Genomic DNA, 57,671 nt, shown 5'->3' on the forward strand with positions numbered 1-57,671 from the left:
GCGTAGATGTTGAAAGGAGTGCGATCGGGGTTTTCTTGCTCTTGAAAGTGCGGTACTGCCTGCTCCTCCAACGTCGTTCCATTCAGGGAGGAAAGTGTGCTGGCATCGAGTGCCGCCGTTTCTCCATTGGGTGGATGAGGATTTGATTCTGGTAAATTGTCTGTTTCCTGGGTGGGCAATGGGGGTTTTTTCAGAATCCACCATAGTACAGAGCCACCTACAGTGATAAAAAAGACAGGTAGCAGCAACCACAATGGTGTTTCTTTATTTACAATTGGAGCGCTTTGTGCAGGTGCAGCCACAAAGGGCTGTTCGCCAAATGCAGAACTAGTGGCACTAGAGGAAGGCGTAGGCGCTGGTGTCGTTTGGACACCGGGTGAAGCTGCAACAGCAGGTTGTAAGACGCTGGCTGCGATCGCCTCGGCTTCGGCAGCTCTACCTTTTTCTATAGCCTGCTGTCCTGCGGGTGCTAGGGTAAAGCCAAGAAAATCTACTGTAGTTAAACTCTGATCTTTTTTGTAAACGTAAACTAAAGGTTGCGAGAAGGGATATCTCGCATCAGCTGGCAAGGCTTGATGTAATTGCAGAACTCGCACACCTTTCAACTTCGACACCTGATTAGCTAACACATAGCTGATGCCGTCTTTGCCCAGTTGTTTGATAATTTCTGCACTATTATCGTCACTTACTTGGGTAGCATTAGCCCCTGTAGCAAATTCAGCAGTTTTGAAGGCTGGATAAGTACGAAAAGTATTGCGAGTTTCACTCGTGTTCGGGCGATCGATGAACCGAATCTTGGCTGAAGGCCCTCCCAGTTGCGACCAATTTGTAATTTGCCCCCGGAAAATCCGGGCAAATTGCCTACTAGTCAAGCTTCCTTTGAAAGGATTGTCTGCACCAACCACGATCGCAATCTTTTCACGCTGCAAACGAACTTGCTCTAGTCCTTGAGCTTTTTCTGCTGGCGTCAACCCGCGCCCCATTGCGACTATATCGATTTTGCCATCTAGCAAATCTTTCAGCGCTGTCTCAGTGCCGTTTGCAGCAACTTCAACCTTTTTACCGACAAACTGTTTTTCAAAACTTTCTTTCAGGCTTTGGTTGATTGCACTCAAGCTACTGGAACCGTCAATCCGCACTATCGGTTCATTCTGCACTGTTTGTGGCAGTGGCGAAGAGGTAGCTTCAGGTGTAGATTGTGCCAGCATCGGTGCTGATACCACCAGAGATGCTGCCATCGGGGTTGTAGCTAAGGCAACCCATAATAACAGTCTGACTATCAAAGTATCTTTTTTTTCTTGTTGCCACATAAGCCCCTTAATTAAAGTAAAAAATAGAAAGCCTACCAGTCCTAAATCGCGATCTTTAATAAAGATTATGGAGGAGACGCGCTAATTATACATCTGAGTTATCTTTAGTTCTAATTACTTCAAAGCACTTATGCTGATTTATACTTCGCTCTAGCTTGGATAGCATGATAATTTATACTCTAATTGCCAAAGTCTGTTTACTATAAATTCTTCTAAGTTATATTGCAACTTATACACAAGTTGGTAGTTGATGACCGCGATTATGAATTATTGAATTACTAAAACTGGTAAAGTGTAGCAAATTCAATATTATTTAACAATATTATTTTCAGTAGTTCTGAGTGCTGAGTGCTTAAATGAATACTTATTGTTCAGCACTTATTTGAGATAACAATGACAATCTGGCTTATCAATCAGTGACTCAACCAAAGCATTTAAGGCAGTTGCAGCTAAAGCACCACCTCCCAAAGTCCCTTCAACAGTAATATAAGGTATCCCTTGTTGCATCAGTTGTCGCTTGGCTGCGGGAGCATGGCTAAAGCCAATGGGCATTCCAATAACTAATGCAGGCTGAATTTTTTGGTTAGCAATGGCTTCACAAGCTTCCAGAAGTACTGAGGGAGCATAACCAACTACCAGCACACAACCATTATTTACTTGCTGCAATTTTTCTCGCCATTCTTGATGTTGCCAAAAAGCAACTTCGGCTTCAGTGGCAGTAGTAATATGGGGATTATCAATCAAGGTTTCAGTGCAGCATCCTAAGTGAAGTAATCGGGTTTGATCTAAAGCAGCCGCAACCGTTTGAGTATCGACAACAATTTGACAACTTGCAGATAAAGCTTCTCGACTAGCTGCGATCGCATCTCGACTCAATTTCACAAAGGATACTAAACTGACATCGCCACAAGCCAAAACCAACTGAGAAATTAAGTGTTGTTCAATTTCCGAACGGTGAGACAGATCGGGTAGTAAGCGTTGTAGCGATTCGGTAAAAGCTTCCGAGTGGGTATGAATTTCGGCATCCAAACCACTCCAGAGATTTTCCAATCCTCCCAATCCAGCTTGGGTTTCAACATCAAGTAACTTCAGTTGCGCCAAAACTTCCGCTTGGATAATTTGACAATGGCGATCGCGCCCCAATAATCCTTCTAATGCTGATGCAGTTTGCCGCAGTTGGGAAATTTGTTGCATCACCGCGCGATATTGCTGCTGAAGTTGTCCCATGAGGTTAACCGTTGTGTCGGCTTCTGGTTCCACTTCCAAAATATTGCGGATATGATTTAGCTGAAACCCTTGCTGCTTAAGTGCGACAATCCGTTGTAACCTGAGAACATCTGTTTTGGTATAGAGACGGTAATTGCTACGCGATCGCACTGGTTGCGGTAACAGTCCCAATTGATGGTAATGTCGCACCATCCGCGGAGTTAAACCACCGCCAACCGCATCAGTGAGTTCTTTAATAGTTAAGCAACCAGCATTCATGATTTACTCCAACAACGGCAAAATTCTTTGTAACTCTTCGCAAGCCGCCTGAAGAGATGGCGGTGCATTTTCATCCAAACCTTGATAATACTGATTTACCAAGTTTTCCACATAGGGCTTGCAAACTGACTCATTGTTTAATTTTGAATATTCTGTTTCTTCATCAACAGTTTCACCTTGTAAATAATGTATCCAAGTTTCAATATTTCTTTTGGGTATAAATATTGCGATCGCTTCTTTCGGCTGGCGAATCTGTTGCAAATCTTCTATCAGTGCATCATCTAATTGCTTTAGCCTTTCCTCTACCGTTTTTTTATCCGCATCAATCAAAACTACAAGCATTCCTGAAAGATAGTTTTTGCTACGATATGCTTTTACTTCTGTGGGGTAACGCTTTCTGACAAACTGTTCTCCTGCACCTTTTGGGCAGATTTCGATTCTAAGATTTCTATCTAAAATAAAACCTCGTTTTTTCAGAAAATGCCTAGCAAAAACTTCTTGTTGCTTATCCTCACACAGAATTACAATCTGTACTCTACGCCGATTCATAAAGCCAACCCCGCGCAATTAGTTCTGAAATAGGTAATCCAGTATTTTCAGCAACTTCATTACTAATTTTTTTCACTCGCACAGGAGCATTACTCTGACGCTCAAACCAATAACCTATAGGCGATGCTAAAAGATAATTAATTAATTCAGGATGATGAGAAATTAGCAAAGCCTGCATTTTTCCCACACTACAAAGGTCATAAAGCTGAATTAGCCAAGGCTGAATTTCTGGCAGGGCTAAAAAATTCTCTGGTTCATCAATACACAGTGTGTAATCTTCAGACTGAGTGCAATAAACAAGGGTGTACAGAGCAATTAACACTTTTTGTCCATCAGATAATTCGCTAAAACGATAATCAATAATGTTTTTTTTATCTTCACCTGTTGTAAATCGCAATTTTAAAGTTCGATATCTTTCACTAAATTGTTCAAATTTAAAACTTACAAAACCCTCTAACACATCTTGTAGAATTTTCATAAGTTCAGAAACTTTACCTTGATCTTCTGAAATGTAACGATACCAGGAAACAAAATTTTCCATTCTAAAATCTAGACTTATTTCTTCCTTCTCGCTGCCATCAACCATAAGACTAGGAATAATTTGTACAATAATGAATCGCTGCATTCTTTTTGCAAACCAAGCTATCTTAGTACTATTAGTATTCGTAGAAAATAACGATACCAGAGAAATAAAGTCTGATATTGATGAGGGGAATGTAATATTTCCTAATTCAGAAGTATCTTCTCGAAAAATTTGAAATTCATTTTCTTCTAACTTCAGCAAGATTTGGTTATTAAACCAGAGACGTTCATATTCAACATGATTTTTATTTTGATTATGTTTAATAGCCAATTCATATTTATAATGACCATTATTTCCAGTAATTTCTAATTCAAAACGCTGAATTTGTAAAGTTTGCCAACGAGTACAGTCAGTATATTGAAAAATTTCTTCTAGGTTTTTGCGACCACTTACAAAATTTTGAATTTTCCGCAAGGCTTCAAAAACAGTTGATTTACCTGTTCCATTACCACCAAGAAACAGATTAATCGAGTCAAAATTCATCTCGAAATTTACCAAGCCGCGAAAGTTATCAATATATATTCGCTTTAGCATATATTTTTTCCTACTAGTGCAATTTTAAACGTAACAGTTAAATCGTCGCATTTACCCACATCCCACTTTTGAAAAACGCTCCAAGAACACAGATAAAGATTTAACTTTGCGTCCCTCTGCATTTCAAATTCATTATAAGGCTTGACATTAACATCAATGTCAAGGTTTAGCGTGAGAGAGTCGTTGTAAATTCATCTCTCATGCTCTACCCCCAACGTTTGGGCCAATTTACCAGAGAACACGCAGATACTTTAGCAGCCCTTTTGTGTGGCTTACTGCTATTTCTCGGATGGTTCGCCTTGCATCTCGGTTGGTTGGGATTGGCGTTCCTGCTACTACCAGCTGCTTATGTAATTGGTGGTTACGAAAGTGCGCGGGAAGGATTGACTACTCTATTCAAAGAAAAAGAACTTGATGTAGATTTGCTGATGATTGTGGCAGCGATTGGTGCTGCTAGCCTCGGCTTATGGCGAAGAGAATATCATCTAATTATTGATGGGGCAATTTTGATTCTGATCTTTGCCATTAGTGGCGCATTAGAAGGCTATGCAATGCAGCGAACTGAGCGGAGTATCCATAGTTTGATGAGTTTGACACCAGATACAGCAAGGGTTTTGCTTCAGGGGAGGGAAGAGGAAATTCCTATCAGTCAGCTAAAAGTGGGCGATCAGATTGTCGTCAAACCTGGAGAACTAATTCCTACTGATGGGATAATTTTATCTGGTTACAGCACTCTTAATCAAGCTGCAATTACAGGCGAGTCTTTACCTGTAGAGAAAACAGTGGGCGCAGAAGTATTTGCAGGTACGCTCAACGGCTATGGTGCATTGCAAATTAAAGTACACAAACCAGCCCAAAGCAGTTTGATTCAGCGTGTGATTCGTTTGGTAGAACAAGCGCAAACAGAAGCACCACCTTCCCAAGAGTTTATCGATCGCTTTGAGAAAGGATATGCAAAAGTCATTGTAGTAGCTGGAATATTACTGGCAACTTTACCCCCATTTCTTTGGGGTTGGGATTGGGAAACAACAATTTATCGCGCTCTTACTTTCCTTGTGGTGGCTTCTCCCTGTGCGTTGATGGCTGCAATTATGCCCACCCTGCTTTCGGGAATCGCCAATGGTGCAAGACAGGGGATTTTGTTTAAAAATGGGGCGCAGTTGGAGAAGATTGGCAAAGTCCGAGCGATCGCATTTGATAAAACTGGTACTCTCACAACAGGACAGTTGCAGGTATTCCAGGTAGTTTCAGCTAGTGAATACACTAAGAATGATGTATTAAAAGCGGCTGCTAGTGTAGAATCCTCTTCCGAACATCCCATCGGTAAGGCAATTGTCAAAGCGGCTAGTGATTTAAATTGGGTTGGTGCAATCAAAGTGCAAGCCATACCTGGAGAGGGAATTATTGGAATTGCTCAAGAACAACAAATAATTGTCGGGAATGCCGTTTTTATACAGAGATATGTGACAAATTTCCCTGAAGAATTGCAAGAACTAGTTCATTGGGAGCAAGACGGTAAAATAGTGGTTTGGGTAGCACGGGGAACAGAGGTGATGGGTGTAATTGCGATCGCAGATGAAGTAAGAGCGGAAGCAGCCGCAACTATTACCCGGTTAAAGAAACTGGGAGTTGAACAAATTGTCATGTTAACCGGGGATAATCAGGAAACTGCTCACAGTGTCGCCAACGCAGTCGGAATCGATCGGGTATATGCCCAACTTCTACCAGAAGATAAGCTGGATATTATCCGCCGTTTACAGCAACAATATCAAACAGTTGCAATGGTAGGCGATGGGATAAATGATGCACCAGCTTTAGCGCAAGCATCTGTAGGTATAGCGATGGGAGTATCTGGTAGCGATGTGGCATTAGAAACCGCAGATATCGTACTGATGGCAGACAGGTTAGAAAAAATTGCTGTAGCGATGTATTTGGGCAGGCGATCGCAACTCATAGTAAAACAAAATATAGTTGTAGCGTTGAGTTTCATTATGTTGCTTTTAGTCGGCAACTTTCTAGGAAATATTAACCTACCAATCGGCGTCATTGGCCATGAAGGTTCCACAGTATTAGTTACCCTCAGTGGACTAAGATTGTTGAAATAAGATAGGACGCAATACAGTTCAGAGCGATCAACAAAACCCAGATGTAGAGACGCGATTTATCGCGTCTTAAAAGACCAGAAATACCCGAAATCACTGAAATTGATGAATTAGAAACTTTCATCGGGTCAAAAAAAGCAAAATTTGAGTATGAAATGTGGTGAATACTCAATTCACATTATACGTAAATTATTATTTTGACTTCTTAACTTTTAACTCCTAACTCTTAACTCTTACTCATGCAAACCGATCCAAAACCAGGAACACTTTACGTTGTCGGCACACCAATTGGCAACCTGGAAGATATCACCTTTCGGGCAGTGCGAATTTTGCAAACTGTGGATATCATTGCTGCAGAAGACACGCGTCATACGGGGAAACTGCTACAGCATTTTCAAGTTAAAACACCCCAGGTGAGTTACCACGAACACAATCGTACCAGCCGTATCCCAGAATTATTAGAGCATTTAGTTAATAACAAAGTGATCGCTCTGGTGAGCGATGCGGGGATGCCAGGTATTTCCGATCCTGGGTATGAACTGGTGAAAGCCTGTATTGAAGCGGGAATTCCAGTAGTTCCCATTCCTGGCGCTAGTGCAGCAATTACCGCTTTGAGTGCAGCTGGATTACCAACAGATCGGTTTGTCTTTGAAGGCTTTCTCCCAGCGAAAACCCAACAGAGACAAGAACATTTAGAATCTCTGCAAACAGAATCTCGCACTTTGATTTTCTATGAATCGCCGCACCGTTTGCGAGATACTTTGCAAGACTTAGCTCTTGTTTGGGGAAGCGATCGCCAAATTGTGCTAGGACGGGAGTTAACTAAATTGTATGAGGAATTTTGGCGGGGGACAATTGCCGAAGCGATCGCTTACTACACTCAACGAGAACCCCAAGGTGAATATACATTAGTTGTAGCGGGAATTCCAGCCAGTCAGCCCCAACTGACAGAAGAAGAATTGAAAGCCGAATTGAAACAGTTAATTAGTCAAGGAATATCGCGATCGCAAGCTAGCCGTCAGTTAGCAAAATTTACTTCCCTTCCCCGTCGCCAACTATATCAACTAGCTCTTTCTATAGTCTCCAGTCCTGAGCCTTGAACGGCTGATATCGCTTTTTTGAAAATCAAAAATCTAAATTTGAAATGTATATATTTCTTTATTTTTTCTTCCTTTTCTGTCCTTCTCTACAAGATACTACGCTTACCCATACAGGGAAGTAAGCTACACGTCGTGTCTCATATAGAATGCGGTTAGCTTCCTTATCTACATCTTATATGATGTCAAATAGGACTGCTATACAAACACTTGAATGTACAGAATGTGACTAATTTGTATATTCATCCTCAAAGATGACTTGGCGAATATTCAAATGATATCTAAAGATTTATGATATTAGTTCTCTAGATAGATCGGAAATTTTGGAGGCAAACTTTAATATGAAATTAGTCAAATGCAAACAAAGCAGATTTTCAGTGAAGGAGAAATTCGATGACTAGCATTATTGCTTGGTTGGTTTTGGGTTTAATTGCAGGTGCGTTAGCTAAGTTATTTTATCCTGGAACCCAAGGTGGCGGTATTATCTCTACCATTATATTAGGAATCCTTGGAGCCGTATTTGGTGGTTATTTGGGTCAAGTATTGCTAGGAAGTGGTTCGGCAGCAGCAGCTGCATCTGGAGCTTTATCTCTGGGAAGCATTTTATTTGCTGTTATTGGTGCAATGATACTAATTTTCCTTTGGGGTTTACTGACTCGTCGAGCTGTGTAATTACCTCAATTTCAGGTAACAATTTTGGGAATCACTTCTAACTGCAATAAACCGATAAAATGACATTAGAGAAAGAGCGAAGAACTATAGGAGTTTTCGCTGGGTATTCCGATGCACAATTGGTACTTCAGGAACTAAAAGCTTCTAATTTTCCAATGGAAAAAGTTTCTGTTATTGCACGGAATACAGAAGAACAAAGTGATATTGCTGGTGTTGAAACCATCCAAAACACTGGCAATACATCCTCAGAAGATGCTGCTGGAGCCGTTGCTAGTGATTCTTTAGGAAATATTGCTGGTTTATCAGTCGATCTAGTCCTCTTGGTAATTCCTGGTATAGGCCCAGTCATCTTAGCCGGAGCGGAAGTAACAGCGATCGCTACCACTTTAGCAGGTGGTTTATCTAGTTTGTTCCTAAGTTTAGGAATTTCTGAAAATCTTGCACAGGGTTATAGCGATCTTGTCTGTAAAGGTTACTATTTGGTGATAGTAACCGGTATAGACATAGAAATTCGTCTTGCCAAAAGGATTTTTAATCGCCGCGATATTCAACAATGGGGAGTCTTTGAACCATACTCGACCCCAAATAATCGCTATAAATATGCACTTGGCGTTTTTTACCGACATCAAGATGCACAAGCAGCGGTGACTGAACTGAAAACCGCCGGCTTCCCAATGAGTCAAATATCAATAGTTGTTAAAAATACAAGCAATCTGGGTGATATTTCTGGGGTGAATATTAGCAGTTCCCAAGATAAATATACTACTTTAGGAATTTCTGATGAGCTAGCTAGATATTATGAGCATCATCTGACTCTTGGCCATTACTTATTAGTACTAAAAGGTACTGATATCTATGTAGCAGGTGCAAGAGCGATTTTAGAGAGTAACAAGGTTCAACATTTTAGTATTTATAGTCAATCCGAGCTTGATGCAGCTAGAAGCGAGCGCCTGCCGATCAACAACTTCTAGTTAAATGCCAAGTTAATATCAACAGATTTTTCGACACGCCATGATTGTGCATATTCCTAACAATACTTTTCTACTATAAATTATATGCTTCTATGGTAGAGGTTGTCTTTTGAAACCTTGACTTTCCTATGGAATGCTGCTGGCGATCGCTAAGGTTACGGTTGCTCTGTAGATTGATGTACAATGGCAGAGATATTATATCCAACCGCAAAATCCACATATAGTGTCTAGAATAAATTATGTTTTTATTAATTGAATTTTACTGATTCGGCTGTTTAATTTTACTATCCAGTCTTTTTGTTAATTTCAAAGTTATTGAACCATTAAAATATAACTTAAAAATACCATTTTTTAGCTAATGTTAAATTTGGAATCTAAGCAAAAATTTTTACTTATCCACAGCAATATTCAATTAAAGGCATAATCAAGTAGTTGCTTCTTTTGAAAGAAGTTATGCTATTGAATGATTTATTGTCAAAATCTTAGAGAAAAATATTAGTATTTAGATATATACTTATTTAAGTATCGATACATTTGTAAAAAGTTAGAAGACAAATGATAATAGTTAGTGTGCAAAAAATTAGGTATATCCTAGATAAACTAAATATCCCCCATTAATTTTGCATAGCCAAAACCATCATCAAAAAAGTCTCAAAAACAGAAATAATTTGAATACCTGCCTGGAATAATGTTAAACCGTTTGAAGATTGGACCCAAGATTGGAGTAAGTTTTGCCTTGAGTTTGGCAACTCTGACCACCATTGGTTTAATCTCCTACCAAAGCACCAATGAGCTTATTCAAACTTCGCGCAAAGAAAGCCATACTTACCAGGTGTTAAGTCAGCTAGAAGACCTCAACTTGCAACTGACAAATGCTGAGACAGGGCAACGCGGTTACATTATTACTGGAGAACAGCGTTATTTAGAACCTTATAACGCTGCGATTCGAGTACTGAATCAAAAAGTTAGGGAAATTCAAAGGTTAACGGCAGATAACCCCAACCAACAAAATCGGCTTGATATTTTGCAGCCACTACTAACCGAGAGAATGGCTGTAATGAAAGATGTCATAGAGCTACGGCAAAGCCAGGGCTTAGAAGCTTCTCAAAAAGCTGTTCTGACAGACCAGGGTAAGCAACTGATGGATAATATCCAGAAAGTTATCCAGGCGATGAAAAATGAAGAGAATGCACTGCTAAAACAGCGTTCTGAGAAAGCACAAGCAGCTGGTCGGCAAACGCTCGCCAGCATTGTCTATAGTATTCCCTTCTTTTCTTTGCTCTTAGCTTTGATCGGCTTCACCCTGACCAGACATATTTCAGTACCCCTGAAGCAAGTTTCTGATTTGGCAGAAAAAATGGCGGATGGGGATTTATCGGTAAGTTTACCAGATAGCGATCGCCAAGATGAAATTGGCGTGTTGACGCGCACCTTTAACGAAATGATCGTTAATCTGCGAAACACAACTCAAAAAAATGAGGAGCAAAACTGGCTCAAATCTAACTTAGCTGAATTTACTCAGATGCTCCAAGGGCAGCGAAATCTGGAAAACGTGTCTAGTCTGATATTGTCGAATTTAGCACCACTAGTTGGGGCATCACAGGGCGTTTTTTATGTGATGGACTCCATAGACGACCAGCCTGTGCTGAAGTTGCTGAGTGGTTATGCTTATAAAGAGCGAAAAAACCTCGCAAATCAGTTTCGTTTGGGTGAGGGATTAGTGGGACAATGCGCCCTAGAAAAACAAAGAATCCTCCTCACAGAAGTTCCCAGTGACTATATCCGCATCAGTTCCGGTTTAGGAGAAGCACCACCGCTAAATATTATTGTCTTGCCCATACTATTTGAGGAGCAGGTAAATGCTGTAATTGAACTTGCCTCTTTTGGGCCTTTTAACCAGTTGCACCTAACATTTTTAGAGCAATTGAGTGAAAATCTGGGTGTATTTTTAAATAACATCGCCTCACAATTGCAAACACAGCAACTACTTGAAGAGTCTGTTGCTTTAACAGAAGAACTGCAAACCCAGCAAGAAGAACTACAGCAAAGCAATCAACGCCTAGAAGAACAAGCGCACGAGTTAGAAGAATCACAATTTCTTGTCAAGCAATCTAACGAAGAACTGCAACAACTAAATGAGGAACTAGAAGAAAAAGCAGAATTGTTAGAAGTTCAAAATCGAGAAGTGGCCCGCAAGAACCAGGAAGTCGAGCGAGCGAGGAAGTCTTTGGAGGAAAAAGCTGAACAACTGGCCTTGTCTTCCAAATATAAGTCAGAATTTCTGGCGAATATGTCCCACGAACTGCGGACACCGTTAAATAGCCTATTAATTTTAGCAAGGCTGTTAGCAGATAACTCTCTTAACAACTTGACCGACAAACAGGTAGAGTACAGCCGAACTATTTACTCGGCTGGAACTGACTTGCTGGAATTGATCAATGACATTCTCGATTTGGCAAAAATTGAGTCGGGTACTATGTCGCTCGATATTGAGCAAATTGCTCTTGCAGATTTGGAAACATCTCTAGAGCAGACTTTCCGGCAAGTTGCCCACAATAAAGAAATCAGTTTTACTATTGAACGGGATGAGAAGTTACCCCCAACAATTTATAACGACTCCAAACGTCTGCAACAAGTGCTGAAAAATCTCCTCGCTAACGCCTTTAAATTTACAGAACAGGGAGGCGTGAAGTTACAAATATTTCAAGTTGATAATTCCACGATCGCTTTTGCCGTCAGCGACACGGGCATAGGCATTCCAGCCGAAAAGCAGAAGATTATTTTCGAGGCATTTCAGCAAGCAGATGGCACCACCAGCCGCAAGTACGGCGGGACTGGCTTGGGCTTGTCCATCAGCCGTGAATTAGCTCAACTATTGGGAGGGAGAATTGAACTACTCAGCCAGCCAGGACAGGGAAGCACCTTCACCCTTTACTTGCCCAAGCAACAGGAAAAAAATAGTCAAAATATCACCACACCACCCCTGGAGCCAACCACCCCGATCCGCACAACATCGACCATAAAAGAACTGCCAAAGGTGGAAAACAGACCCCCAACTGTGGACATCTCTCCATCGGTGAAAGTACTTCCCAGCTTACCCCACGATATTCCAGATGACCGAGAAATAATTCAACCAGGCGATCGCATTTTGCTAATTATCGAAGATGACGATAAATTCGCCCGCATCTTATTAGATATGGCCCGTCAGCAGGGTTTTAAAACTATTGTTGCTTTACAAAGCAAACAAGGTCTAGCACTAGCAGAACAGTTTAAACCCAATGCAATTATGCTAGATATCCACATGCCAGAGATGGATGGTTGGACGGTGCTGGATCGTCTGAAGCATAAACCAGATACCAGACATATACCAGTACACATACTTTCTGTTGATGAAAGACAACAACGGGGATTACAACTAGGAGCAATTACCTATCTACAAAAACCCGTGTCTCCAGAAGCGCTAACTCAGGTATTGACTGAGATTAAAGGCTTTATTGAGCGTCAGGTAAAAAATCTCTTAATTGTAGAAGATGACCCCGTACAAGCCCAAAGTATTATCGAACTGATTGGTAACGGCGATGTCCAGAGTACAGCAGTAGGTACAGGGGCAGAAGCACTCTCGATTTTGCGATCGCAACACTTTGATTGTATGGTACTCGATCTGGGTCTGCCCGATATGAGCGGGTTTGCCCTAATTGAGCAGATAAAGCTTGAACCCAAGCTTTTGAAACTGCCGATAATTGTTTACACCGGTAAAGAACTCAGCCGACAAGAAGAAACCCAGCTGCGGGGACTAGCAGAAACAATTATTATTAAAAATGTGCGATCGCCAGAGCGATTATTAGACGAAACTGCGCTATTTTTGCATCGGGTGCAAGCAAATTTGCCCACACCAAAGCGGCAAATGCTAGAGCAATTACATCAAACTGACCCGGTGCTGGCTAATCGGAAAATTTTGATTATAGATGATGACCTCAGAAATATTTTTGCCCTAACCAGCTTTTTAGAAAGCTATCAAATGCAAGTTTTGTTTGCCGAAAATGGTAGAGATGGCATAGAAAGACTGCAAGCTAATCCTGAAATTAATATAGTTTTGATGGATATCATGATGCCGGAAATGGATGGTTACGAAACCACCCGCGCCATCCGCCAACAACAACAGTTTCGCTCGCTACCAATCATTGCTTTAACTGCCAAAGCCATGCCAGGTGACAAGGAAAAGTGCATCGAAGCTGGAGCCTCTGACTACATCACCAAACCTGTAGATACCGAGCAACTGCTTTCACTACTCCGGGTTTGGCTATATCGGTAAGGAGTCTATCATGTCCGCTTAAAGACTTATCATTAAGACCGCAGAGGGGCAGAGGGGCAGAGGGGAGGGATTTTTAGGCTTTCTGCATAGATTTGGGAATCATAAGCGAGGAAGTAAAAATATCACTTATGCCAAAACAGGGACGTTATACCATTTGAGATTTTGGATTTGAGATTTTGGATTGGGAATTGCCTTGGTGCGTCTGGCTTGGTGTGAATCCATCTGTCGCAATCATTTTTCAAATTGGTATTAGTGTTGGCATAATAATTAAAAGCAAAAACCCACACTGCACTCAATCAAGGAGTCAATGTGGGTAATTTATCCCTGTAACGGGAATGCAGTTAGCGGAACATACTACTAACTGAAGTATCTTCATGAATTCGCCAGATAGTTTCTCCCAACAGATTAGCTACTGACAGCACCACTAGTTGTGGAAAACGATTGTTTTCTGGTATGGGAATGGTATTGGTGACAATAACTTCTTCAAACAAGCCACTAGACAACCGCTCCATCGCTGGTGGAGAGAATACCGCATGAGTTGCACAGGCGTATACCTGACGCGCTCCTTCTTCACGCAGTAATCGCGCCCCTTCTGCAATCGTTCCCCCAGTGTCGATCATGTCATCCACCAACACTGCCGTTTTGCCTTTAACATCACCGATGACGTTTAACACTTCTGCAACATTATGTGCCTGACGACGTTTGTCAATAATCGCCAGTGGAGCATCATCCAGTTTTTTTGCAAATGCCCTAGCCCGTGCTACACCACCAACATCGGGAGAAACAACCACCAAGTCGGGGAGTTGTTTGCTGGCTAGATAATCTAGCAATACTGGTGAACCGTAAACATGGTCAAAGGGAATGTCAAAATAGCCTTGAATCTGAGCCGAGTGTAAATCCATTGCGAGAACGCGGTTGGCACCTGCTTCCACGATCAAGTTAGCAACCAGTTTGGCGGTTATTGATTCTCGTCCTGCCGTTTTGCGATCGGCACGAGCATAACCATAGTAGGGAATTACTGCCGTTACCTGTCGCGCAGAAGCTCGACGACAGGCGTCAACCATAATCAATAATTCCATCAAATGATCGTTGACGGGTTGACAACATGGCTGGATTAAATAAACATCACAACCTCGAATTGATTCTTGGATTTGAACGTAAAGTTCTCCATCCGCAAATCTTTTGCGAATCATTGGCCCCAAGTCCATGCCCAGATAACGAGCGACTTCTTGAGACAGTTGTAAATTGGCAGAGCCAGAAAACAGCCGCAGGCGATGATTATCGTTCAGTCCTGTTGCGGATGGCTGCACTTTGAAAGTTGCAGAACTGAGCACAGCAGATCCTCTATGTGCATTCATAGCAATATTATCATTAGAGATTTAATAGATTTAAGCAAGAAATAGCCTAAAGAAACATCTGTAAGTTTTGTTGAAGCTTCCATACAAAATTTAAACATTTTTGCATAAAATTATTATTCGCTACTTATTTAGTCTTCTTGGCAAACAAGCTATTCATAGCTTAACTGACATCAAGTCCATGCACTAGGCTATGGTTCAATTTTTTGGTTGAGGTAAATAACCCTAATCGCTTAAACATTATTGGTGTGCTAAGTTATTCTAATTACCTCATTGATAGTTGACAGTAAAGCATTGACAACTTTAGTGATATTAAAAAGTTTGTTCTCACACAGTATAGCACTTGGAACTAAGTAGTCAAAGGGTAGCTTATTACTCGCTAATCTACGCATTGACAAAAGTGACAATTATAGAGGCTAGAAGAAGCTGGCAGTGGACAAAATTTATCCACGCACTAGCAAGTTTTTAGATAAAGATTAAATAAAGATGTTTTTTTGATACTTAAACATTACTTAACAAAGGTAATTCCATTTGAGTAATTATAAGTATTTTTACGGATTTTTTTAGTTGAATATAGAAAAATTGTTCAATATCAATAATGTTGAATCTGTCTGCGAACATCCTGTAAAGTGTAAGCGACCAATCACATCTGAAGTAGTTTATGTCCGTATTATTACGGGGATAAAATTAGTAATCTTGGGTATGCCTGATTTTTGGGTGATTGCGATCGCTCTACTTGGGTGCAGCGAGAACTGCCTCTGCCCTGCGATTCAAACGAATGGTGATTTCGGATGTTGGGGCGATCGCTGAGGGAATAAATTCGGTAAATAGCCCAATGGCAGAATTTTGAGAATTTTGCAGATGAAAAATTTTAAAATTTTTTGATGCAGTAGCGCAAATTTAGGATCGAAGAGAAACGCCATCTATAGCAATCCTATTTGAGTTGTGAAAACTATCGAACCGCCAAGTCGCCAAGATCGCCAAGAAAAGAAACAGAGAATTTCACAAATGATTTAGGATTGCTATAGCTCAAATAATAATTGACAAAATCAAGATTTGTAGTGCTAAATAAATCATTATTGATTGAGATAACACTATTCTTTATAAGGACGATCGCTACCTATTTTATTGTGCAGAAGCTTGGCTTACACAAGTACAGTTAGCCGATTGCAATTTTTTATTTTTCCAGAGGATTGATTGAAAAAGATATGAGTGATTTGTATAGCGGTTCTCGAATGGAAACAATACAGTTTGACCTCACTTCCATTCCTCTTTCCTTTTAGGAGAGAGGCTTTGAATCTTACTCCCCAACGCTAGTAGGGAAGGGGCTGGGGGTTAGGTCTGTATTGCACTCAACTGATAACCGCTATATAACTTGGATTCTCAAGTTAATTTTGGATATTTCAAAATTTCTTGTTTTCCCAAGCAGAGAAATTGAATTGAGGAGTTATGCAGTAGGAAACAACCTTGCTCTGGTAGAGTCTACTTGTTGGGTATAGTAGAATATTGCCGCAGGTAACTGTCCCGTCGCCTCTTGGACTTAATCTTTGTGGGCGATCTCCTCAGTTGCTACTACACTCAATCATCCGATCATGCAACCACCGATTACAGTTGGCACTGTCTTGCAAAACCGTTACCGCATAATTCAAATTCTCGGACAAGGAGGATTTGGTAGAACCTATCTGGCAGAAGACCAGAGGCGCTTTAACGAACTTTGCGCGATCAAAGAATTGAATTCAACAGCAAGGTCGGCTTTGGATTGGGAGAGGGCACAAGAGCTTTTTCACCGAGAAGCTGCTATTTTATATCAAATCGAACACCCACAAGTGCCGAAATTCCGGGAAAGATTTGAGCAAGACCAACGCTTATTTTTGGTGGAGGACTACGTTGCAGGTCAGACGTACCGCACTCTGCTGGCTGAACGTCAAGCTGTGGGTAAAACTTTCACAGAGGCTGAAGTATTGCAACTGATAGAGTTGTTGTTGCCTGTTTTAGAGCATATTCACAGTCGAGGAATTATTCACCGGGATATCTCGCCAGAAAACATTATTTTGCGAGATAGTGATGCTAAACCTGTATTAATTGACTTTGGGGTAGTGAAGGAACTGGCAACGCGTTTACAATCGCCAGATAGTCCCATACCAGAAACCACCGTCGGAAAATTAGGCTACTCTCCCAGCGAACAAATGCAAACAGGGGGAGCTTATCCTAGTAGTGATTTGTATGCATTAGCGGTAAGCGCGATTGTTTTGCTGACTGGTAAAGAACCAAAGGATCTATTCGATCGAAACCAACTAACTTGGAATTGGCAGCGGTGGGTAAAAGTAAATCCGCGATTTGCTGTAGTGTTGAATCGAATGTTGAATCATATACCGAGCGATCGCTATCAAAGTGCTGCTAGTGTATCTCAAGCACTACAACCTTTACATGAAGTCAGTGTTCCGAATGTAAATGTGTCTAACTTGCAGACAATGGCAGTTAGTCGCCGTCCTGATTTAGTAGCACCAGCAACTTCACCCAAGAAAACCGATCCTGTGATTCCAGCAAGTCCCACTAACTCAATTTTGGATAATCCGTTAGCGATCGCCGCAATTGCCATTGGTGTAGTGATCGTAGCAGGATTTGGTTCTTGGGCACTAGTCAGTTCCATCCGCAGTCAGTCAAAAACATCAGATGAGACGCTTCCACAAAATTTCCCTTCACCAGTAATTTCTGGTGGTACTACATTCACACCGACACCGACACCTATACCCACACTGACACCAACACCGACATTAACACCAACATCCACACCTACTAACGATCGCCCTGTTGTATCTACTGAGCGCCTCAAGCTGACAACATCTAACCCGATCGCGGTTGAAGGTACTCTCAAAGCAAATCAAATCATCCAGTACACCTTTTTTGGACGAGAAGGTACTAAATTAAACACGTTCATTGACCCAGGAAGCAGCATTCTGCTAACAGTCTTAAGTCCCAATGGACAACCAATTGATAGTACTGCCCAACAAGTCACATTTTATCAAGGCACATTGTTGGTTACTGGTAGATATACTATTGAGTTAACTCTGCTTTCAGGAGTTGCCGAAAGCAATTACAATCTCAATGTTGCATTAGAAAAACCAGTCAAACCAATTCCCACAGAGACACCCTTGCCAATTCCCACAGAGACACCCTTGCCACTTCCCACAGAGACACCTTTGCCAATTCCCACAGAGACACCTTTGCCAATTCCCACAGAGACACCCTTGCCAATTCCGACGATTACTGAAGCGCCGACTTTGCCGCCGGCTGATGGAACACAACCATTTTCTGGCCAAAGAAATTAATGTTAAACACACTACTGATTACTGGAACTGATACAGAAGCTGGTAAAACTGTTTTAACAACAGCGTTAGCAGCTTATTGGCAAAAATATTACCCGCAGCGTCGCTGGGGAATCATGAAACCGATTCAATCGGGAATTGGCGATCGCGAATGGTATCAAAAGCTATTCGTGCTAGAACAATCTGCTGAAGAAATTACACCTTTATACTTTCAAGCACCTCTGGCTCCTCCCATAGCAGCAGCACGGGAAAATCGCCGAGTAGATTTAGCACTTGTGTGGCAAGCTTTATCTAAATTGCGATCGCAGCGTGATTTTGTACTTGTAGAAGCCTTGGGTGGGTTAGGTTCGCCAATAACTGAAGAATTAACGGTAGCTGATTTGGCGGGGGAATGGCATTTACCAACAGTATTGGTAGTACCAGTGAGATTGGGTGCGATCGCTCAAGCAGTGGCGAATGTAGCGTTAGCTAGACAATCGCGCGTCAATCTCAAAGGCATTGTTTTGAACTGCGTACAACCCCGAACTGATGCAGAAATAGCCGACTGGACACCATTTCAATTAATTCAATCACTCACTAACACGCCAGTTTTAGGCTGCTTACCCTATCTAGATAACCTAACTGATTTAGATAAACTTGCTCAAATAGCATCAGATTTAGATTGGGAAACACTAACACTTGAGAATGATTTAAATTGAGATTACCGAGGGAAGGCAGGGGAGAAGTTGCAATAAGCTTTTCCCCTCCTGCCTCCTGCCTCCTGCCTCCTGCCTCCTGCCTCCTGCCTCCTGCCCCCTGCCTCCTGCCTCCTGCCTCCTGCCTCCTGCCTCCTGCCTCCTGCCCCCTGCCCCCTGCCTCCTGCCTCCTGCCTCCTGCCTCCTGCCTCCTGCCTCCTGCCTCCTGCCCCCTGCCTCCTGCCTCCTGCCTCCTGCCTCCTGCCTCCTGCCTCCTGCCTCCTGCCCCCTGCCTCCATCCTAAATAGCTTTCATTGACAGACTGACAATGAATGTCGCCCCCTGTCCAATTCCTGGACTTTCGGCTAACACTGTACCACCGTGTAATTCTACCAAGTGACGGACGATCGCTAACCCTAATCCTAGTCCGCCATGCGATCGCGTGCTGGAACTGTCAGCTTGACGAAAGCGTTCAAATACATGGGGTAAGAATTCGGCAGCAATTCCTGCTCCCGTATCACTCACCCGAATTTGCACGTAAGATTCAATGCACTCTAATTGCACATCAACTCTGCCGCCCTTGGGTGTAAACTTGACGGCGTTGGAGAGCAAATTCCACACAACCTGTTGCAAGCGGTTGGCATCGCCCACTATCTCTACTTTCGGGTCGAATTTACATTTGATACTAATCTCTTTAGCTTGGGCTGCTGGATACACAGTATCAATTGCCGCCTCTACAAGCGATACAAGTTCAACCCGCTCCATACTTAAATGGAGTGTGCCTTTAATAATCCGTGATACATCGAGAACATCTTCAATTAGTTGTGCCAGGGATCTAGTATTACGTTCAATTGTCTCTAGTGCCCGGCCACTAGTAGCTCGATCGAAGTTGCGAGTTCTAAGTAGCTGCGTCCAGCCCAATATAGCATTGAGGGGTGTACGGAGTTCGTGCGATAGTGTTGCGAGAAACTCATCCTTCATTCGGTTTGCAGTTTCGGCATCGGCGCGTGCTGCTTGTTCGCGTTTAAGCAGTTCTTCGCGTTCTTGCTCTGCTTGCTTGCGATCGCTAATATCAATCATGAATCCATGCAGTAGTTGCGGCCCATTTTCATCTCGCACTACATTTACAATGTCATATAGCCAGACAACTCTGCCATCAGCAGCCAACATTCTGTATTCAAATTCGTAATTATTTAGTGATAGAGAAGATTTTTGGCAATACTCAATAGCCCACTCCCGATCTTCTGGATGCATATTTTTTTTCCAGAAATTATCAGTGTACCAGTCTGACAATGGGTAGCCTAGAATCTCAACAGTTTGCGGACCTACGTAAGTAAAATTCCCAGTATTGGCATTTACTTCCCAAGGAATCACCCGGACTTTTTCGGTAAGTGTTTTTAACCGTTTCTCGCTTTGTTTAAGAGCTGCTTCTGCTAACTTGTGAAGTGTAATATCTGTGATGAGGGCAACAAATCCTGCAACTTTCCCCTCCTGGCTGAACTGGGGAATGTAAGTGACATTCACGTAACAGTTTGTGCCATATTTATCAGGTAATTGGGTTTCGTAAGTTACTTGCTCTCCTGAAAGTACTGCTTCTACATAAGGAAGAACAGACTGATAAACCGACTCTCCCAAAATTTCTCTAATATGTTTACCAGAAATTTCGGAAGCAGGAAGCCCATACCAGTCTTCATATTCTTTATTATTAAAGCGATAACGCTGCTCGCTATCAACATAAGAAATCTTGACGGGCACAGCATTAGTAATTAGGCGCAGTTCATCTTCTCTTTCACGGAGTGCTGTTTCTGCTCGTTTGTGTTCTGTGATATCGCGTTGAGTTCCCCACGCTCTAACTAAAAATCCATTTTCGATAATTCCCACTAGATTATTCAAAAAATATTTAGAATTACCTTGCTTATCTATTTCATGAGACTCGGCATCAATTAGTCGGTAGTTAGAACGGATAAAGTTACGCAGGTATGCAATATTATGGGGATCGGAGGCAACAAGAAAGTCTCCTAATCTGACACCGATAATTTCTTCGGCACGAGAACAGCCATACATCTGTGCCATAACATTGTTGCATTCTGCCAAGTAAACATATTGGTAAAAATGTTGAATTTGTTCATCTTCTGGAGAATCTAGCGAAATTGGTACTTCCAGTTCAATGCACCAAATACCTTCTGAACTCTGCTCTAAAAAAGTGCGATAGCGTTCTTCGCTTTTGGAAAGGGCAAGTTCTGCTTGTTTGCGTTTGCTTAAATCAATCACAAAAGAAATAATATCATCTTGGTTATTTTCTAACAAAGCAGAACCTAACAGGATAGGAACGTGGCTCTCATCTTTGCGGATGTATTCGTTCTCAAAAGGCTGACACACGCCTTTAGTTGTGAGTTCTGCGATCGCACTGTTGTTAGTTTCAATATAGTCTGGCGGGATCATCTCGCGCCATCTGACTCGCCCTGCGAGCAAATCCTCTTGGGAATAACCTACCATTCGTAAAAAAGCATCATTAGCTTCTGCGATCGCCCCATCCATCTTGGCTACAATTACCCCAATAATGTTGGACTCTACCAACCTTCTAAATCTGGCTTCGCTCACCTGTAGTTTCTGCAAACTCGTTTGAAGATGTTGTTTGGCAGTGCGTAATTCTGAGTTCAGCAAGTTAATAATTGTTGTCACCAGCATAAACAAGCCTAAGCGCAGTATATTGTCTAGACTTGCAACCAAGAGCGAAAACACTGGTTCTAAGCAAAAGTAGCTGACGGCTAAAGTAGACAAAGCAGTAGCCAGTAACCCTGCTTCCATGCCCCCATACCAGGCACTAACCGCCACGGCAGCAAAAAATAGCAGGAAAATACTTGATTTTAGTAGTGGCTGTAGCAATAGTGTTAATAGCAATACGCTACCAACAGCCAATAGTGCCACAGCATAAGGCGCTAGAAGGGAACGTGTTCCTCTCAATGTGGCTTCTCCTTTTATGCAGCTAGCTAAAGGATTATTCCCAAAATCAGCTAGAAAATGCGAGCGCCTGCAATTGCAGTCGTTTCAGCATAAAGCTCTGTCGCTGTTCTTTGTGGGATTCGGACAGGTTATTGTTGGTTTGCCGATAGGACATTCCATGACTAATGAGCGCATCTAGTTGGGTTTTGTCAGAGTTAGTTGGATGAATCATGCACTTTTTGCGTTATTAGTAATCAATAGATTAGGGAATGGGGCATAGCGCATGGGGCATGGTGAATGGAAATTAATTACCAATGCCCAATGCCCAATGACGGCAGTTACTCCACTTGGGGAAACCCCATCGCTTTTAGCGTCTCCCCTTGGGAGAAGACCGCACTGCCTCCCCAATGCCCAAAACCCAAAACCCAATACTCATGGCTCGTACCCCTACATTAAATTTTGATCGTGGCACATTAATTTTACATCCACCACCACGCGGTAAAGGTTGGATGGACTACGCTACGTGGGATGATAGAGTTGAAAAATTCCGCATCCCAGCAATTAGATACCGATCGCTAGTGGAAGCACTACAAGCGGAAGATGTGAATTTTATCGATGAGGCCAAGCAATTTTATCCTGTAGATTTGGTTCCTACTCTAGAAATGGAACCCTATCCCCACCAGACTGAGGCGCTAGCAGCTTGGAAACTGGCGGGTAGACAAGGAGTCGTTGTGCTTCCCACGGCGGCGGGAAAGACTTATTTGGCGCAAATGGCGATGCAATCAACGCCACGAACGACGCTGATTGTAGTCCCAACTTTGGATTTAATGCATCAATGGTATGCACATTTAGTAGCGGCTTTCCCCGATGCTGAGGTGGGATTACTGGGAGGTGGTTCGCGGGATCGAACGGCAATTTTAGTTGCAACTTATGATAGTGCCGCAATTCACGCTGAGACGTTGGGAAATCAATATGCGTTGATTGTTTTTGACGAATGTCACCATTTACCAACAGATTTTAATCGGGTAATTGCTGAATATGCGATCGCACCTTATCGCCTGGGACTCTCCGCGACACCGGAACGTACTGATGGCAAGCACGCTGACTTAAATATCCTCATTGGTCAAGAAGTATATCGCAAACGCGCTGAAGATTTGGCAGGGAAGGCGTTAGCAGAACATGAAATTGTCCAAATTAAGGTTAAGTTATCGCAACTTGAACGGGAAAGATACAACCAGTTAATTCAAACTCGCAATGACTTTTTGAAGCAATCAAAGATTTCTTTAGGGAGTTTGCAAGGTTGGCAAATGTTCGTGCAAATGAGTGCGCGATCGCAATCTGGACGTAGGGCAATGTTAGCGCATCGAGAAGCGAAAGATATCGCTTTGGGTACTGATGGAAAGTTGCGAATTCTGATTAATTTATTGGCAGAACATTATCCGGCAAGAATTTTGATTTTTACTGCTGATAATACGACGGTTTACCGCATTTCTCAAGAGTTGCTAATTCCGGCAATTACTCATCAAACTCCTGTGAAAGAACGCCATGAGATATTAACCAAGTTTCGAGAGGGTAAATATAATACTTTGGTTGCTTCTCATGTGTTGAATGAAGGTGTTGATGTACCTGCGGCTTCTGTGGCGATTATTTTATCGGGAACGGGTTCGGCTAGGGAGTATACTCAGCGATTGGGTAGGATTTTACGGAAGGGGAATATTGAGAATAAGCAGGCGATTTTGTATGAGGTGGTGGCAGAGGATACGAGTGAGGAGGGGACTTCAGCTAGGCGAAGAGGGGAGAGGAGAGCAGGGGAAGCAGGGGGAGAAAAAGAGAGGAAGGGGAAGTTACAGGTTGTGTATGGGAGTGAGAAGGAACGGAGTTTGAAGGCTGCGGAACAGTTAGAAATTAATTATTCAACCGGAAGTTCAAAATCTAAAATCCAGAATTCAGATGTTACCGACAGATTTACTGATGCATCGCCAAAACGGGGAGGAGATCATCCCGAAGAGACTGAAGATTGATCGGGGAACTTCGGAGTTGGCGACTGAGTTAATTAATTATTTTCAATCAGCAGTAGGGAAGACTCAAGGTGTGCTTGAGCGACAGCTGACTGATTTTGAAGGAGATTCTACAGATTATCGGGTGAAGCGGGGATTAGCTTATATTCTCAAAAGCAGTTTTTGCACTTTTGAGGTGGTTAGTCCTTTGGAACCACAGATGTTAAGAGAACGGGTGTTTTCTCTGGCTGCAAAGTCTGTTTCTAGTCGGGAATCAACCCAAGTTACTCTGAGTAAAATTGCTGATGAGTTAACTCAAGAACTTGAGCGGGAAGTTTTATTAGAACAGGTTCGTAATGGACTCTATGCTGATTTATCTGAAAATAAAATTTTGACTGTTTTTGATGCACCAACAGCACCAGATGTATTAAATAGATATAACTTATCTCAGGTACAGGGTGTGTTTTATAAGGCCAGTCAACTGGTGTTAAATGCTCACCGGAATGTTCCGGGAGAATATAAGTTGTTATTTCGCTATTTAAAGTTGTTTCAATTGATGGCTTATATTGAGGGTGATGCTGACCACGGGTTTACAATTACCATTGACGGGCCGACGAGTTTATTTAATCCTAGTACGCGATATGGGTTAGCGATCGCTAAACTTATTCCGGCTTTACTTCACGTTACTAAATGGAGTCTTTCTTCGATTCTCCAAAGCCGTGACGCTTATACAAATACTTGGAAAACTGGACGTTTTACTCTCAATTCTGAATGTGGTTTGGTATCCCACTATCCACCAGGTAAGCCCTACGATAGTATGTTAGAAGCATCTTTTGCTGATAAATGGGATGCATTGAAAAGTGGTTGGGCGTTAGAGCGAGAAGTTGATTTAATCCCAATTCCTGGTAGCGTAATGATTCCTGATTTTCGCTTGGTGCATCCTGATGGACGCACCTTCTTGTTAGAAATTGTTGGTTATTGGCGACCAGAATATTTACAAAAGAAGTTTTCTCAGGTGCGGCGGGCTGGACGTGATGATTTGATTTTGGCAATTTCCGAGCGACTTAATTTAGAGAAGGCGGGAGTAAAATTAAATGATGTACCTGCCAGAATTGTTTGGTTTAAAGATAAGTTATTGCCAAAAGCTGTGTTAGCTGTGATGGATTGAACAAGGAAAAATGATTGGGTAAATCATAACTAATTTATGCGGAGATGATATTTTTTTTAAACCCAAAATGTAACTTTTACTGATTGATTTGGCAATAAACGCGGATCTTCTCCACGAGATATAGCTGCCATAATTGACTCGACAAATATATGGATTGTGTCCGCAGGCGTATTATAAAATTGTGTCCCGTATTTAGCGATCGCTTCCCCCTGAATACCCAAAATTTCCACATCTTGGCGGATAATGTGTTGAGCAGTCCACCGCACAAAGGGACGTGCTAATTTATTCCAAATACCATAGTTATAGGTGACATCGGTGTAAACCAGAGTTGAATTATCGGTTTCTGGAATAGATTGACTGGTAATGAACAAATGGCGATTATGTGCCATTTTATATTCCACAGAGGTAATATTGGGCATATAAAAGCGATCGCTATGTTTAATCTCTGCATTCTGTAAATTCAGAAAACGGCTGTACCATCCCAAATTACTGTTTTCGTTGCGATACTCCACCAAAACCGAACCATTGCAGCGTTCAACAGTCATCTCTAACTTTTGTTGGCGGGAAGTACGGAAAACACCAGGATGAACAAAAGCCGTATGGGGAATATCAATAAAGTTCTCCGCACAATTAGTAACATTGTTAGCAAAATGATTAATTACCCGTACCGTCTCCCATCCTGTTTGACCGTAGTTAGGCATAGAAAAGGGTTCAAGATTAACGCTTGGGGTATCGGCTAACCGCACATAAACATAGCCATCCTGTTCTTTGGTAGCGTAACACTTGGCTCGACGCTGTGGGGAAGATTTGAAATCATCTCCTTCGGCTGGAACAGCAATAACGTTTCCAACCCCGTCATATACCCAACCATGATAGGGACATTGTAAAGCACCGTTACAGATTTTACCTGATGATAGACGGCTATTGCGGTGTAAACAGCGATCGCGCAAAGCTACGGCTTGTCCATCTTCACCGCGAAATATCGCTAACCATTCTCCTAAAACGGTGCGTGATAATACTTGGTTAGGTTGTAACTGTTCGCTGAGTGCGACAATGTACCAGAAATCTGCAAATTGCATGGTGGGTGGGAGCGATCGTATTTAAATTATGGCAATGTCTGAAGTAAATATTGCTGTATCTCTTTTGGTGTATCTACAGGCAAATTTAGGAAGAATTGTTTTACATTCTAATTAGCTTATGGAGTAATAGTGCTTATACATTTTAGGTAGGTGGTTTAGTAATCATTGTTGCTTGTAAAGCTAAAGATTATCTAGAATTGTCTGGTCGCAACAATCAGGAGGACTAGATGGCTGAATTCCATGTATCTCAATTGCTCAAGAGTGTTGCAGAACAAATGCGTATAGTATTACAACAAAAATTGATTTCACATCCAGGAGAACTGGGAACAGGGCGTGAGGAAGTAATTCGAGATTTTCTTCGGAAGCATCTACCCAAACGTTTTGGTGTATCAACTGGTTTTGTTTTTGATGCTCATGGGAAGGTTAGTCGTCAGATAGATATCGTAATTTACGATGCATCCTTGTGTCCTTCATTTGAGGCTGTTGGTAAGATGTTTTTCCCGTGCGAATCAGTTGTTGCTGTAGGTGAGGTTAAATCTCAGTTAACTTCTACAAAGATAGTAGCAGAGGCTTACTATAATATTCGATCTGTGAAAGAACTAGATCGAAGTGCAGGTGATAAAAATTTATCAATCATAGATGGTCATCCAATTGATCAAAGGTACAATCATTTGGATCAAATATTTACATTCTTGATTGTCACTGATCAATGTGTAAGTTCAAAAAGTATGCGAGAGACACTCTTCTACTACAATCGTGATTATCCTCGCTATCAATGGGTTAACCTTTGTTATTACTTTGATCAGTACCTAATTACATACTGCTGTGAAAATGGAGTCTGTCCGAACCCAATGGATGCATACGCCATCGGTTGCCTTGAAAACCAGTCTCCTGAACTGCTACTTTTAAAATTCTATAAATTACTAGCTAGAGCTATTGAAGTTATTAACGTCAGCAAATTCGCTTATTGGGAATACTTAAATGCTTCAGAGTCATGGGAAGCTTTCTCTTATCCATTTGATAGCATGATGCCATACGATGTCTGGGTTCCACCTCATATGTCTTACAGACCTGGAGAACCTGAATATCAAGAGACAGATCCTTATGCCCCAACTAGTGACTCAACAAACGCAACATGACAATACATTGGAGCTAGCTGTCGAAGGATATTGTTGCTGATGTAAAGGTGAGCTGTCTACGTTCGATTTAGCCTTTACACAGCTGAAGAGCTAAAACCTTCTAGTGAGTAGGTCGGTTTGACGTTATGAAACCCAACATTTCCCAAAACTGACAAGTCCGATCGCTAGTTTGATAATATAGATAGTGGCAAATTGTTGCACTATAAGCAAGAACCATTGAAGTAAAATCTCACGATTTAGCAGCCCAAATCAGGGAAATATCGTATTTATTGAACATTGAATCGGCACTGACAAGCGTCATTTCTTTTATCTGAGCCTGTGCAATCAACATTCTGTCAAAAGGATCTCTATGATGCAATGGTAAAGCAGCCGCTTGTAAAGCATGAGACGCGGTAATTTCTAGCGATCGCATTCCCAACTGTGCCATCCGACTAGAAATATAACTGTCTAAAGGATCTGGCAGTGGTAATTTACCGATGGCAACTTTTATACCTATTTCCCAAATACTAGCAACTGATAACCATAATTCATTGTTTTCATCAACAATGTGTGCGATCGCTTCCTCATTCAAACGCTCTGGTTGTGCAAACCACCATAACCAACATTGCGTATCTAGCAAAAGTTTCACTCCTCACTGCCCTCAAATGCTGCCAACATCTCATCTGGTAAAGGGGCGTTAAAGTCTTCTGGCACTACAAAACGCCCTTTATCCTGTCCTAAACTATCGCGGCGATTTGATGAGGTGCGAAACGGAACTAACTTCGCAATGGGAATGCCTCGGTCAGAAATAATGATTTCTTCTCCATGCTCTACCCGCAACAAAAGCTGTGAGAAATTCGTTTCAGCCTGATGGATATTTACAGTTTCCATGATTTTATTTAAGTCTCTAAATTGAGTTTAACCAATTCATCCTTCCATTAACCATTACTGTGAAATAAGCTTTCTGAATTCGCTTTTCGTGGATACAAATACAACGCTCTTGGTTAAGAGGAAAACTGATTGTCAATTTGATATGGCAAATATCTAACTCGCTAGAGACATCGAAGATTTTAAATATAGCTCGATTTCCACTGTTAGAAAGTCACTAAACGTATCATGACTTTTGACGAAATAAGGCTCTTGCTGCCCTTCGCAATATGAGTAAGTTGGTGGGTTATCACCTTCTGATAGCCTAAAAAAGCTAAACTGATAACCCTGGTGCATGAAAAATACAAAAGCATCCTCTGGCAAAGCTTCAGGAAAATCATTTTCTACCAAAAGTTCTTTAGCCCATTCTTGGATTTGCGGTAGATGCTGGTAAAAGCAATCAGAACCACGCAAAAACTTACCTGCACCATGCCCCATTATCTTGAGAAAGTCTTTGTAATTACTGGGCAGAGTAATACCTTTTTGTTGTTCAAATTGAATTATTTCTAAATCTGAACATGGCGAAAGCTGATTCTCATTAAAAATAAACTGAAGTGATTTGGGTAAATTGCGAATTGACACTTATACCGACTCCTTTACGCAATGTTTCCGTGATGTACATTTAGCTGAATGTTCGGGAAAGTCTGCCTAAACTGCTTAATAACATACTCACACGAATCACATGGCTCTCTTTCGGTGAATAACTCAATCTTACCCTTTACTTCTCTATTATTTGTATATTTTTGGGCGATCGCTTCTAATATTTTGTACTCTGAGTCTAAATCTCTTCGATGTCCGGTAACTTCAAAGGTTTTAAACATCGGTTGATTCGGTAAAATAACCGCTCCCTCTCGCAATAGCTTACCACTAAAGGCGAATAGCTCGAAAAACGTCTCATCTACCCATACTCTAGCAATAGCAACATTTCGGGCTGGTGCTGGCACGTTACAATTTTTACGAATTTCTGCAACGCGCTTTAACCAATCCATACTTGCTCTTTTAGTTGTTTTTAAATTACCATCTAAACCCTACGAATTTCAACATTACCTGTAACATCAAGCTGGCAAGCTAACCGCGCATGAGGATGATTAGCCACTAATGTCTCTAACATTTCCTGTTCTTCAGGTTGAGGAGGAAGAATATCACCAATAACCTCAACTAAACAAGTGCCACAAATACCAGTCCGACAACCAAATAAAACAGGTGAATTCTGAATTGTGAGATGTTCAGACAAATTTTGATGGCATTCCAAAGTGATAGGGACAAAATCACTTCCTGGAAAGGATATTTTACAGAAGTCAGCCATAATACGCAACAATTTTACCTAAACAACATTCTTCCATTCCTCTCTGCGTGAGATATAAACAAATCCTCTTGCTGTTCAAAACCTTGAAAAGCCCTTTTTTGTGTTGCCAAATATCGAGAAATTGAATTAGTAGCCATCAGTGACATATCCCGATTACGCTGCCAAAGATAATCGAGCTTTTCAATATACACTTGATAAGATTTCATGGCCTCCTGATGAGTTGAAAAACTGTGCTGTAATCCTTCCGAATCCTCGGTAAAACAACACCGCATCATTTCTTTAGCATCTTTGTCACTCATCTCAAAAATGCGCGATCGCAACACCCGATAAATATTGCTATACAGCGCCGGATCGTACCAGAATATCCCGTTAATCGCCGCAGAAAAATGAAAATGATCGTGCTGACATCCCAGCAATCCTAAATTAGCAACCAGTCGCTCAAAAGCAGTTGGTGGCTTAAGACAAGTGATAACATCGTGAGATATAATTGTCGAACTATTGAAGTGAAAACTTTCATCCATGAAGTGATAATAGGAGACTTTAGCAGGAATTGGAGTAGCTTCAGGATGGGGATGTTTTTGATAATAATTGCTGAGTTTGTGCTGTACTAACTTGCCGTTTAGCGTCCGTACTCCCCTGACAGTGAAATACTGACAAGCTAAAAAAGTATTATTCGCAGAAATTAGCCCAAAGTATTGAAGTTGAATTTTTTTCCACCAAGTTTTTAGGGCATTGGTGTCAGCATAAACCATCGTTTCTGTAAAGGGGCCGCGCATGGGGTAGGTAAAGATAAGTTCCCCAAACAACGCTTGTTCAACCTGTTTGGCAATTGTGCGAAAGGCGTTAATGTGCGATCGCTCTTGGGCGGATTCCAAATCTAATGTATCGCAGATTAAGCGAAAATCTTCTTGAGCGTAAAGTCCGGCTGCACTGGTTTGATTGAAAAAGATAGTTGCAATTTCCGCAGAAACAATTTGTGAGTAGTAAGCTACCCAGTAAAGTTGGTTCAAAATTATACGCTGATGTTGGCTGGACTGTTCCCATAATGGTGTACCATATAGCAGAGAAAATTCCTCTGGATTCCAATACTCGTTTTGACAATCCTCATAGCGAAACTTGATGACAGCTTCATCCATTAAAGCAGTATGGTCTTGCTGTTTGTTGCGAGTGTGATTAATTTGTAATTTGCGATGAATAGTTTTTTCCATATCCGTTTTTATTTCACGCAGAGATAAGATTGATATTTATCACACACATTGATGGGCGGGGAGTGGTTCAAAGGCTCCGCGTTCTTCTAAATTTTGCAGGATAGGCTGGGCTGATGTTCCTCCCATGAGCGATCGCAATATTTGTAATCGCGTTCCGCTGTGGGTTTCTGTATCTAGTTCTTCTAAAATTTGGATTTTTTGCGATCGCGTCAGATGTCCTTTCACTTGTTCAACTGCTGCTAGTAAGCTTTGCGGCCCCACCTGTACCATAAACAAAAACTGTGCCAATACATCAAGAATTGTTGTTTGACTAAATGCTGAAACAGTAATTTGATTAAACAAGGTGGTTCCCGTGGCGTGATGACGGGATTCAGATTGTAAAAAGCTGGAAAAAAGTTCTGCTAAAACTGGATAGCGGCATTCCTTCGCTAAACGCCGATAATGGCTTAAACCCCATCCTTCTAAAACGACTTGCAGCACAAACAACAAAACTGTTTTATCCGCACTTTCAACCACTTCTGATAGTAAGCGCAAAAACGGATCGTCCGTGCTAGTTACTTCCATTTGTGGCAAAAAATGGCTAATTTGGTGAAGGTGGGTAGCTTCATCAGCCGTAAACAATGCATAAAGCATTCGTTCTTCAACTGTTTCTGCTAACAGTACCATTTTTGCCATGTAGCCAACGCCTGCTTTCTCAATAAAATATGATTCTTTTAACAGACTGCGGTTGGCAAGTTCCAGAATAGCAGATTGTTCAGTAAGATTAGATTGTTGAAAACATTTTACTTTATGTAAGTTGAAAAATTCAGCATTCCAATAATTTAATTGTCGGTAATTAGCATAATTATTCTGATTGGGTAATGCTCCTGTTAATATCCGTCGCAAACGGTCATCAGAATCTGTGTGCGGTAGATCAAAACCAACAATATTATATTTTAAATCCATTTTTTCTGTTCAATTAAAGTGAATTCAGAGTTATACTAATTTTCCGTAAGTTTACACTTAAGAATTACTCCTTCTCTCTCTTGGCGTACTTGGCGTACTTGGCGGTTCGTTTAATAATTAACTGCATCTTCATAGCGAATTACTATTAGGTATTGATAGGGTTTGAATATTTGGATAATTAATAGTGTCCCAAGTTCCCCAGGTTAAAGCTTTCTGGTGATTAACGTGCTGAATAAATTCAATAATAGATTGATCTGCTTTAGTGGGAGTCTTTAAATCAAACTGAATTGTCTGAAATACCTGTGTATCTCCCTTGGCAAAGTAATTACCAACTTGCTGAGTTAACCATAACAAACCACGATTTAAAACCCATCCCCAAAATCCCGGACGCTTGGGAGTGACAAGAATTGTTTGCCCTTCAGTTTTACCACCTTCTATCATTCGCAGTGTAAATATAATGTAGAAATGCAGAAAATCCGGGCCTAGCGTCACAGTCCCAGTACTGCCATACCAGTAACACATACTATAAGTAACTTCGTTGCGATATAGAGGACGAATCAGGCGAATTAACCAAGAATCATCCCCTCCCCGTGTAGTGTTGCTGAAAGTAATAGCGTTAGGGTTGAGGTTTTGAGAATCAAATACAATCTCTAGGGGCAAATTGTGTACTGTATTGAAATGGTGAGCATCAATCGCATTAATTAGTAAGACATTGGGATGGCAATTTTTGACAAATCGAGTCCCCAATATATGATCGCAATCTGCCTGTTCTAACTCTGGTACAAAAGGCAACGAACCTGGCTTTTTTTCACCCACCCAAACCCAAATCATGCCGTACTTTTCTGCCGTGTGCCAAGTTTTAATACACACTGGTAGCGGTTTTCCGAGAGAAGGAACATCTACACAAATTCCGCGACTGTCATACTTCCAATTATGAAAAAAGCAGCGAATTCCATCACCTTCTACCTTACCTTCTGCCAAATGTGCGCCCATGTGTGGACAATAAGCATCTATAGCTACTACCTGACCACTAACTCCCCGATAAATTGCCAGATTTTTACCTAGTAAAGTTATAGCTTTTACCTTACCAATTTTTAATTTTTTTGATGCTAATGCCCAGTACCATCCCTCTATAAATTGTGTCGGATTGTTAAAGTTTGATTGTGGGTTTGTAGATACCATAAAAGTTAAATGAGAACACAATCTTGCACAAATTGCAATGATGATTTTGACTCCCACATTCGTTTTCCAGCACGAGTGAGATTGTCATAGTTAATTTCAGTTAAACAAACTAATTCATCACCTAACCGATAACCGGGGTTTTTTTCTTCAAAAAACTGTATATGGGGGTTAGTCTGTCTTCCTGTGGGGATTTCAATTAACTCCTCACAGAGAATTTGGGGATACGGAAAATTGACGATACCAGTTGATTCTTGGTATAAACTACCATAGTATTCCCGTGCTAAACTCACCATCAGATTTGTAACATCGGCTGGTGTTGTAACATCATAACGCGGATAGAAATCTTGCCAAAAAGTAGGGAGAAAACGATAAGTACGAAAACCAGAGCAAATTAGCAGCCAGTAAAGTTTATTTTCTGCATAGTGTTGACGCAGAAAATTGATGGCGGCAATCCAACTACGTGGTAGTGTTGTACTCGACCAAGCACTAGGATCAACGATAGTATCGCCAGAATACACCACACTAATTTGTTCTCCCAAAAAAGTCTTTTGGCATAACATCAAAGTTGAAAATCCTTTGAGTGCATTGGATGTTTCATCTCTCAACAACAAAACCCAGTTTTTGCGCTCTAGATCGATTTGAAAGCCATCCCAGGTTATACCTTTAAAGTGATTTTGCAGCAGCGCATACATGGCGGTGCGATCGCTTGGCTGCAAATTTTGAACAGGAATCAGTAAACTCTTCATTACTCGTAAATTACTTAGGCTCGATTTGTATTATATTTAATTAAAACTTTATCGACCATTATGGTAAATTTACGGGGTAATGTGACAGATTCAAAAATGGTTATTTACGCTACAATTCTGTATTCACATTTTGCACCTTCTCAATATAGAGTTGATGGAAATCGCCCACTCTACAAAATAATTAAGATGTATTTAGATTGAGAAACAAAACGCAACATTACCAAAGCTTTTATTGGGTTACGCGATCGCTAATCTAACCTACTATTCTACACCCCTATTTTTTGACCATCGAGACGGTTTTAGCTGATTTACATACTCCATATATTCAGCTAATGGCCGATCGATACTAAGGAGCAACTTCGGATTAAAACGAATATTGTCGTAAATTTTGCCATCCTCATCTCTGAGCATATAGTAAGCCAAGCGAGTACAGAATAACAAAAACTGACTTTGCAGATATCCCACAATACTTTGACGTTTTTCAGTTACATAAATCGGTTGAATTATAGTTCTTCCAGGTGCAATTGGAGTATAAGCATATATCATAAACAGTGGCGGAAAAAGCCTGACATCTTTCATCATTGTTAACAAACCAATGCAACCATGAGCATAACGCATTGAATATTGATATGTAGAACCAAGGAATCTTTGGCCTAACTTCTCTCTCCAAGTGGTTTGAGGGAATTGTCCCCGCATTGTAAAGTCAATTTGCGTGCCTAATTCGCTACGATGTAGTGACAGATCCATTTTGATATCTAAATGATGAATTGTTTTTAAATGTTGAGCATCAATCCCATTCATCATACAAATATGGTGATGGCAACTTCTGGCAAATGCAATATCAGCTTGTGCAACAATTTCTTTACCCTTCAATTCATCAAAATCAGCCACTCCCTCTGGTGCTTTAGCATCTGGATAAATCCAGATAAATCCATACTTTTCCTCTGTTGCATAAGCTTGTAATTTAGCTTGAGTAGGAATTTCTGATTGACAGGGAATATTTTGACAAATCCCTGTCTCATCAAATGCCCAATGATGAAATGCACAACGAATCCAATTACCATCAACCTTCCCAATTCCTAAATCTGTCCCCAAATGAGGGCAGTAAGCATCCAAAGCTCGTACTTGCCCATCTTCACCTCTAAAAATTGCAATTTTCTGACCGCACACTTCTACAGATTTTGCTGTTTGTTTAGGGATTTCATGACTAGGGCAGGCAATATACCAACCCTTAGCAATTACATTCCAATTATTGAAGATTTGCATAATTGTTTGATAAATAATTATTTAATATTTCTTGTCGTTGGCGAATATCATCTTGATATTTACCCGTCAAAATCCTAAATAACATTTTACCTAAACAATAAGAAGCCCGCCAAGAAAATACAGCATCTTGTAAATCAATATGGCTACGCTCAAATAACAAATGTCCGGTTAATCCCAACAATTGAGTTAACGGTAAGCCCAAGAGTAACCAAAAGTTTTGCAATTTCCAAGTATAAAAGAGTAAAGTGTAAAAAAAGAATATTCCTAGAATGTGTAGAGTAATATTAATTGGATGTTGATGTTTAAGAATAAAAATATCCCAATAGTCTGTAAAAGTATGATCCAGAATTTGATTATTAATCCGATTTCTCCAATTGTGTTGAGGATTAGAATTCATGTCAAAACCTTAGTAAATTTCACCTCGCTACATCACAAATTTTACTCAGAGATAGTATGAGCTTGTAGCTTTACAAACAATGAATCGAGACTGCTGTATTCATCGGCATATACGGCATCTAACTGTTTAGTAATTTGCTCCGGTTTATGCGATCGCAAGTATTTTTTAAGTGCTACAGCATAAAGCTGACTACGGGACAACTCCATAAGTTTTGCAAACTATTCAGCAGCTTCAAAGAGAGGATCGGGAATGGAAATCGCTGTTTTCATAGATTAGTATAACTAATGTTATACCTTATGCTATCGATTTTTTGTAATGAGGGCAATTATACAATCCACTACTAACAGCAGGTACAATGATTGGTTATGTCTCTTCAAAGTCAGACCACTCAATTCCTAGTTGTTTTATAGCTGCTCTTAATGTTCCTAGTTTTAGATCGCGGCTACTCCAGTCAGGAAGTACAGTTGCTTTCTGCGTAATTGGATTAAACCACTTCCTATGCGAGCCTCCGCCACGTCTGGGAATTTCTTCACATCCAAGCCTAGATAATTTCTTGGCAACTTCTCTATAGTTCATTTGGTAGAGATAATTGTTTCTATCAAAGCTGGTGAGTTTTGGTCTACAGATTGTAGGTTGTGAGGAAGCTCTTTACCTAAATCTTCATACACTTCAAGAACCGCTTCAAATGCATCTCTAGCATTCACTAAAACTTCGTCCACAGAGTTCCCCTCAGTTATCAGTTCTGGCAAAAGCGGAGAAGTTACCGTAAACCCACCCTCTGGCTGAGGTGTAAGTAGTAGTGGAATTTTGTAGAGCATAACTAGATTTGTTTATTTACTGATTTCAGGTTAACAGCATCATAACATTGCCAAAATCGTCGGGTTGTGTAGTGCATCAGATTTGGTTGCTATACCCTGTTTGAAACTCAGCGATCGCACTTTATCCACCGTAGGCATCGCTTTTATAAAAATAGTGCTTTATATTTCGTTAACATAGCCTACAAAAACATAGAACGATATAATTTATACCTTAATAGTCATTATCAGCTACACAAATACCTTTACATTTAATACCGTTCGTAGCAGTGCGCCGACAATGAGGACATAGAACTTTTTCATTTTCTGTTTCTTCATTTATTTTTATACTAGTGCTTGCCTGTAGATTGTCTTCGTCGGTCTGAAGTTTTACATTCATAAGAATAAAGGAATTTTTCACGGTTTAATATTTCGTCGCTTTTTTCTGGCCGTTATTAAGCAGAGGTTTGCACCGAATCATAGGGCTGGATAAGAATCTCAGCCGGAATACCTAACTCTTGATTTAACTTCCGAATCATCTCCAAGGTCAAGGAGCGTTTACGAGATAGTATCTCAGATACCCTAGCTCTACTGCCGAGACATGACTCCAAATCACGGCGAGACCAGCCACGGGTATCCATGTAATATTGAATTGCTTCGATAGGATCGGGTTTTTCAATAGGAAAATGTGCCTTTTCGTAAGCTTCTACTAAGGTACTCAGCACATCTAATCGATCGCATTCAGGTGTATTAGGGACGGCATCAAACAGAAACTCAATTTCTCGAAGAGCTTCCTGATAGTCAGCTTGGGTTCTAATTGGACGTAATTCCATACATCAACCTCTATTTAGATAGTTTCTGCATCTACTTTGTCATACTCGATATGAGTGCCAATAAACCGGATAAAAACAATACCGATATCATAACGAATTGCGACAATGAGCCGATAACTATTGCCTTTGATGTTGAATACGACACGGTTGTTAGCAATAATACTGGCATTACCATGAGCGGCTTTAACATCAACTGGACTCTGCCAATCGGCGTGAGAGGCTTCATAGTACCAAGTTTTTAGTGCTTCTTCAGCATCTGCATGAGATTCCCAGAAATTTCGCAGGGCACTGCGGGATAAAATACGCATAGCATTTATGATAATTTGATCCCAAAGTGGGATCAAGAGTAACTTGAAGAGATACTAACTTTTATCCCGAATTAAGCCTAACATTCCTAATCAGCGATCGCTCTTTTTACCAAATTTAGAACTATTGGTTATTTTCCAATAATTGTGCTGCACTATAAAACGGTTCTCCTTCAAAATTTAAGCATTCCAACTTTTTCAAAAGTAAATCCTTCAAATCCAAGTGATTATGCTCGACAAGAACACATCGTAAATCATAACCATCCATCAAAATAATTGATTTATCGTAATTCTGCTTTAGTAATGGACATACATTTTTTGACCAACCATTAATTGACAGAAACAAGCCTAATGTCTGCTTACCCGATCGACTAATTTTACCATAAAGGCTATCAAGTTGCCGTATATCTGTTAGACTTTGAGTCCATTTGCATTCAACTAAGTAGTACCAGCTTTCAAGCTTAAATGCACCGTCTATTTGTTCACCACCTTCATTCCTCTTAAAGCTCTTTTGAGTTGGGATCTCATAAATAGAAAAAATCCGTTCTAGTAAATCTTCAAGCAATAATCCTCGTTTCTTTTTATCTTCCGAATTTGTTAAACCTGCAAACTTATCGAATTCTGACAATAGCTTAGATAGAAACAAATAAAATTGCTCTTTCTTTAAATAATCTTCATTATATTTTCTTGCAATACCTTCTTTTAATCTTTCAGCAATTTTTTGACATTCGTCAAACAAGTTTTTATTTTCATAACTAACAACTTGATGAGCTATTAACTTCTTCGTACTCCAATATTCTAATAATTTTTCTAGTAACTGTCCTACTATAGGATTAGGTTCTTCTTTCCAAAGTTTTCTTAATCGATTTGCTTTTGAGCCACTTTGATAATTATATTTTTCATCATATATATCGATGTTCAAGCTTTCTAAGATAAATTCCTGAAAGGTTCTGTTTGAAAAATCTAGTACATAACCACCACCCATTTCGAGCAGCTTTTCTAACTTAAGTTTTTCAATACTTGTTAAATCTGACATTTTGTATCGAATCTAAAAGTAAACATGAAAGTTATTTGTCTGTCTATGCTTTGTTTTTGCTGACATACCTCGAAAAAGTATTTGTCGGGTAAGTTTTGATTAGGCTTTTTTCTTGCTCAATTGAACTATAACCTAATTATCGAACCAAAACTAAGATTTTTACCATAATGCTAAACTCTTAAACTTATCTTTGCGCCTCTAGTCTGTGCGTGACATACTTCAACAAGGAAACAAAACACTTCCCAACTTTTCACGCCCCAAGCGATCGCTCACTTCACCCCGACAAACAACCCGAACTCCATTAATATAAACCGCTTGCACAATCTCATCCGAACCACGCTTAACCATCCGAGGTTCACCATCTAAAACGGGATCTGATATCTGCACCTGCGGGCTAATTGGCTGATTTAAAGCATTGGGATCGAGTAAAACTATATCTGCTTTCGCACCAACTTTGAGAACTCCCGTATCAAGATGAAACCAACCAGCAGGTTCTCCGGTAACGCGGCAAATCGCAGCTTCAGGTGAAAGAAACTTGGTTGCAACTGCTTGTTTGAGCAAAGACAAAGCTCCATCATAGTAGCCCAGATTACGCACGTGAGCGCCAGCATCGGTAAAACCAGGCAAAATATGCGGATGCTGCATCATCGCTAAACGGGGTTTTAGGCGATCGTTTGCTCCTGTCGCCAACCAGCGTAAATCTGTATCGTATTTTTGTAATGCGTGGATAAATAAATCCACTGGTTCTTGTTGCTTTTGACGAGCAATTTGGGCAAAACTTAACCCTTGCCAACTTGCTTCGGGACAGTGAATAACTTCCATCAAATCTAACTGACGATGGAATGATTTACGCCGTTTACTCAGCCATTCTTGGCGAAACTGACGACGAAATATTTCCGATGCCCATAGTTGTTGCCTTTCTTCTCGTGACTGACAGCCATTGAGTTGTGCGCCTGTGGAGAATTCTTCAAATAAGGGAGTCACAGATCCATCAGAGTAAATAGTGAAGGGTTCGGTTAGGGTTTGAAACCGCACATTACCATTTAGAAGCCGATTCCAAATAAAAAGTAGGGGGGAAAATATTCGCCATAGGTTGCGATCGTGTACGGCATCTAAGGCAGATAGGACTGTTAGCCGCAGTGGTTTTTGTCCAATCCCTGAACCCATACGCAGAATATCCACAAAGGAAGCAAGGCGTTGTAAATTGGGTGTGACTTGAAAAACGCGATCGCACCGCCGACATAAATCCGCTAACATTGCATATTCTTTAAATTTGGCGTGTTGAGAGGGAATTGTACAGCCTTGCCATTCTCCACTCATCCGATGCCAGGGAAACATATCAATAGAAATGCCAATAAAGCCAGCATCTATTGCATCTCTGGCTATGCGCTGCATAAGTTTTAGTTCAAATTTTGTCGGCTGAACCGTTAAACTGCGTTCTAATCCCATCACATGAGCGCGTAAGGCACTGTGTCCAAACATTGGGGCAACATTGGGGCCAAGGGGTAACTGTTGCAAATGCTGTAAATATTCTGCTGGTGTCTGCCATGAAACCGACTTTTGTAGCCATTTTGCAATCAGCCGATGGGAAAGTGTCTCTACCCTCTGAAAAATATCAGCTAGGATTTGGGGTTCTGCGATCGCAACAGACAAGCTACAGTTACCAATAACCACGCTGGTAACACCATGACGAACTGATTCGCTCAATCCTGGTGCAATTTCTAACTCTAAATCGTAATGAGTATGAATATCTATAAATCCCGGTGTCACCCATAACCCAAAAGCATCAACCACTTCACGCGCTGGAGTAGTTAAGGAGGGTGCGAGGGTGACAACGTGGCCGTTTTGAATGCCGATATCTTTGCGAACAGGTGGAGAGCCTAAGCCATCGAAAATTAACCCGTTTTGAATCAGCAAATCTAACATGATTGTTTGTTTTCCTTTGATGTCGCCACCGGAAAGGGCGGGTACGCCATCGCACTACAGTATGACGCAAATATTCATTGCTACATCTTATACTACATAATCAGGAATCCCTTCAAGCGATCGCTTAGAGTGGCAGACGTTACTTAACTTTCATATACATCGAAGCAGGCATTTTTGTAACTAGCAATTTCAGTTATCTATATCTGTCTTATGTAATAAGTCCTATACCTACCCTAAGTAGGGTTATCTATCTATATTTGTTCGTTAAGTTGTATGAAGTAATGAAAGCAAATTTCTCAGTTACTTACTGAGGAAATCAGAATACCCTTAACTTAGTTGGAGTTTTTTATGACTTACACAATTGATGAAGCAACAAGACCAGCTTTAGAAACTTTTCAACGCTTTGATGTAGATACTCAGCTAGCCCTACTTTGGTTCGGTTATCTCGATCTTAAAGAGAAGCTACAACCAGCACCTCCCCCAAGCGTTGAAGCTCCTGCAAAAGCAGTGTTTGACAAATTCCTGGACTTGTCTAAAGAAGAGCAACTGCAAGCACAACGCGATATTATTAATGGTGCAGCTAACGATATCAGCCAAACCTATAATAGTCTAAGTCCCAATGCCAAATTAGACGTTTGGTTTTTGTTGGCACAAGGAATGGAGGATGGAAGCATAATTCAAGTGCCCTCCGACTATCAACTTCCTGGTGAAACGGATGAATTTGTCGCATTGATCAAAAATCTGGAGTTTGAGCAACGGATTAATTTCATGTTGAGTGCTGTTGAAGCAATGGGTTAGTCAAGCCCAACAACTCTCAAGCTTTCTAGAATTGAAGATAACTCAAAGTACCAAATTAAGCTAGACTTGGCTGTTTTTGCTCTACTTTAATAGTCTTTAACTTAGAACTACCGCAGAGATGCTCATCTTTGCGGTAGTCTTGATGGAAGTTAATATCTGTCGGTTCGCTCATTTTATAACAGTTTTCATGCATTTGAACCACATTGATTGTAGGAGTGCAAAGGCCTTGCGCCCATAGATAGCGCTTGATTCTGATTTTTCCAACCGCACGATCGCATTATAATCAGGTATGCCTTCGAGCGATCGCGATCTTTTTAAGCTTTCAACAGATTATATTTTATAAATCTTTAAAGCAGTAGTTGAAATAAAAATCCCTGCCACAAACAGTTGACAGGGATAGAAGTTTTGAGATATAGCTTATCTCTTAGCTAACAAAATCTTTGTGGGCAGCGACAAGCATCTGAGCTTGCCTTAAAACGTTTCCGAATAAATAAAAAGGAATCTGCCAAGCTGCAACGGTAACTTCTTTGACTATATCTTGTACGCTAACTGCGATTAATTCATGCTCTGGCGGCTCTCCCTCAATTGTACCAGACCAAGTAAAAGCTAATAAGAAATCATCGTCTCCAGGCAAGGATGCAATCAAACATTCTTCTGGTGTTGGTTCGCAAATAATTCCATAATCATTTGCAAGTTCTACTAATCGTTGAAATTTGTTTCCGTTTGTCATTTGTTCTTAGGATGTAATTGAATCTCAGTTTTAGAAGAAATCATATTTTGAACTCCAGAACTCAAGTGAGTTGCTACATAGCAGAAATTACGAATTATTAATTATTCGTTGAAAATTATGAGTTATTGGAGTTGGATCGGGCTTAAGTCCAAAATATTACCGCGATCGCTTGGTTGTATCAGCAACAATTGTTACTGTTTTAGAAAAAGCTAGACTACCTACTTTTTCGGTTTACCCTATTTACATACACCTCCATTTGTTACCATTTCAAGATTGATGCCTTAATCTCACCCTAGCTGACGCAGTGCATTGAGAATTGCGATCGCTTTTGGGGGAACTGCTGTAAACCTAAGCAGAAAAAGATGCTCGTCAACATTAGACTGTTCAATCACCTTGGCATAGATATCTTCTTCTGTAGGCATTTCTGCTTCAATTAATAACTTGAGTTTCAGATTACTCAAGAGTTCTAAAGAATGTGGCGATTGCAGCTGCGCTCCTTTTTCTGAGAGGCTAATCAATTCCCCCATAAATACTGTTCCTACTGCATGTTTTCCCTGCAAAATGGAATATTTTACAGGTACTTTTTGAGTAAGAATGATCATTTCTTCATCATATTTAGGCAAGAATAAATTATATTTACCACCAATGCCACGAATTTCACAAATTGTCACAGGGTGTTTTATGCCCTTGGGTTCTATTTGTAATTGTCCAGCAATTTGTAGGTCAATATTGGCATCCTTACAGGTATTTTCGGAAATTAAAATCTGTCCTCCCACTGTATAAGATTCAATTCGAGCAGCCAAATTAACATGACTGCCAACAACTGTATATTGAGCGCGTTTTTGAGAACCAACATTTCCCGCTACAGCCTCGCCTGTATTAATCCCAATTCCCATTTCCAGAATTGGGAAATTCATTTGCTGATTTTGTTCATTCACTTGCTCCATTGCTAATTGCATGGCAAGAGCACAGGCGATGGCTCGTTGAGAATCATCCTTGCGACTAATTGGCGCACCAAACACCACAAAAATACCATCACCCATAAACTCATTAATCGTGCCTTTATACTGGTTAATTACATCTGTCATTATTCCCAGATAAAGATTCAAAATCTTTACTACTTCTTCCGGGGGCAATTGTTCGGAAAAAGCTGAAAAGCCTCTTAAATCAGACACGAGAACCGTAACTTTTCGGCGTTCTCCTCCTAGCTTTAACCCAGAAGGAGTTTCGAGGATATTGGCGACGATTTCATCAGTTAGATAGCGGCCGAGGGTTTTTCGCATCTCGGTAGCACTTTGAGCAATATACTGAGTAAGTGCGATCGCCGAACTTCCAAAAGCCAGTAATGAAGGTATAACGGGAATCCACCAACCAGCCAAAAACGCCAAAAAGCTGCTACCAATTAAACCCCCACTCGCAAGACAAACACTAAGAGCCATCAAGGTTTTCTGGTTGCTACTATGGCGTTGCAGCCAACACAAGCTAGCGCCAATAATTGACCAAATCAAAATTAATAGCCATTCTAGCGGCTCAGGTAAACACTTAATCAATGGACGACCTTCCATCGCCGCACTTAAAATTTGACTAATCAAATTAGCATGAATTGTGACACCCGCCATCCGTTCTGGGTCAGTCAAGACATTACTGCTATAAGGGGTATAGAATAGATCCTTCAAACTCTCAGCAGTAGCACCAATTAATACCACCTTATTTCGCATTAAATCTCGTGGGATGAGATTGTCTTGCACTTCGGTAAGAGATACTTTAGTAAACTGCTGTATCCGTCCTCGGTAATTCAACAGCACTTGATAACTTCCGGCATCGGCTCGGACGTAACCTCCATCATTAGCTTCAAAAATTGGAAAAACACCCCGATTTAACTGCAAGTAATTAGAGTTAGTTGCCGATGGCTTGGCAGTAATACCTTCAGGTTTCAAGTACAGCAATGCCAGTTTTAACCCAAAGCTTTCTAGAATCTCGTCATTATTTAAGTTGACGTACAATAATGCTCGTCGAATTTTGCCATCTCCATCTATGGGTAAATCATTTGACCCAATTTGATTAAGTTTCTTTAGTTCTGGAGATGAATCAACCGCCGAACTATCAATAGTATCAGAGACTTTTTGGACTCCAATCAAATTAGGAGTAGACTTAAACACCTTAAGTAAGTCTTGATGACCGGGATTTACAGGTAAATCACGATAAATATCTAAACCAATCGCTCTGGGTTTATGCTGTTTGATTTTCTCTAACAAACTAGCAAGTTTTCCATCAGGCATAGGCCACTGTCCCTGCTTGCGGACATCTGCCTCATTAATCTCAACTATGACGATGCGGGTATCAGCCGACTCTCGTGGACGAAGGAGAAAAAATTGATCTAGTGCTGCCAATTCCAACAATTGCAGTAATCCAGTCAAGCGTATTGCAATCACCAGGGCTGTAATATTGGGAACAGCAAGTAAAACACCCCGCCATTGCCAGATGTGCGGTTTCAGCTTTGCCCACATAATATTTAGTGCTGAGTGCTGAGTTAGGAGTTAGGAGTAGAGACGTGATTAATCGCGTCTGTACAAGAGTAGGGAGCAGAGGAGCAGAGGGGCAGAGGAGCAGGGGAGCAGCACTTCTCTACGAGACGCTGCGCGTAGCTTACTTCCACGAAGTGGTACGGCTACGCTCAGTGACCGAGGAGCAGGGGAGAAGTTGCAGTAAATTTTTCCCCTGCCCCTTTGCACCTCTACCTCTCTGCCCCTCTGCCTCTTCCCCTCTGCCCCGTGCCCAATGCCTCATGCCCTTCTTTCGTAGATGTGCAACAATCAATCAATGGTTCGGAAGCGATCGCACTCAAACCTACAGACTTGAAAAATTGTTTCCAATCCAGCCTCGCTTTGAAATTATTCGGCTCAGTCCGGCGTAGCTGCACCAAACTAGTCAGCGCTTCATGCCAAATCCCAGCTTCTGCATAGATAGTGGGCAACTTGTACAAATTCGCCTTTGCTAACGCCTCTGACAAGGTTGCTCCTGGTTGAGTGCGTTCCACCCAACCATCTACAGTCGGATTTTCACTAGAGTCTTGATTATCACAAATAATTGTTAGATACCAATGATAAGTTTTACCTACAGCGAGTGCAGGGGCACTGTCAGGAAGTTTAAAGCTAATAATTCCCGATTTATTTGGAAGTGTAAAAGAGGTTTCATAAAATACGTTCTGGTCTTCAGTCAAGAGCAGAAACTTGGCTGTTTTGAGTTGGGATGGAGGTATATACCAGAAAAATGTTGGATGTTGAGCAAATGTCAGCCCTAATTTATTTGGAGGTATTAAGGGAGTTATTAGTTGTTTACCTTTTAGGCAAGAGCTACCACGGGTAGAACCACCAGCACTTGCGGGAAGTTTTCCCCGCTGTGGTGGTTTAAATGTTTGACTAACTTGCCAAGTTTTATTGGCATGGTACGACTGAGCTTGTACTTGTGCTGTTAAAGCAGAAAGCAAATACAAAGGTAAGGAAAAGGGTACAAAATATAAAGATGGTTTCATCCATTTCATATTGATAATGCCTGAGTTCTAGATTAGTCAGGTGAATAAATCAAGTATTCCCAAAAGCAGAGTTAGATTTTTCACTCAACTACAGAACTATTTATTGGGCATTGGGAAGAGGGGCAGAGGGGAAGAGGGGCAGAGGGGCAGAGGGGCAGAGGGGCAGAGGGGCATTCGGTCACTGAGCGTAGCCGAAGTGACCGAATGCTCCCCTACTCCCTACTCAAATATATGGTGAAACATCTTCCCCGCATTTATCTGCTAAATAGGAGAGGGCACGAAAACGTAAGCCTACCAGTTGCTCATATAACGGGTTAATTTTACACATCGGTGGGATATGCACAATCTTGCGTCCAAATAGGGTGACATCTCGTTCAAAGGGACACTGGGCGGGAATCATTTTACACAAAAAGCGGGCTACTCTTGGGTCTTGGATATCTAGCCCATCGAGCCAGTCTTGCAGGGGGTGTAGGGCATTAATTTGACGCTTTGTCAGCCCAGTGCTGGCGATAGTGGGGGTAATTTGCTGTGGGTGTTCCAGAGTGTGACGAAGGGCTTCGAGTAACTTCTCTGGCTGCTCCAAGGCTTGACAGAACTGTTGCAGAACCTCATCTTCGCTGGGAGAATAAGTACCATCTGCGATCGCTACCATTATCGCTGTCCTTAAGAAATTTTCTGCTGCTGGTGTACCTTTACCCAACGCTGCGGCTAATTCCTCTGGCGTAATTACCTCTAGTGAGTCAAATTTAATCTTAGGAGCTAATTCATTTTCGGTGATGCTGGCAATTAATTCCTGTTCTTGATCGTCAAAATTACCATCAGCCCAAGCAATAGTAAGCAGTCCACGCAACCAAGCGGCAATCTGTTCGCTGCTGTAGGGGGATTGAACGGTACTTGTCATAAACTCACGTCTCAAGCTTTCCTCAGTCACTACTACGCTACCCTAACCAGTGACTATGAAGATAGTGGAAGCAGCACAGAAAAATAAATCAGAGAAGTTTTCAAATCCCAATAGTCGGTCTTAAGGTAAAATTCATTTGTACCGTTATTGAGAATTTTTATATTTAAACTGAATTTGCTCGGAGTATCTCAAATATTCATAAGGTTCAAGACTGTAATTTGCGCTACAGAGCGAGCGAGTTTTCTCACTATGCGAACCTGCCAGCTAAATATCGCCGACGCTTTTCTCTAATAAATCGTTTACTGATGTTACTTGCTTCTCTATGGGATTGCGATCGCTTGGCATTAGTGAAATTAGGTTAACTCTAAAAAATTAAGGTATAGAATGTTTTTCTTTGGCATTGAACATGAAGTCGCGTTCTTGAACAATGAGGGAAAATTTGCTGATTTTTCCCACACAAAATTTGCTGATTTCAATCAAATTATTGCAAGGCTACCTACATACCCCAGTGACTATCCTCAACTCCGCGTTGGCGATGCGGGTATTAAGATGAAAAGATGGTACATTGAGGGATTTGAAAGATTTGCGGATTCTGATGAAGTCATAGACTGTCATGTTAAAGGTATTGAAATTAGAACAACTATTCATTCTAATATCCAAGGCGCTGTTGCTGAATTATCAGAAAGTTTTGACTTACTACGTAAGGTTGCGGCTGACTTTGGCTTATCACCAGTTTTGGTTAGTTTCAATCCCTACAATCCAGCTTTTGAGCCTCAACCCCCATTAAACAATTATGAAATCAAACAGCTAGAAGCTTATCCTGACGAACAAACTGCTAATATTCACATGGTATCTTATGGGCCAGATTTAAATATTTCAGTAGCAGATTTTTCAACTGAAGATGCGATCGATATTGGTAGAAAGTTCACTTATTACAGTCCCTATATCGTTCCTTTTAGTTATAGCTCTCCCTTTTATAATGGAGGCTTATGGGATGGGCTATCGGTACGAACATTTATCAGAACTGGCAAAAGACCAGCTACTCTGGTTTTTGTTCAAAAAGAAGAACAACTGATTAATAGCATACCTGCCTTAACAAAAATTGCCCGCATTCCGGCGGAAGTGGGACGCATTGAATTTAAGGCTTGTGATAGTTGTGATAATTTTTTAATCTATGCGGCTTTGCTGATATTATTAAAAGGTTTGGTGTTAGATGAAACCTTACCGGGTAGAGCAACTGTACCCGATGCAGCGTTACACCAACTTTCTGCAAAAGAAGCGTTTGAAAACGAAGATATTTTGGAAAATGCGACAAAAGTCTTGCAAGCAGCCGAACTTGCTTTAGGAGATGACCCAGATGTTCGTTATTTAACGCCCTTAAAAGTGCTGCTGGGAAATGGAAAAACAAGATCCCATGAATTAATAGAAATGTTTCATCAAGTAAATTCAATAGAAGAGGTTATAAGGCAGACTTATCAAATTTAAAAAAAAGATTTATTTTTCTCCTTTTATTTATTAAAGGTAATTAAGGAGAGTCTTTATATAATAAATTGATACTTTACAAATGTCCTCTAAGGTGCATATTACTTCAATTCCTTTAATTTGATAAAGTCCAGCTAACTGAACATAAATAGTATAGCCATTAGCTTGAAAAAACTAGATTAAGTCGATATACCTAGAGACTGATTTTATTATAACTAAAGATGCAGTAAACTTCATTCTAGAGATTGATGCATACCCTAGCTTTTTCAAAGTAAAAGTGTAAACAGGGAACTGAAATGAAGGATTTCAATTATGAAATCTAATGATTTTGCTAAAGAATTAAGGTGGTATTTGCTTATTATCCCTTACTAATCCGATGCAGAAATACAAAATCTCTTCGTCAGGTTCGTTTTTGAAGAACTTCTAAATTGAAGCGGAGCTTGCCAGTTTTATTATTGCTTAAAATTGCTAAGTAAAGGTATATGCTTCGCTCTTTCACTGAAAGTTCTGCGTTGTTAAAGCTGTTATTGAGGATTTCAAATGAAGATGATTACTTCTGTTTTATCTATTTTCCGTCCAGTACGTTTTCTAGTAGTAGCTTTTACTTGTGCTCTAGTATTATTCTCTAATGCATTTCCTGCTTTTGCAATCGATAGCTACCAAAGTCATCCCACTGAAGGTACTACACAACTGCTTGATATTCAGCGCAAAACTGACGAAGCCGCTAAAGAACCACCAGAAGGATTGAAAGAGACTCAAAAGGAGACTAACGAAGGACTCAACGAGGTTCAAGGAGCCGCTGATATTGACAAGCAGAAGCGTCCAGAAAATTCACAGGGTGCTACCTCTGTAGAAGAAAAAGCAAAGAGTTTCTTAGAAAAAGTTACAGGTAAGTAACAGAGTTAATACCTTGGTAATTTTTTGGTAGTAATGGGTGATTGCATGAAAGCAGTGACCCATTACTACTTTTTAATGTGGCGATCGCAACTGAAATTAAACATAAAAATATGTTCATCCCTATTAAGGTGTAAGTATAGCTATGGAATGTGATGATTAATCTAAACTCATAATGTTTCCTTTGGTCGATGTGGATTATGGGGAAAATTTGGCAAGTTAATAAATAAGTTTGCTTAGGGATGGAAAATAATGCGTGCGATAAACATTGGTTTGACAGACGAACAGCGTCAAGGTGTAATTAATCTGTTAAATCAAGATTTAGCAGATGCCTATTTACTGCTGGTGAAAACCAAAAAGTATCACTGGGATGTCGTTGGCCCTCAGTTCCGCTCTTTGCACCAGCTTTGGGAAGAACACTACGAAAAGCTGACTCTAAATATTGATGCTTTGGCAGAGCGGGTTCGTGCTTTGGGCGGTTATCCAGTTGGTACATTAGAGGGATTTCTCAAGCTTGCTACCCTCAAAGAACATGCTGGTAATGTGCCCACAGCAACAGGGATGGTAGCTAATTTAGTGGACGATCACGAGCAGGTTATTCGTAATTTGAGAGACCATGTAGATCAGTCTGGTGAAAAGTTCCACGATCAAGGAACTGCCGACTTTTTGACTGGACTACTCGAACAGCATGAAGAAATAGCTTGGATGCTGCGTTCATTTATTGAAGGCGAGGCAATAGATGCAGATGGCAGACAGCCAACAGCAGGGACTAAGACTCCCGTAGGTGTATAGCTCATAACATCTGAGTTAAGCAAGGCTGCATGTGAAATCAGTTGAGGGACGATCGATTCCTCCCTCTATTGATGTGAAAGAATTAAGGTGATTTCTAACAAAGAATCTACCCAGGTTGACGAGTTTCGACTTCGCTCAACTCTCGATTTTTTAGTTGGTTGAGCGAAGTCGACAACCAACGGCAGCGGTAGATTTATTAACGAAAATTGCCTAATCTGCCTGGATCTACTCATTCACCTTGCGAATTTTGGAATTGAAAATTGGTTCATGCGCCAATCCCACTTAACGCCAGTCCGCTCAAGTCGGAAATTCCGCCTACGCGGCTAGCTCCTTTATGCTGGGGAATCCATCTAGCGCAGTGGCTCATCCTTATCGGTGTAGTCAATCTAAACAATAGACATCTTGCAAAAGTAACTTTTGCTTTCCGGTTGGGGAAAGGTTAAAGGTTAAAGGTAAAGGGGAAATTCCATCCCTTTTCCCTTTAACCCTTCCCCTTTCCCCCACTTCTGCAAGAAGTCTAATATAAATAAAATTGATTGGTCATCATCATTGCCAAAACAACATAATACAAGGAGTTTTTAAGTGTCAGAAGTATACAAAGCAGAACGTACTATTTCTGCTGTATTCAAAGAGCAGAAGCAAATTGATGATGTGATTCGACGTTTATTAGACAGGGGTGTGCCTAGAGATCATATTTCGGTCATGGGCAGAAATTTCCAGTCGGAAACGAGAATTGCTGGCTTTATTAGTAAAAAAGATGTGATAGTGGGAGGTTTGAGAACAGGAGCAGTTTTTGGTTCTTTGTTTGGTTCCTTTCTCAGCTTGCTTACGGGTGTAGGCTTATTGTTTATTCCCTTTGTCGGGCCAATTGTGTCAGCAGGGCCTATTAGTGCAGTGCTGTTGGGGGCTGCTAGTGGAGCGATCGCAGGTAGTGCAGGTGCAGGTCTAGTATCGGTTCTGACTACTTTGGGAATGCCAGAAGATAAAGCGGCTATCTACCAAACTCGCTTACAAGCTGGCGAATTTTTCGTGATGGCAGAAGTTCCGAGCGATCGCACTGGCGAATTTCAATTGCTGCTCGAAAGTGCTGGTGGCGAAGAAATTAACACGATTGAGAAAACTCTAGCTCGTTCTTGTTCTGGACAGTGTAACAGTCCAGCAGACTTGTCTCCTGAAGTTCGCGCTCATCTTTCTGATGAAGCCCAGAGTACATTCATTGAACGATATAATGCTGTACTTAATGAAAAAAGTGACGAGTTCACAGCCGAACAAGCTGCTTGGGAGACTGTTCATCAACAATATGAAGAAGATGAAAATGGTGTCTGGTCTAAAGCTAAGGTCAAAGCCTAAAGAAGGAAGGAGGCAGAAGTCGAAACAGTGCCTCTTGCCTCTCTTGTTATGCTGTGCAAAACAAGATATCAGGGATTGATAACAAATAAATTATCCAATATTGTGGGGTGGGCTTTGTGGCTTACCCCGCCAAAAGTAAGTATATTGGCAATAATATGGGAATATTTGTAGATATTTATACGTATAATGGCAGGCTATCGCACTTAGATAGAAATTGCCTACTCTGGGACTAGTTTGCATAACTTTGGGTACATTACCGCAAATGCGCTGATACTTTAATTTCCCCTCTTCATAAATTCCGCAAAAACACCGTTACGCTATTTGTGTTTGCGATCAAAACTTAGAGCATCCAGTTTATTAGGGCGGATTTATGACCAACCCTGTAAAGACGGTTATCCAAGTCAATCTGGAGATGGCTCTAGAAGTAGCTCAAGAATTGGAGCAAGCTCCATACACTCAACTCGGTGCTTATTGTTTAGAGATTTTACGGGAAATCGGATGTGCTGGTACTGAACTCCCAGTTAACTTACAAACTCGCGATCAGCAGCTAAACTTTATTACAGGCTTTGCATCTTATGCTTTTGGGGAGGTACAAAGTGTATAAAGCATTAATTGATGATATATTTTCTGATTCAGAAGATACAGAAGAAACTACCTTCCCTGCCACAGATGAAGATTTATTAATCTTAACAGAAAAATTTTTAGGGTTTGAAATTCCCTCAAAGGTTTTCTTGCAAGCCATAGCCATTGCTGATTACGACGGTGCAGCTGCTTTTCGCTACGTTGATAATTATTTGACTACTCTCAAGAATAAGAATAAGCGTAAGCATAAGAAATTACTTGTGTTAGGTTGTTCGACTAAGTTTGAAAATAATTGAGGTGCTTATTCACAAGCTAACTAAAAACCAATACGATTTAGATAAGATAATTTGCACGGCTGATGTAGAGGCGTTGTATTGCAACGTCTCTGCACATTTGCCCTAAAAAGACAATAAACAACAATAACAATTTATCTAGAGTTAGTGGCAGGGCAAAGGCATTTTATTTACAAATAAAAAATAAAAAGGATTCTCAAGTTATCTAATTGAAGAAGGCAGGAGGCAGAGGGCAGAAGACAGTATTCCTTTTGCCCTCTGCCTTTTTCGATAACTGTAAAACTTGATGAGATTATAAACAAAACAAATCCGATCTTCTCTAAAAAGATGAATTAGCTTATTTTAAAATCTATAACTCTTTAGTAAAAATAAAAAACTCATCAATTGGATACATAACCGTGAGTCATATCTGAACAGGGTTTTGGTGAATTCAACTCTTATCCAGACTTGTCAATATTTAGATGCATTTACACTGCTAATCAAGTGGATTGAGCATCTGGTTATAAAATCGTCTTATTCCTTTCCTAAGAAGGCATTAATCCCTCTTGCAAATCTTAGAAAAGTCCGGGTAATGGATAGCTTTACCAAAGAGAGAGGTTAAGCCTCACTATATTAAGAAACGCTATATAGCAATCCTAAATCATTTGTGAAAATTATATATCTCTTTCTTTTTTCTTCCTTTTGCGTCCTTGGCGTTCTTGGCGGTTCGCTTCCTTATCTATATTTTTCACGACTCATTTAGGATTGCTATATAAAATTTGAAACATTATTTTTTTAATAAACAAACAAGTATATAAAACATATATCTAAAGAAATAGATTGCTTAAAAACTAACTAAACAAACACTGTCTAAAACATCACAAATTAATTTAACACCAGACCATACTTTAGGCAGAAGGGTAAGAAAATTAATTCAGCTAACTTATTAATTAAATAACAACTTTTCGGCTCAATACTTTTGATTTAGATCCTTGCTTGGAGTTGAGAAATAGAAAATTTTTCTATATTTCAACAAATAGCTTAGTAGCATAAGAACCATTTAACTTCAAACTCAGGCTCAGGAGATACCAATGAACTTAAACCACAGTAAAAATTTGCTCAAAATGCTTGCTAGCCTCGTGGGAGTTGCTAGTACTGGTGCTTTAATAAGTCTTCCAGTATACGCTCTGCCCCAATCCATTTCTAGAAATTTGGAAACTAGTCAAGTCCTCATAGGTGATAGATTGTACTCTCAAGCAGGGCAATCTACAGGAGGTGATTCTACCACCGGAACGCAGCAGTATCCAAATAATGGCACTAGTGGAAGTGGTACTAGTGGAATAAATAATGGTACTAATGGAACACAGCAGTACCCAAATAATGGCACTAATGGCACTAGTGGAACTGGTACTAGTGGAACACAGCAGTACCCAAATAATGGCACTAGTGGAATAAATAATGGTACTGGAACACAGCAGTATCCAAATAATGGCACTAGTGGAACAAATAATGGTACTACCGGAACGCAGCAATATCCAAATAATGGCACTACCGGAACGCAGGACAATACAGGAGGTAACAACACTACAGGTGGACAAAACACTGGTGGAGGTGTCAGAGCGCTCTGGTAATTTCTTAGCCCTATACGATATGGGCTAGAGAGCTTGTTAAGCTTGCTTCCTCTACTTAGATGATTTCAAATCATGACTGTTATCAACAGTAAATGCAGTAGAAAAGATGAGATTTCCTATCAATTGATTCAATTTCTACTGCAACTACTTTTGACAATTTTATTTTACTTTCCTCACAAAATTACATATCTAATGCTTTGACTATTCTGTTCATCAGAATGATTCCTCAAATAGCTACAGAGTATAATAAGCTCAAAAATTAAATAATTGATAATTAACTTGGTACTAAAATATTGATAGACAAAATTTAGAATTTGAAAATGTTCAAGCAATTAGATAAGTTAGTTATTTTTATTTGTGCATCTGGATTAAATTTTAATCCGGCTATGTCGTTAGCTTCTGAACTAAGAGTTCCTTCTTATACTTCAACTAAAAATTTAGTCTCTCAAGCGGCTAATGGTAATATTAATAATAATTTAATTATTCAACCTCTTCACCTAGAGATCAGCCTTCGCAACCGTCGAGTAACCCTATATCGAGGAAAAAACCGAATTAAAAGTTATCCAATAGCAGTAGGTCGCCAAGACTGGGAAACCCCAATTGGTAATTTCCGAGTGCGTACAATGTTAGAGAACCCTACTTGGATAAACCCTTTTACAGGTAAAGCTATCCCAGGAGGAGACCCTGAAAACCCACTTGGCAAATATTGGATTGGATTTTGGACAAACGGTAAAAATTGGGTTGGCTTTCACGGTACCCCTAATCCTGATTCAGTAGGTAAGGCTGCCTCACACGGTTGTATTCGGATGTACAACAACGATGTTAGAGAATTATTCTATCAGGTTAATATGGGAACACCAGTTACTGTGGTGCGATAGCTGATATAGGGTTATGACGAAAGTCTTAGTCGAGGGTAGCTAGTTATTAACCCAAGTTGCGGCTTTTCATTTTAATCCAAAATCTAAAATCTCAAATTGTTCGGTCATTACAAATTACAGATTAGTATTACTTCTCGCAAGACAAACTTGTTCATAGCTTTTACCAGCAATATCCCAAGTGAATTCTGTTTCTACCAGTTGTCTGCCGTTGTGAGACAATTCTGAACGCAGATGTGGACGATCGAATAGTTGACTAATCGCGGTGACGTACTCTGCGGGTTTATTAGCTCGTAATGCCCGTAATGGATGACTTGCAGCATCTACAGCTAAACCCTCTAAGCCGCGATCGCTGGCTACTACAGGTATACCAGCTGCCATTGCTTCTAAAGTTTTATTTTTAATCCCAAACCCAGTCCGCATCGGTACAACGCAGATGGTGGCTTGATGTAAATATTCTGCCATCGAAGGTACACGCCCCAGCACATTAATTCCTGGTTTTTTATCAAGTGCCAAAACTTCTGCTACGGGATGAGAACCGACAATATCGAAAGTTGTATTGGGATAGAATTTTTGGATTTCTGGCAAGACTTCGTTGCTGAAAAAGCAGACAGCATCAATATTTGCTAAGTTATCCATTGCCCCAATAAAAATTAAGCGATGTCCTCCTGGATCGGTGGTACGGTTAGGGAAAGAAACTAAATCTACACCATTGGGAATAACTGCAATTTCACTATTGGGGTTGAATTCTTGTAGTTGAATTTTATCTTCTGCTGTTGTCGCCACAATTGCCGAAAATTTAGCGCAGTAGTTTTGCTCATAACGCCGCAAAAGTGGGAGATTAATTTTGTCTCTGAGTGAATTTTCTGAAATGCCTGTTGCTAGTTGGTTCCGACAGGTAGCGTAAACGGAACTATGAACATTAACAATAGTTTTTAGCTGTTTCTGAAAATGTGGCTGCACATAAATTTCATTGACGCTATGTTCGCAGGTAATTACATCGCATTTTCCCGCTTCCACCCAGTTATCAACCCATGTTTGCATCTCAACTGAGTAGCGGTTAAGTACACTTGGGGGTGTTCCCTGCTGCAAAAATCTCCCAAATCGCTGTATTTTCTTCAGTATTCCGGTATTTCGAGAATCTGGTGGGCGTTCAAAAATAGCTAGACGATCTACACAATCGCGTAACCCTGCTACTTCTGCGTCTGTAACATCGCCCTCGCGTTGAGTCGCGAGGGTAATGGTATGTCGTTGACTCAAATACTTGAGTAAATTAAATGTCCTGACTTGGGTTCCTCCGCGCGTTGGTGGGTAGGGAAAGGTGGAAGATAGCATTAAAATGTTCATACAAGCGATCGCTCAAATGTGATACATACACCATGACTTGATTGGAGGCTGTATGTCATCATTTGATTAGACTCGTTTTCAAAAGTTTTTGGTTTAGGCAAAATAGGACGGTGCAGCCAAAGTCAATTCTAAAGGGTGCGATCGCATCGGAATTTTAATCATAAACTCTGTTCCCTGACCAGGTGCAGAGATACACGTTATCTGACCACCATGTTTAGAGACAATAATTTCCTGGCTAATCGACAAGCCTAAACCCGTGCCTCTACCCACGGGTTTTGTTGTAAAGAAGGGGTCAAATAGACGTTCGCGTACTTCTTCTGTCATACCGGGGCCAGTATCGCCAATCCTAATAGTCACAAAATTATTGTCAGTTACTTCGGTGCGAATCCGAATCGTGCTGCGGCACAAGTAAATTTCCTGGGGCGATCGCTGTTTGTCATACTCCTCCAAAGCATCAATTGCATTCGCCAATAGATTCATAAACACTTGGTTGAGTTGTCCTGCATAACACTCCACAAGCGGTAGGTCGCCATACTCTTTAACGAGTTGAATTCCTAGTTGGTTAGAGCTGCCTTTAAAGCGATTGTGCAAAATCAGCAGCGTGCTATCTAGCCCAGCGTGAATATCCACCAGCTTCATTTGGGCTTCATCCACGCGAGAAAAAATCCGTAACGACTGAATAATCTCGCGGATGCGGTCAGCCCCAACCTTCATCGAACTCAGCAATTTAGGTAGGTCTTCACTCAGAAATTCTAAATCTATCGCCTCAGTAAGTTGTTGAATTTCAGGTAGCGGTGAGGGAGTGTACTTAGCATAGAGGTTCAAGAGGTCGAGCAAGCCTTGGGTATATTCATAGGCGTGAGTCAGATTTCCATAGATAAAGTTGACGGGATTGTTAATTTCATGGGCGACACCCGCCACCAATTGTCCCAGACTGGACATTTTTTCACTATGAACCAGTTGGCTTTGAGTTTCTTGAAGTTCGCGAAAGGCAAGTTCTAGCCGATTGGCTTGTTCTCGATAGCGTGCTTCTGATTCTTGTAATGCTTGCTCTGTACAAATACGCTCTTGGATTTCCTGTTGCAACAGCTGATTAGATTGAAAAAGTGCAGCCGTCCTTTCTTCCACGCGTTCTTCTAACTCAGATGTCAGTTTTAAGAGGGCGTTCTCTGCTTTAGTTCGTTCTTGAATCTCCTGTGCCAGATGCACATTTTGTTCTTGCAGTTTCTTAGTCAGGTTTCGGATGCTTAAATGGATTTTGACACGGGCTAAAACTTCTTCATGTTGAAGCGGCTTAGTGATGTAATCCACCGCTCCAAGATTCAACCCTCTGACCTTATCCACTGTCTCAGAAAGCGCCGTCATAAAGATTACGGGGATGTCTTTAGTTGATTCTTGAGCTTTCAAATGCTGGCAAGTTTCAAACCCATCCATACCAGGCATGAGTACATCTAACAAAATTAGATCGGGGAGAGCATATTCGACCTGTTCAATTGCATCCTCGCCATCTTGCGCTACTAGAACTTGGAAGCCAGAATCAGCCAAGAAATCAAATAACACTCCTAAATTTGTCGGGTTGTCATCAACGATTAAGATAATGCCATTTTCAATGTTTGTAATACTCATTAATTTACTCCTATATTTTTTAAAATCTCACGGATTTTTTTAACTTGAAAACCTTTTGCTAATTGACGCAACTCTAGAGAAAAAGGTGCATATTTAACATCCAATTTTTCCAAGCGATCGACTTGCTCTACAATACCTTTGAGATCGCCTTTCATTGCTAAATTCAATAGAGTGGCTATTTCCTCTGCGGAGGGAGCTACCAATGATTGCTGAGAATTTTCTTCTTGATTACCTTTTGATACTTGAGTTTCACCATCTTCATAAATCCATTCCAGTTTTAAGTGATACTGTAACTTTTCTAAAAGCTCTGTTATGCGGATGGGCTTAGGTAGAAAATCATTGCAACCCGCTTCCTTACTTTTGTTGAGATCGAAATCAAAAACGCTGGCAGAAGTGCCAATTACGATCGCATCCTTTAGTTCAGGCGATCGCCGAATGCGACGAGTAGTTTCAAAGCCATTCATTTGAGGCATCAACAAATCCATTAAGATACAATCGGGATTCGATTCAGATGCCTTATTGAGACAATCCTGGCCATCGATTGCTTCCACAATTTCAAATCCTAAAGGCGATAGCATCTTAACCAAAATTGCACGATTTTCTGCTCTATCATCTGCCACGATAACTTTCCGCTTATCGCCTTTAAAACTTTGGATATTTCGTTGCTCTTTTTTGACAACATCAGCGTATTGAGAAACTTCAGGTAAATCTAA

At 40.8% G+C, this 57,671-nt stretch carries 53 protein-coding genes (2 of these 53 cut by a window edge); 20 read left to right on the forward strand and 33 right to left on the reverse strand.

What is annotated here, in order from left to right; genetic code table 11:
• From AC1F2U_RS05735 to AC1F2U_RS05750, 4 genes are all read right to left on the reverse strand, one after another.
• A protein-coding gene (locus AC1F2U_RS05735; RefSeq protein ID WP_480260231.1) for a DUF4912 domain-containing protein crosses the window boundary here: on the reverse strand, positions 1-1,310 show its 5' portion. Its footprint begins 2,668 nt before the window's first position; the window shows 1,310 of its 3,978 coding nt (coding positions 1-1,310); its start codon is at positions 1,308-1,310; its stop codon lies off the left edge, out of view.
• A gap of 378 nt (positions 1,311-1,688) precedes the next feature.
• Complete coding sequence (locus AC1F2U_RS05740; protein WP_480260232.1) at positions 1,689-2,795, reverse strand: precorrin-8X methylmutase; 1,107 nt, start codon at positions 2,793-2,795, stop codon at positions 1,689-1,691.
• A gap of 3 nt (positions 2,796-2,798) precedes the next feature.
• Entirely contained in the window at positions 2,799-3,344 is a 546-nt protein-coding gene (locus tag AC1F2U_RS05745; RefSeq protein WP_480260233.1) for a hypothetical protein, read from the reverse strand.
• Positions 3,331-4,410 (reverse strand): AAA family ATPase, encoded by a 1,080-nt coding sequence (locus AC1F2U_RS05750; RefSeq protein WP_480260234.1) that lies wholly within the window; start codon positions 4,408-4,410, stop codon positions 3,331-3,333. Before AC1F2U_RS05750 ends, AC1F2U_RS05745 begins: the two co-directional genes overlap by 14 nt.
• Positions 4,411-4,661: 251 nt before the next feature.
• Here AC1F2U_RS05750 and AC1F2U_RS05755 point away from each other — a divergent pair, with 251 nt between their 5' ends.
• The 5 genes from AC1F2U_RS05755 (at position 4,662) to AC1F2U_RS05775 (ending at position 13,615) form a co-directional block, all read left to right on the forward strand.
• Positions 4,662-6,566, forward strand: coding sequence for a heavy metal translocating P-type ATPase (locus AC1F2U_RS05755; protein WP_480260235.1), 1,905 nt, complete (start codon positions 4,662-4,664; stop codon positions 6,564-6,566).
• Positions 6,567-6,802: 236 nt separating this feature from the next.
• Entirely contained in the window at positions 6,803-7,663 is an 861-nt protein-coding gene (rsmI, locus tag AC1F2U_RS05760; protein ID WP_480260236.1) for a 16S rRNA (cytidine(1402)-2'-O)-methyltransferase, read from the forward strand.
• Between the two features lie 390 nt (positions 7,664-8,053).
• Positions 8,054-8,332 (forward strand): GlsB/YeaQ/YmgE family stress response membrane protein, encoded by a 279-nt coding sequence (locus AC1F2U_RS05765; protein WP_335231842.1) that lies wholly within the window; start codon positions 8,054-8,056, stop codon positions 8,330-8,332.
• A gap of 59 nt (positions 8,333-8,391) precedes the next feature.
• Entirely contained in the window at positions 8,392-9,303 is a 912-nt protein-coding gene (locus AC1F2U_RS05770) for a hypothetical protein (RefSeq protein ID WP_480260237.1), read from the forward strand.
• Positions 9,304-9,991: 688 nt separating this feature from the next.
• Positions 9,992-13,615 carry a response regulator gene (locus tag AC1F2U_RS05775; protein ID WP_480260238.1) on the forward strand — a complete coding sequence of 1,208 codons (3,624 nt, stop codon included), beginning with the start codon at positions 9,992-9,994 and terminating at the stop codon, positions 13,613-13,615.
• 341 nt (positions 13,616-13,956) lie between these two features.
• Here AC1F2U_RS05775 and AC1F2U_RS05780 read toward each other — a convergent pair whose 3' ends face one another.
• On the reverse strand, positions 13,957-14,973 hold the full coding sequence (locus AC1F2U_RS05780; protein ID WP_335006499.1) for a ribose-phosphate pyrophosphokinase: 1,017 nt from the start codon (positions 14,971-14,973) through the stop codon (positions 13,957-13,959).
• A 564-nt stretch (positions 14,974-15,537) separates the two neighbouring features.
• On the opposite strand from AC1F2U_RS05780, the gene AC1F2U_RS05785 reads away from it, so the two are divergent.
• The 3 genes from AC1F2U_RS05785 (at position 15,538) to bioD (ending at position 18,994) form a co-directional block, all read left to right on the forward strand.
• Positions 15,538-15,780 (forward strand): hypothetical protein, encoded by a 243-nt coding sequence (locus AC1F2U_RS05785; RefSeq protein WP_480260239.1) that lies wholly within the window; start codon positions 15,538-15,540, stop codon positions 15,778-15,780.
• 782 nt (positions 15,781-16,562) lie between these two features.
• Positions 16,563-18,299, forward strand: a complete 1,737-nt coding sequence (locus AC1F2U_RS05790; RefSeq protein ID WP_480260240.1) for a protein kinase domain-containing protein — start codon at positions 16,563-16,565, stop codon at positions 18,297-18,299.
• Complete coding sequence (gene bioD, locus AC1F2U_RS05795; RefSeq protein WP_480260241.1) at positions 18,299-18,994, forward strand: dethiobiotin synthase; 696 nt, start codon at positions 18,299-18,301, stop codon at positions 18,992-18,994. The genes AC1F2U_RS05790 and bioD overlap by 1 nt, the downstream gene beginning before the upstream one ends.
• A 276-nt stretch (positions 18,995-19,270) precedes the next feature.
• Here bioD and AC1F2U_RS05800 read toward each other — a convergent pair whose 3' ends face one another.
• Together AC1F2U_RS05800 and AC1F2U_RS05805 are read right to left on the reverse strand one after the other, a co-directional pair.
• On the reverse strand, positions 19,271-21,934 hold the full coding sequence (locus tag AC1F2U_RS05800) for a PAS domain-containing sensor histidine kinase (RefSeq protein ID WP_480260242.1): 2,664 nt from the start codon (positions 21,932-21,934) through the stop codon (positions 19,271-19,273).
• 46 nt (positions 21,935-21,980) lie between these two features.
• The gene (locus tag AC1F2U_RS05805; RefSeq protein ID WP_480260243.1) at positions 21,981-22,145 is read right to left on the reverse strand and encodes a hypothetical protein; all 165 of its coding nucleotides are present in this window, start codon (positions 22,143-22,145) and stop codon (positions 21,981-21,983) included.
• A gap of 202 nt (positions 22,146-22,347) precedes the next feature.
• On the opposite strand from AC1F2U_RS05805, the gene AC1F2U_RS05810 reads away from it, so the two are divergent.
• Both AC1F2U_RS05810 and AC1F2U_RS05815 read left to right on the forward strand, forming a co-directional pair.
• Positions 22,348-23,934 carry a DEAD/DEAH box helicase gene (locus AC1F2U_RS05810; protein WP_480260244.1) on the forward strand — a complete coding sequence of 529 codons (1,587 nt, stop codon included), beginning with the start codon at positions 22,348-22,350 and terminating at the stop codon, positions 23,932-23,934.
• Positions 23,864-25,078, forward strand: a complete 1,215-nt coding sequence (locus AC1F2U_RS05815; RefSeq protein ID WP_480260245.1) for a DUF790 family protein — start codon at positions 23,864-23,866, stop codon at positions 25,076-25,078. The genes AC1F2U_RS05810 and AC1F2U_RS05815 overlap by 71 nt, the downstream gene beginning before the upstream one ends.
• 56 nt (positions 25,079-25,134) lie before the next feature.
• Here the strand turns inward: AC1F2U_RS05815 and AC1F2U_RS05820 are convergent, their stop codons facing one another.
• Complete coding sequence (locus tag AC1F2U_RS05820; protein WP_480260246.1) at positions 25,135-26,157, reverse strand: aromatic ring-hydroxylating dioxygenase subunit alpha; 1,023 nt, start codon at positions 26,155-26,157, stop codon at positions 25,135-25,137.
• A 227-nt stretch (positions 26,158-26,384) separates the two neighbouring features.
• Here AC1F2U_RS05820 and AC1F2U_RS05825 point away from each other — a divergent pair, with 227 nt between their 5' ends.
• Positions 26,385-27,296: a DUF6602 domain-containing protein gene (locus AC1F2U_RS05825; protein ID WP_480260247.1), complete on the forward strand. Its 912-nt coding sequence runs from the start codon at positions 26,385-26,387 to the stop codon at positions 27,294-27,296.
• Between the two features lie 229 nt (positions 27,297-27,525).
• Here AC1F2U_RS05825 and AC1F2U_RS05830 read toward each other — a convergent pair whose 3' ends face one another.
• The 18 genes from AC1F2U_RS05830 to AC1F2U_RS05915 all read right to left on the reverse strand — a co-directional run bounded on the left by AC1F2U_RS05830 (position 27,526) and on the right by AC1F2U_RS05915 (position 40,146).
• Positions 27,526-27,924: a type II toxin-antitoxin system VapC family toxin gene (locus AC1F2U_RS05830; protein WP_480260248.1), complete on the reverse strand. Its 399-nt coding sequence runs from the start codon at positions 27,922-27,924 to the stop codon at positions 27,526-27,528.
• Positions 27,921-28,166 carry a type II toxin-antitoxin system Phd/YefM family antitoxin gene (locus AC1F2U_RS05835; RefSeq protein WP_480260249.1) on the reverse strand — a complete coding sequence of 82 codons (246 nt, stop codon included), beginning with the start codon at positions 28,164-28,166 and terminating at the stop codon, positions 27,921-27,923. Before AC1F2U_RS05835 ends, AC1F2U_RS05830 begins: the two co-directional genes overlap by 4 nt.
• 153 nt (positions 28,167-28,319) lie before the next feature.
• Entirely contained in the window at positions 28,320-28,784 is a 465-nt protein-coding gene (locus AC1F2U_RS05840; RefSeq protein ID WP_480260250.1) for an SMI1/KNR4 family protein, read from the reverse strand.
• A gap of 14 nt (positions 28,785-28,798) precedes the next feature.
• Positions 28,799-29,191, reverse strand: coding sequence for a deaminase domain-containing protein (locus tag AC1F2U_RS05845; protein WP_480260251.1), 393 nt, complete (start codon positions 29,189-29,191; stop codon positions 28,799-28,801).
• Between the two features lie 32 nt (positions 29,192-29,223).
• Positions 29,224-29,508, reverse strand: a complete 285-nt coding sequence (locus tag AC1F2U_RS05850; protein ID WP_480260252.1) for a 2Fe-2S iron-sulfur cluster-binding protein — start codon at positions 29,506-29,508, stop codon at positions 29,224-29,226.
• A 14-nt stretch (positions 29,509-29,522) separates the two neighbouring features.
• A complete protein-coding gene (locus AC1F2U_RS05855) occupies positions 29,523-30,716 on the reverse strand; it encodes a P-aminobenzoate N-oxygenase AurF (RefSeq protein ID WP_480260253.1) in 1,194 nt (397 codons plus the stop codon).
• A gap of 39 nt (positions 30,717-30,755) precedes the next feature.
• The gene (locus AC1F2U_RS05860) at positions 30,756-31,661 is read right to left on the reverse strand and encodes a ferritin-like domain-containing protein (protein WP_480260254.1); all 906 of its coding nucleotides are present in this window, start codon (positions 31,659-31,661) and stop codon (positions 30,756-30,758) included.
• 129 nt (positions 31,662-31,790) lie between these two features.
• A complete protein-coding gene (locus AC1F2U_RS05865) occupies positions 31,791-32,843 on the reverse strand; it encodes an aromatic ring-hydroxylating dioxygenase subunit alpha (protein WP_480260255.1) in 1,053 nt (350 codons plus the stop codon).
• Between the two features lie 5 nt (positions 32,844-32,848).
• Positions 32,849-33,589, reverse strand: coding sequence for a hypothetical protein (locus tag AC1F2U_RS05870; protein WP_480260256.1), 741 nt, complete (start codon positions 33,587-33,589; stop codon positions 32,849-32,851).
• Between the two features lie 261 nt (positions 33,590-33,850).
• Positions 33,851-34,855 carry a Rieske 2Fe-2S domain-containing protein gene (locus AC1F2U_RS05875; RefSeq protein ID WP_480260257.1) on the reverse strand — a complete coding sequence of 335 codons (1,005 nt, stop codon included), beginning with the start codon at positions 34,853-34,855 and terminating at the stop codon, positions 33,851-33,853.
• Positions 34,839-35,252, reverse strand: coding sequence for an Mpo1-like protein (locus tag AC1F2U_RS05880; protein ID WP_480260258.1), 414 nt, complete (start codon positions 35,250-35,252; stop codon positions 34,839-34,841). The genes AC1F2U_RS05875 and AC1F2U_RS05880 overlap by 17 nt, the downstream gene beginning before the upstream one ends.
• Positions 35,253-35,293: 41 nt before the next feature.
• Positions 35,294-35,458 (reverse strand): hypothetical protein, encoded by a 165-nt coding sequence (locus AC1F2U_RS05885; protein ID WP_480260259.1) that lies wholly within the window; start codon positions 35,456-35,458, stop codon positions 35,294-35,296.
• Positions 35,459-35,615: 157 nt separating this feature from the next.
• On the reverse strand, positions 35,616-35,828 hold the full coding sequence (locus AC1F2U_RS05890; RefSeq protein WP_480260260.1) for a type II toxin-antitoxin system HicA family toxin: 213 nt from the start codon (positions 35,826-35,828) through the stop codon (positions 35,616-35,618).
• Entirely contained in the window at positions 35,825-36,070 is a 246-nt protein-coding gene (locus AC1F2U_RS05895; protein ID WP_094352872.1) for a type II toxin-antitoxin system HicB family antitoxin, read from the reverse strand. Before AC1F2U_RS05895 ends, AC1F2U_RS05890 begins: the two co-directional genes overlap by 4 nt.
• Positions 36,071-36,501: 431 nt before the next feature.
• Complete coding sequence (locus AC1F2U_RS05900; RefSeq protein ID WP_480260261.1) at positions 36,502-36,879, reverse strand: helix-turn-helix domain-containing protein; 378 nt, start codon at positions 36,877-36,879, stop codon at positions 36,502-36,504.
• Positions 36,880-36,893: 14 nt separating this feature from the next.
• Entirely contained in the window at positions 36,894-37,187 is a 294-nt protein-coding gene (locus AC1F2U_RS05905) for a type II toxin-antitoxin system HigB family toxin (RefSeq protein WP_480260262.1), read from the reverse strand.
• Between the two features lie 121 nt (positions 37,188-37,308).
• Positions 37,309-38,220, reverse strand: coding sequence for a hypothetical protein (locus AC1F2U_RS05910; RefSeq protein WP_480260263.1), 912 nt, complete (start codon positions 38,218-38,220; stop codon positions 37,309-37,311).
• 219 nt (positions 38,221-38,439) lie between these two features.
• Positions 38,440-40,146, reverse strand: coding sequence for an N-acyl-D-amino-acid deacylase family protein (locus AC1F2U_RS05915; protein ID WP_480260264.1), 1,707 nt, complete (start codon positions 40,144-40,146; stop codon positions 38,440-38,442).
• Positions 40,147-40,494: 348 nt separating this feature from the next.
• On the opposite strand from AC1F2U_RS05915, the gene AC1F2U_RS05920 reads away from it, so the two are divergent.
• A complete protein-coding gene (locus AC1F2U_RS05920; protein ID WP_480260265.1) occupies positions 40,495-40,944 on the forward strand; it encodes an orange carotenoid protein N-terminal domain-containing protein in 450 nt (149 codons plus the stop codon).
• A gap of 424 nt (positions 40,945-41,368) precedes the next feature.
• Here the strand turns inward: AC1F2U_RS05920 and AC1F2U_RS05925 are convergent, their stop codons facing one another.
• The 4 genes from AC1F2U_RS05925 to AC1F2U_RS05940 all read right to left on the reverse strand — a co-directional run bounded on the left by AC1F2U_RS05925 (position 41,369) and on the right by AC1F2U_RS05940 (position 46,107).
• Positions 41,369-41,674 (reverse strand): hypothetical protein, encoded by a 306-nt coding sequence (locus AC1F2U_RS05925; RefSeq protein WP_322709499.1) that lies wholly within the window; start codon positions 41,672-41,674, stop codon positions 41,369-41,371.
• 287 nt (positions 41,675-41,961) lie between these two features.
• Positions 41,962-44,181 (reverse strand): CHASE2 domain-containing protein, encoded by a 2,220-nt coding sequence (locus AC1F2U_RS05930; RefSeq protein ID WP_480260266.1) that lies wholly within the window; start codon positions 44,179-44,181, stop codon positions 41,962-41,964.
• A gap of 227 nt (positions 44,182-44,408) precedes the next feature.
• Positions 44,409-45,215, reverse strand: a complete 807-nt coding sequence (locus AC1F2U_RS05935; protein ID WP_480260267.1) for a DUF928 domain-containing protein — start codon at positions 45,213-45,215, stop codon at positions 44,409-44,411.
• 214 nt (positions 45,216-45,429) lie between these two features.
• Complete coding sequence (locus tag AC1F2U_RS05940; RefSeq protein ID WP_480260268.1) at positions 45,430-46,107, reverse strand: Mo-dependent nitrogenase C-terminal domain-containing protein; 678 nt, start codon at positions 46,105-46,107, stop codon at positions 45,430-45,432.
• A 384-nt stretch (positions 46,108-46,491) separates the two neighbouring features.
• On the opposite strand from AC1F2U_RS05940, the gene AC1F2U_RS05945 reads away from it, so the two are divergent.
• The 8 genes from AC1F2U_RS05945 (at position 46,492) to AC1F2U_RS05980 (ending at position 53,988) form a co-directional block, all read left to right on the forward strand.
• On the forward strand, positions 46,492-47,592 hold the full coding sequence (locus AC1F2U_RS05945) for a glutamate-cysteine ligase family protein (protein ID WP_480260269.1): 1,101 nt from the start codon (positions 46,492-46,494) through the stop codon (positions 47,590-47,592).
• Positions 47,593-48,129: 537 nt separating this feature from the next.
• Positions 48,130-48,486: a hypothetical protein gene (locus AC1F2U_RS05950; protein ID WP_480260270.1), complete on the forward strand. Its 357-nt coding sequence runs from the start codon at positions 48,130-48,132 to the stop codon at positions 48,484-48,486.
• A gap of 249 nt (positions 48,487-48,735) precedes the next feature.
• Entirely contained in the window at positions 48,736-49,275 is a 540-nt protein-coding gene (locus AC1F2U_RS05955; protein WP_335006436.1) for a Dps family protein, read from the forward strand.
• A gap of 582 nt (positions 49,276-49,857) precedes the next feature.
• The gene (locus tag AC1F2U_RS05960) at positions 49,858-50,625 is read left to right on the forward strand and encodes a ChaB family protein (RefSeq protein ID WP_480260271.1); all 768 of its coding nucleotides are present in this window, start codon (positions 49,858-49,860) and stop codon (positions 50,623-50,625) included.
• A 370-nt stretch (positions 50,626-50,995) separates the two neighbouring features.
• The gene (locus AC1F2U_RS05965) at positions 50,996-51,229 is read left to right on the forward strand and encodes a hypothetical protein (RefSeq protein WP_094352841.1); all 234 of its coding nucleotides are present in this window, start codon (positions 50,996-50,998) and stop codon (positions 51,227-51,229) included.
• The gene (locus AC1F2U_RS05970; protein ID WP_480260272.1) at positions 51,222-51,503 is read left to right on the forward strand and encodes a hypothetical protein; all 282 of its coding nucleotides are present in this window, start codon (positions 51,222-51,224) and stop codon (positions 51,501-51,503) included. Before AC1F2U_RS05965 ends, AC1F2U_RS05970 begins: the two co-directional genes overlap by 8 nt.
• A gap of 1,067 nt (positions 51,504-52,570) precedes the next feature.
• Positions 52,571-53,110, forward strand: a complete 540-nt coding sequence (locus AC1F2U_RS05975; RefSeq protein ID WP_480260273.1) for a hypothetical protein — start codon at positions 52,571-52,573, stop codon at positions 53,108-53,110.
• A gap of 320 nt (positions 53,111-53,430) precedes the next feature.
• Positions 53,431-53,988 (forward strand): L,D-transpeptidase, encoded by a 558-nt coding sequence (locus AC1F2U_RS05980; RefSeq protein ID WP_480260274.1) that lies wholly within the window; start codon positions 53,431-53,433, stop codon positions 53,986-53,988.
• 114 nt (positions 53,989-54,102) lie between these two features.
• On the opposite strand, the gene AC1F2U_RS05985 is transcribed toward AC1F2U_RS05980, so the two are convergent.
• The 3 genes from AC1F2U_RS05985 to AC1F2U_RS05995 all read right to left on the reverse strand — a co-directional run.
• A complete protein-coding gene (locus tag AC1F2U_RS05985; protein WP_480260275.1) occupies positions 54,103-55,332 on the reverse strand; it encodes a glycosyltransferase family 4 protein in 1,230 nt (409 codons plus the stop codon).
• Between the two features lie 93 nt (positions 55,333-55,425).
• The gene (locus AC1F2U_RS05990; RefSeq protein ID WP_480260276.1) at positions 55,426-56,958 is read right to left on the reverse strand and encodes a hybrid sensor histidine kinase/response regulator; all 1,533 of its coding nucleotides are present in this window, start codon (positions 56,956-56,958) and stop codon (positions 55,426-55,428) included.
• A protein-coding gene (locus AC1F2U_RS05995) for a hybrid sensor histidine kinase/response regulator (protein ID WP_480260277.1) crosses the window boundary here: on the reverse strand, positions 56,958-57,671 show its end. 5,253 nt of this gene lie beyond the right edge of the window; only the last 714 of its 5,967 coding nucleotides appear in the window; its start codon lies beyond the right edge, outside the window; the stop codon is at positions 56,958-56,960. Before AC1F2U_RS05995 ends, AC1F2U_RS05990 begins: the two co-directional genes overlap by 1 nt.

This window comes from Nostoc sp. LEGE 12454 (assembly GCF_056620565.1).

Excerpts from the sequence above, each read along its gene's own strand:
- AC1F2U_RS05750 (WP_480260234.1), bottom strand. The coding sequence starts at position 4,410 with ATGAATTTTGACTCGATTAATCTGTTTCTTGGTGGTAATGGAACAGGT.
- bioD (WP_480260241.1), top strand. The coding sequence starts at position 18,299 with ATGTTAAACACACTACTGATTACTGGAACTGATACAGAAGCTGGTAAA.
- AC1F2U_RS05820 (WP_480260246.1), bottom strand. The coding sequence starts at position 26,157 with ATGCAATTTGCAGATTTCTGGTACATTGTCGCACTCAGCGAACAGTTA.
- AC1F2U_RS05940 (WP_480260268.1), bottom strand. The coding sequence starts at position 46,107 with ATGACAAGTACCGTTCAATCCCCCTACAGCAGCGAACAGATTGCCGCT.
- AC1F2U_RS05780 (WP_335006499.1), bottom strand. The coding sequence starts at position 14,973 with ATGAATGCACATAGAGGATCTGCTGTGCTCAGTTCTGCAACTTTCAAA.
- AC1F2U_RS05870 (WP_480260256.1), bottom strand. The coding sequence starts at position 33,589 with ATGAAGAGTTTACTGATTCCTGTTCAAAATTTGCAGCCAAGCGATCGC.
- AC1F2U_RS05895 (WP_094352872.1), bottom strand. The coding sequence starts at position 36,070 with ATGCTCTACAAAATTCCACTACTACTTACACCTCAGCCAGAGGGTGGG.
- AC1F2U_RS05920 (WP_480260265.1), top strand. The coding sequence starts at position 40,495 with ATGACTTACACAATTGATGAAGCAACAAGACCAGCTTTAGAAACTTTT.
- AC1F2U_RS05845 (WP_480260251.1), bottom strand. The coding sequence starts at position 29,191 with ATGGATTGGTTAAAGCGCGTTGCAGAAATTCGTAAAAATTGTAACGTG.
- AC1F2U_RS05975 (WP_480260273.1), top strand. The coding sequence starts at position 52,571 with ATGAACTTAAACCACAGTAAAAATTTGCTCAAAATGCTTGCTAGCCTC.
- AC1F2U_RS05860 (WP_480260254.1), bottom strand. The coding sequence starts at position 31,661 with ATGGATTTAAAATATAATATTGTTGGTTTTGATCTACCGCACACAGAT.
- AC1F2U_RS05790 (WP_480260240.1), top strand. The coding sequence starts at position 16,563 with ATGCAACCACCGATTACAGTTGGCACTGTCTTGCAAAACCGTTACCGC.
- AC1F2U_RS05855 (WP_480260253.1), bottom strand. The coding sequence starts at position 30,716 with ATGGAAAAAACTATTCATCGCAAATTACAAATTAATCACACTCGCAAC.
- AC1F2U_RS05930 (WP_480260266.1), bottom strand. The coding sequence starts at position 44,181 with ATGTGGGCAAAGCTGAAACCGCACATCTGGCAATGGCGGGGTGTTTTA.
- AC1F2U_RS05770 (WP_480260237.1), top strand. The coding sequence starts at position 8,392 with ATGACATTAGAGAAAGAGCGAAGAACTATAGGAGTTTTCGCTGGGTAT.
- AC1F2U_RS05765 (WP_335231842.1), top strand. The coding sequence starts at position 8,054 with ATGACTAGCATTATTGCTTGGTTGGTTTTGGGTTTAATTGCAGGTGCG.
- AC1F2U_RS05965 (WP_094352841.1), top strand. The coding sequence starts at position 50,996 with ATGACCAACCCTGTAAAGACGGTTATCCAAGTCAATCTGGAGATGGCT.
- AC1F2U_RS05910 (WP_480260263.1), bottom strand. The coding sequence starts at position 38,220 with ATGTCAGATTTAACAAGTATTGAAAAACTTAAGTTAGAAAAGCTGCTC.
- AC1F2U_RS05745 (WP_480260233.1), bottom strand. The coding sequence starts at position 3,344 with ATGAATCGGCGTAGAGTACAGATTGTAATTCTGTGTGAGGATAAGCAA.
- AC1F2U_RS05880 (WP_480260258.1), bottom strand. The coding sequence starts at position 35,252 with ATGAATTCTAATCCTCAACACAATTGGAGAAATCGGATTAATAATCAA.
- AC1F2U_RS05775 (WP_480260238.1), top strand. The coding sequence starts at position 9,992 with ATGTTAAACCGTTTGAAGATTGGACCCAAGATTGGAGTAAGTTTTGCC.
- AC1F2U_RS05835 (WP_480260249.1), bottom strand. The coding sequence starts at position 28,166 with ATGGAAACTGTAAATATCCATCAGGCTGAAACGAATTTCTCACAGCTT.
- AC1F2U_RS05740 (WP_480260232.1), bottom strand. The coding sequence starts at position 2,795 with ATGAATGCTGGTTGCTTAACTATTAAAGAACTCACTGATGCGGTTGGC.
- AC1F2U_RS05955 (WP_335006436.1), top strand. The coding sequence starts at position 48,736 with ATGCGTGCGATAAACATTGGTTTGACAGACGAACAGCGTCAAGGTGTA.
- AC1F2U_RS05810 (WP_480260244.1), top strand. The coding sequence starts at position 22,348 with ATGGCTCGTACCCCTACATTAAATTTTGATCGTGGCACATTAATTTTA.
- AC1F2U_RS05865 (WP_480260255.1), bottom strand. The coding sequence starts at position 32,843 with ATGGTATCTACAAACCCACAATCAAACTTTAACAATCCGACACAATTT.
- AC1F2U_RS05815 (WP_480260245.1), top strand. The coding sequence starts at position 23,864 with ATGTTACCGACAGATTTACTGATGCATCGCCAAAACGGGGAGGAGATC.
- AC1F2U_RS05990 (WP_480260276.1), bottom strand. The coding sequence starts at position 56,958 with ATGAGTATTACAAACATTGAAAATGGCATTATCTTAATCGTTGATGAC.
- AC1F2U_RS05950 (WP_480260270.1), top strand. The coding sequence starts at position 48,130 with ATGAAGATGATTACTTCTGTTTTATCTATTTTCCGTCCAGTACGTTTT.
- AC1F2U_RS05850 (WP_480260252.1), bottom strand. The coding sequence starts at position 29,508 with ATGGCTGACTTCTGTAAAATATCCTTTCCAGGAAGTGATTTTGTCCCT.
- AC1F2U_RS05900 (WP_480260261.1), bottom strand. The coding sequence starts at position 36,879 with ATGGAATTACGTCCAATTAGAACCCAAGCTGACTATCAGGAAGCTCTT.
- AC1F2U_RS05980 (WP_480260274.1), top strand. The coding sequence starts at position 53,431 with ATGTTCAAGCAATTAGATAAGTTAGTTATTTTTATTTGTGCATCTGGA.
- rsmI (WP_480260236.1), top strand. The coding sequence starts at position 6,803 with ATGCAAACCGATCCAAAACCAGGAACACTTTACGTTGTCGGCACACCA.
- AC1F2U_RS05925 (WP_322709499.1), bottom strand. The coding sequence starts at position 41,674 with ATGACAAACGGAAACAAATTTCAACGATTAGTAGAACTTGCAAATGAT.
- AC1F2U_RS05915 (WP_480260264.1), bottom strand. The coding sequence starts at position 40,146 with ATGTTAGATTTGCTGATTCAAAACGGGTTAATTTTCGATGGCTTAGGC.
- AC1F2U_RS05890 (WP_480260260.1), bottom strand. The coding sequence starts at position 35,828 with ATGAACTATAGAGAAGTTGCCAAGAAATTATCTAGGCTTGGATGTGAA.
- AC1F2U_RS05905 (WP_480260262.1), bottom strand. The coding sequence starts at position 37,187 with ATGCGTATTTTATCCCGCAGTGCCCTGCGAAATTTCTGGGAATCTCAT.
- AC1F2U_RS05825 (WP_480260247.1), top strand. The coding sequence starts at position 26,385 with ATGGCTGAATTCCATGTATCTCAATTGCTCAAGAGTGTTGCAGAACAA.
- AC1F2U_RS05985 (WP_480260275.1), bottom strand. The coding sequence starts at position 55,332 with ATGAACATTTTAATGCTATCTTCCACCTTTCCCTACCCACCAACGCGC.
- AC1F2U_RS05755 (WP_480260235.1), top strand. The coding sequence starts at position 4,662 with ATGCTCTACCCCCAACGTTTGGGCCAATTTACCAGAGAACACGCAGAT.
- AC1F2U_RS05875 (WP_480260257.1), bottom strand. The coding sequence starts at position 34,855 with ATGCAAATCTTCAATAATTGGAATGTAATTGCTAAGGGTTGGTATATT.
- AC1F2U_RS05945 (WP_480260269.1), top strand. The coding sequence starts at position 46,492 with ATGTTTTTCTTTGGCATTGAACATGAAGTCGCGTTCTTGAACAATGAG.
- AC1F2U_RS05805 (WP_480260243.1), bottom strand. The coding sequence starts at position 22,145 with ATGATTCATCCAACTAACTCTGACAAAACCCAACTAGATGCGCTCATT.
- AC1F2U_RS05935 (WP_480260267.1), bottom strand. The coding sequence starts at position 45,215 with ATGAAATGGATGAAACCATCTTTATATTTTGTACCCTTTTCCTTACCT.
- AC1F2U_RS05885 (WP_480260259.1), bottom strand. The coding sequence starts at position 35,458 with ATGGAGTTGTCCCGTAGTCAGCTTTATGCTGTAGCACTTAAAAAATAC.